This is a genomic window from Paenibacillus sp. FSL R5-0912 (assembly GCF_000758605.1).
Taxonomy (GTDB): domain Bacteria; phylum Bacillota; class Bacilli; order Paenibacillales; family Paenibacillaceae; genus Paenibacillus_AQ.
On the sequence record NZ_CP009282.1, the window covers coordinates 5,650,293 to 5,707,963 of the forward strand.

A 57,671-nucleotide genomic window follows, 5' to 3' on the forward strand; every position below is an offset into this window, starting at 1 on the left:
GATCAGATAGCCGATCTCGCCTGCGGCGAAGCTGGCCCCCCGGTACAGCTGCCCATTCAGGAACAGTGCACTTCCTACTCCCGTCCCTACCGTGATCATTATGAAATGCTCCGAACCGGTAGCCGATCCGGCAGCATATTCTCCCATTGCAGCCATGTTCACATCATTGTCAAGCGCCACCAGTCCCGGATAATGCGCCGCTATAACCGGACGGATATCGGTCATTGCAGGCCAATTCAAGGCCGGTGCGCTGGTCAGCGTGCCTGTACGCTCATTCATGACTCCCGGGAACCCGATGCCCACTCCCTGCAAGGAGGAGAGCGTAGTTCCATTGCGTCTGCAGAACTGCTCCAGTTCACCGAATAACCAGCGGAAGAACACCTCCGGCTCCCGGCTAAGCTGTGTCTCCAGCTTATACTGTTCAAGAACAGTTCCATCCTCATCCGTTAGACACAGGAGCGTTTTGGTTCCGCCCACATCAATTCCAGCCGTACACCTATTCATTTAGGATCCCTCCAGCAGTTCTGTAGTTTATAAGCTTATGTTGTTTCTATTATCACGCATATGCCGGAACGCGGACTGGACTGCGACTTGAACGGCTCCAAGGACAACATCCTTGTCCCCGTGGCCGGAAGCAGACAACCGCGGCATGCGGTGAAGCCCGTCCAGCTTGACTTCCAGCCTGTGCAGCAGTACATCCCCGTGACTGCCAAGCCCGCCACCGAGAACAACAGTATCGGGAGCCATCACCGTGCAAATACTGCCAAGCGCCTCTGCAAGCAGACTGCAATAAGTCTCAATGATCATCAGAGCCAGAGACTGGCCTCTGCGTACTTCATCCAATATCCGCTCCGCCGTGACCCCGGGAGCGGTCAGCACATGTTCCGCGTCTCCGTGATGCTCCCTTACCAACCGTGCGGCCAACTTCAGGAATCCGTCTGCGGACAGCACATCCTCCAGTCTGCCTGCGCTCAGCATCAGGTTAGCCAATTCTCCTGCACCGCCGCCCAGGCCCCGGTATATCTCCCCATGGATAATGAGCCCGCCTCCGGTTCCCTCGCCGATGGAGAAGTACAGAAGAGAACCGCTTGCTGCCATACCGGATGAGGTATATTCCGCCAGGGCGGCAAGATTGACATCATTCTCCGTCACGACAGGCACAGGGAAGAGCTGCGCCAGATTAGCCAGCCTCAGAGCTGCTTCGATCCCCCGCAGCGGTGCAACAAGATCAGACACTCCACCGTCTGCCGGGTCCACAACGCCAGGAATCCCGAAAGCCGCTGACTGGATCTTCTCCCAGGAGAGCCCGGAGTCTGCAAGAAGCCCTTCGATACCCTGTACCAGAAAATCCTGAAATGCCTGCTCGGTCAAAGAGTCCTTCGGCATTGAGAGCTGCTTGTAATGGCAGATCTGTCCGCTCATATCTGCGAGCGCCATCCGCAGTCTGCTCCCCCCCAGCTCAGCTCCTATGATATAGAAGCATTTCGGGTTGAATTCAACCAGTATGGCTTTGCGGCCCTGGACGTTCCCGGCTCTGCCAGTCTCTCTGACCAGTCCACGTTCGAGCAGATGGGCAATAGCCGAAGATACAGTAGGCTTGCTTAAGCCGGTGTACCGGCTAAGATCCGCTCTTGATTGCGGTCCACCGGCGATCATCCGGTCCAGAATCAGAAATTCATTCAGATTGCGCATGACCTTGGGAGTCCCTGCAGTTTGAATTTTCATGATTCATCTCCGTTCTATATATAGTTAATTAAGTTTACTAACTTAATATACATAAATCTAGACGATTTATCCAGTCCCCGGCTTCCTTCCAATTCTGCTGTTCTGCCTGGATTCGTTCGTCCACACGAAGTGCAGGAGCACCCGCGCCCCTCTTGTACTAAGCAAATGGAAATATGTAGCTTAATTCTCCCATTTCCGAAGAGAATGGGCAAGCAAGTGGATAAACAGCACTTACAACCCGACTATAACTCCGCCCCTAACCTCCCGGCTTGCTATCATCATTTGCGGTAGAAACCAAAAATTCCCGATCCTCAAGCGGATCGGGAAGGCGGCGCACTAGTCCAGCAGCTTCTCCATATGCAGCACTTTGGCAAAGCCCGCTTTTGCCGTAAACAGCCGGGTATTCTGCACCTTGAAGGTTCGGAAGCCGAGCCGCTCATAGAGCTTCTTGGCTTGCGGATTGGTATCAACGACCTCCAGCAGCATCTTGCTGCGGTTCGCCTGACGGGTTATGGCAAAGGCCGCTTCCAGCAGCCGGGTTCCGATTCCCAGCCCTCTTGCCTCACTGGAGACGACAAGCGGATCAATATGAATGGAGTCCTTCGGAACGCCGCCATGAAACATACGATATAGACCGTAAGCTGCATAACGCCACGCACCGCCCGCTAAGCCAAACGAATGTCGTAGAGCCCCATAACCCAGTTTTGCGAAGAATCCTTCTCCTTTTTCCAGACCAATGAATCCAATTACCCTTCCCTCGCGTACCGCATACAGACCGTTGTCATAACGCAGGCTCCGGCACAGCACCTCCACGACTTGCTTCTCATTGCGGGTAAAAATCCACAGGGCATTGAACTTCAAGGCAAACGCCTGATAAAACAGTCTGGCAACCTCGCGTTTCTGCACTTCGTCCAGGCGGTTGACAATCTCTACGTCTAACATTGACATACAGCTTCCTCCTTAATGTGCTTCAGCTCCCGCTTCGTCCCGGGGCACCGAAGCCTTGAATGACGGTGGATACCAACAATTGCGGAGCATCATTCTTCGCAAGGTTGCCATTCTGGATCTCCTGCCAGGCGACGAACAGCAGATTATACATGACGGTGATCATCCAGTGGGCGGGCATCGCGGCATTCAGCAGACCGCGAGTCTGCCACCCTTCCACCGCTTCCCGCAGCGGTTGCTTGATGCGGGCTTCCTCGGCAAGAATATTAGGATTCTCGTCAACCGATGCCGCGAAACTTAGAAAAGACATCTTGCTGCCCAAAGGAATCAGCACCTCGAACACCTCCGTCAGGAAGCGGAGCATATCGCTGTCATCATTCATGATTCCTTCGAGCGCTTCATCCACCAGCCCGATGGCATTCAGCGCCAGTGCATCCAGCAGTAGCTCCCTTGTGGAGAAATAACGATGCAACGTGGCAATCCCGATTTGTGCATGATCTGCAATCTCCTGTAGCGTAGCCGTCGGCTTCAACGCCAGCAGCTCTGTTGCTGCGTCCAGAATAGCTTTTCGTTTATTGTCCTTAACACTGGGTTTCATGAACATAGACCTGCCTTTGCGGTGGATTAAGTGATATCTTTATGAATACAATGATATACTTATCTATCATTTATTATTATTTTATACTGGTGGGCAGCTGGTGTCAAATTGTTGATGTACATTAAAAACCCCCGTGAGGAAGCGTCATAACGCTTCCTCACGGGGGTTAGGTCAGGGGCTATTATGCCCTGCAATACATTTTCAGCACATGAAAGGACTTAGGCCCGATCTCATAGACCATGGAGCCCGCGGTCTCCAGCGGATAGGAATGCGGAGCGATGCTGCGGGGAGTCCCGATAGAGTTCACATCCTCCTCCTGCCCCTGCATGACATACGCCTCACCGAATCCGGTCAAGGGCATCCCGGTCTCCAGTTCCACAGTTACACTGCGCTCCAAGGTGTTCACCAGCTTCACGTAGATTACTTGCGCCTCTTCATCGTAAGAGACAGTGAACGGGATCTCTTCCTGCTCATTCACAGTCTGCAGTAGCTTCGTTCCCATTAGTGTACTGTACATCTGCTGCACATAATAGCTTGGCGTGCCATAGCTGTTCTCCCCATCGAACCAGATCATGTCAGGCGACCACTGGGCGTAGCCGAGTCTGGCGAACAACGGTGCATAGGAAGCAAGCACCACAATATCGGCGTTGCGCTCAAGGCCTGTCAGGAATGCGGCCTCTGCCAGCGCCGCTCCCCAGCTGTTGAAGTGCGGCGCATTCATCCCGTTGCCATAGTGACCCGCATATTCCCCGGCGAACACCTTGATGTCTCTCGGATACTGATCATAGAAATGTACATTGTCGCACAGCCATTCCGGCTTCACATAATAATGCTCATCGACAGCATAGACGAAATTAGGGTTAGCCTTGGCCCGCTTACGGTAATACTCCCACGCCCGGGTGTAGTGTTCCGAGCTGACATCCGGCCCTGCGGAGCCGATGAGCTGTACGGACGGGTACTGCGCATGAATCGCCTGCTCGAACAGGTCGTACCGGGTGAAGAAATCCGCATGCTCCGTCTCCCACTGTTCATTGCCTAGCCCAATCAGCTCCAGCCCGAACGGCGCAGGATGGCCCATCTGCAAGCGGAGAGCGCCCCACTGCGAATCCACCGGCCCATTGGCGAATTCCAGCAGATCCAGGGCATCCTGAATATACTCCTGAAAATCCTCATCATGCACGCCCACATGCTCAGTAGACTGGAACTGGCAGGCCAGCCCGACGTTCAGCACCGGAATCGGCCGCGCACCCAAGTATTCGCAGAGCAGAAAATACTCAAAGAACCCAATCCCCAGGCTCTGATTATAATGGCTATACTCGCTGGTGTAGTGATTCTCTTCATTGTTTCCATGCATCGCCCAGCGGCTGCTATTATTCCTGCGCTGCTCGGCGGCACCCACACTCTGCTTCCATTGGTACCGGTTATCCAGCGAATAGCCCTCTACAATACACCCTCCCGGAAACCGCAGGAAGCCGGGCTTCATCTCCTGCAGCAGTTCAACCAGATCCCGGCGGAATAAGCCCAGCACCGCATCGGAGGGAATCATGGATACGAAATCAAAGCATACCGTACCCGGAGTATCCAGCCGGATGACGAAATCCCCATAAGACACAGGTTCACTACAGCTAAGCTGCGCCGTATAGCGTGTCCATTCCCCTCTTACCGTTGAGGCAATGACAGCCTGTGCCATAACCGTGCTATTTTTCTCAACCGAAACTTCAATTCCGCCTGCATACCCCTCTGCTCTGGCATAGAAGGATACCTGATACTGAATCCCCGGCTTCAGAGAGACTCCATCATAGGCTTTATTGGTACAAGCATTCTGACGATCGGTGGCCGTAAACTCCAGATAATGGGGATTCACCTCATTCCGGGGATGCTCCGTTTGAATCTGCAGCGTTGCCCCGCTTGACTCTGCGGGATAAGCCGTCCAGCCATAGAGGCCGTCATAGCTCTCGCTGAAGCGCCCCTTGTCCCCCTTCGCTTCCATGAACTCGAAGGAACGGTTCTCGATCATCTCCGCATGCAGCCCGCCGTCCAGGCCGTAGTTGATATCTTCGAAGAAGAGGCCAATCATCCCCTTGTGAATAGATATTCCGGGTTTATCAGTAATTTGGATTCTCATCTATAGGACCTCGCTTAGAAAAAAGTAATTATACTTTCTATTAGCCATTTACAAATAAGAGATAATCTCCGTCGTAATGCTGCTGTCGTAACGGTCCGAGATGCCGAAGGACATGGATTTATAGGTCCACGCTGCCCGGCCGATATGATATTCTTCAAAAATAGCATGGACATCCTTATACCAGTTCACCACGCTAGGCGAGGGGGCATGTTCAATGACTCCGTATTCCCCGCAGTACAGATACACGTTACGCTCCATTGCAACGTCGATGGCCGTCTGGATCAGGCTGGTGATGTACTCAGGCCCCATCTGGCTGACGCCGTCTCCCTGAAGCCCCGATCCGAAAGCGCCGATGGCGGCCGAAGTGCTGCGGTACACCGCCAGTTCACCCGGATAATCCATGCTGCTCTCCGGCATCTGCTCCACCCATTCTGCACGCTGGTGAGTGAACAGGAACGGCTCATAGAAATGGAAGGTATATACGATATTGTCATCGTAGGGATGATCCAGTAGCTTAAGGGTATGTACGCTGTTCCATTGAATGCCGCCGACAATGATTTTGGTCTCCGGCGCATGCTGGCGAATCTCGGTAATCGTCCGGCGGGCCAGTGCATTCCAGCGGCTGCTGTCCTGCTCCACAATCTCATTCAGCAATTCAAAAGCCACAGTATCCTTATAAGCTGCGTAACGGATAGAGATCGCCTTCCACAAATTCAGGAACCGGAGCTGGAGCGCCGGATCGTCGAACAGAGAATTTGCGGCCACACTGTCGAAGGAGAACCCGGGCGTCTTATGCAAATCAATAATGAGATTCAGCCCGTTGGCAGCGCACCAGCGAATACAATTGTCAATATGCTTGAATCCTGCATAGGCCTCAGCGTTCGAGGACTCTTCAATGACTTCATAATCCACCGGCAGCCGGACATGGTCCAGGCCCCAGGAGGCAATCGTTTCGATATCCTTTTCCGTAATGAAGGTGTCATAATGTGCCTGCTGGTACGGACACTGGGACAGCCAGCCTCCGAGATTAACCCCTCTTGAATAACCGATCCATTCATTCATAACCTATCATCCTTTCCGGCTTCCGCCTTCATCATTTGCTTCCGGTGCTGCTTCTATTAAGCATAGATAAACCCCGCTGGCAGTACAATTACACATCGTGCGTATATACTAACTTATTGTGCAATCCTTCTTTACAAGCCGGCCTGCCGGCTTCTACAATAGACCTATCTGCTGCACTGGAGGCTCATATGAATATACAGAATATCGGCTACAACCATAGCCATGACGCGGATTTCATCATCAACCGGCCCCAAGGGTCCGGAGACTACATGCTGCTGCTGCTGAAGACCCCGGCAATCTTCACCTTCGCAGGGGTGAACCAGGTAACAGAACCGGGTTCTTTCATTCTGTACAGTGACTACACCCCTCAGTTCTACCGGGCTTACGGGCCGCAGTTCACCAATGACTGGTTCCATTTCCGGCTGGACAAGCCGGGCGACGCTGCACTGCTGGACAGGCTGGCTATTCCCAAGAATGAGGTGATCCCGGTTGGCGATTTGAATGAGCTGTCGATCATCATTAACAATTTGTGCTATGAGGCTTATTCCTTGAGCCCGCATAAGGAGGAGACGATGGAATTATATCTGCAATTATTCTTCATCAAGCTCAGCAACCGAATTCACTCCGCCCAGAAGGAAGTCGGCAATACACATTACAACAAGATGTCCCTAATCCGCACCAAAATCTATAATCAGCCGTTCCTGAACTGGACGATTGAAGGACTATCCCATGAGCTGACCATGAGCCGATCGTGTTTTCAGCATTTGTATAAGGACTTCTTCGGGGTGAGCCCGATGGCGGACGTCATTGCCAGCCGGATAGAACATGCGAAATACCTGCTTACCGCTACCGATATCTCTATCAAAAAAATTGCAGAAATGAGCGGCTACGCAAGCGAGATCCACTTCATGCGGCAGTTCAAGCAACAGCTGGGGTTGACTCCGACCCAGTACAGGGCGCACCAAAAATAACCCCACAACGTGGGGCATTGCTTGGTTACATTATTTCGCATCCAGAGATTCGGACAATGCCGACTAAAACAAATCACTTAATAAGTCCTGCTTTATCTTCTCTAAAAATTGTAATTGTACTTCGCACTGTTTATACATATTTTCAAAAATTAATAGCACATTATTCGAAATTTCGGAATACTTTTCCTTTTCTTTTTGCCCCGCTTTCATTTCATCATAAATATTTTGGATCGCCTGTTGCTGAACCTCCACTGCTCCTATGATGTCTTCTTTCGGTGCTTCATCCATGAATGTAAGAACTGTATACAAAGCAGTTGGAAAAACAACGGAAGCTTTCTTAAATGAGCTAATCAACATCCTGTCAAATTCAAATTTCCCCTTAGATGTGATCGAATAAATGGCCTTTGAGCGGTTCCCCGTTTGCTCAAGCCTTTCCAAACAAACTAATCCATCTTTGTCAAGCTTCCTCAGAGCATGGTAAATAGATGCAGGTTGCACGTATGCCCATTTATCTGTTTTCGCAGATATCATCTTTTGTTGAATTTCATAGCCAGACATCGGACCAAATTTTAATAATAGTCCAAGAACCATTTCATTTGTCATAATCTTCACTCCCATTCAGACAGTAAATTTATAGTATTTAAATTATAATACTTATTGATACTGTTTAATACAACATTTGAACTTATCATCTGTAAAGATAATTCATTACAAATTTGCATCTCCCTTTACACAGTAAGAGTTAGTTGTTATAATCCATTCAGAAAGCACATACTAAATATTTAGTATTAAATATTTAGTATCCTAATCACTAAAACTCAAGGAGGGTCTAATGAACACGATTACCAAGTCAAAACAAAAAGCAGCTCTGTTAGTTGTCGGGATAGCCATTTTTTTGGATATGTTGATTTATGGACTTGTGGTACCTATTCTCCCTAAATATGCCAGCTCTCTGGGGGCATCCCAAACTGAGATCGGATTGCTTTTTGGTAGCTACGCAATCGCATTGTTTATAGCAACACCTATATTTGGCGCTTTATCGGACCGAATTGGCCGACGTGCCCCTATGCTTTGGGGATTACTTGGATTGGCTGCAGCTACACTATTGTTTGCATTTGCAGAAGAATATTGGATGCTGATAGTAGCAAGAACCTTGCAAGGGCTTGCCGCAGCCGTGACCTGGACATCGGGATTAGCCATACTTGCTGATCTTTACCCTTCCAAAGAACGCGGCAAAGCCATGGGACTTGCATTGTCAGGACAGGCCGCTGGAATCCTTCTTGGGCCAACTATAGGCGGTTGGATGTACCAGTTAGGCGGTTACAAACTTCCTTTCCTGTTTGCAGCAGCTCTGGCTATAGCCGACGGAATGCTTAGGATCTTTCTGTTACGTGATCTACCGGAGAAAAAGTCCGGTGCGTTTCTCTCATCTTTCGGCTTACTTCGAAATCGAAGTCTTTTGCTAATTAGTGGTGTTGTTATTATTGGTGCGGCTATTCCTAGTGTATTGGAACCAACCCTCCCACTGCATTTGCAAGAGAAATTCAACGCCGAGCCTGGTTTTATCGGAATGTTATTCGCTATTCCTACATTATCTTACGGGCTCGCCACCCCTTGGATCGGTAAGTTATCCAGCAAAATAGGATATAAGAAAGCAGTACTAATTGGACTTGTAGTGGTTGCGATAAGTTTGCCGCTCTCAGCTCTGCCCAACTCCATGTGGATGCAGGCAGCTTCTTTAGTCCTACTAGGCCTCAGTATGGGCATGGTCCTTGCACCTTGTCTTCCCGCACTTGCGGACATTTCGGAGAAAAGTGGTCTTCCTTCTTACGGGATCACCTTTGCCATCTATAACACAGCTTATTCGTTCGGAATGATTTTAGGGCCCGTGAGCAGCAGCATTCTGACCGATGCCATAGGGCTCAAACTTTCATATCTCTCTATTGGTTGTGTTGCACTTCTTTATATGTTTATCATGCTTCCAAGTGTCCGAAGAACTGAAGCTACTCGGTTAACCAGCAATGTTCAACATGACCAATCAGGTTGTTACAACGCCAGAGCTAGAACGAAGGGTCGAAGATCACTTTAGTATCGTCCCCTTATTCATCTTCCGGTTAATCCCGCTCATATCCATCTGTTTGTCGAACCCCCGCAGCAGTACGGCCTGCAGACGGTTTCTGAACGCAGGAACCCCTTGGTTGGCGAGTGCGGCGGCATAGAAGGATGCATGCTGATCCAGGTACTGGAACGTGTAGAGCAGAGCGCCCTCCGTAGGAAAAAGCAGGGATAGAATATTTCTGTACCATCCGATTACTTCACCTTATTAAAAAGGACAAAACCGCACCTTGGTAAAGGTAGCTGCTTTGTCCTTTTTGAATGAAGTTTACTTTTGAAATAAATCGTCTTAGTTTTTTATATGTGAATAGAAAGTCATCAATCTCAAGCAACGTGCTGATCTTTGAATAAAGAACTCACTCCCCCAAACAAAGCTTGATTAGATCGTCCACATGGGCGGTAGCCAGGCATACCACCGTGTCGGCGGCTCCGTAATAGATTTCCACTTCACCGTCCTTCTCCAGCACCATACCGCCGGGGAAAATGACGTCATTGCGGAAGCCCCCTTCCATCTCGTAGGGCGCTTCAGGCGCAAGCAGCGGCGATGCGCTCATGCCAAGGATTTTCTTCGGATTGTCAAGATCAAGCAGCATAATGCCGGCAGTATAACGCTTCTTCCAAGATGGCTCCCAGCTGTTTTTCCCTCTTGCAGGATCGATATCCACCGCATGGAACGTAGTGAGCCACCCCATGTCCGTCTTCACGGGCGGTGCGGCAGGGCCGATCTTGTCATTGGCAAACGGCACCTGCTCCACCGCCAGCAGCAGCTCGGAACGGCCCCAATAGATCAGATCCGGCGACTCCGAGATCCAGGCGTCGAACGGGTCCCTTCCTCCTCGGCTGTAGACGGTGAACGGCCGTTCCAGCCGGACATAGTTGCCGTGAATCCGCTCCGGGAACAGCACCATATTGCGCAAGTCCGGCGTCGACAAGCTCAAGATTTCAAAGGATTCGTCGCGCAGCTTGAAGACCGGCTTCGGCCCCGCCGTCCAGTGAATGCCGTCATCACTGAAGGCGATGCTGAGATCCGTTGTATGAGACGGCTCGAGGGTCTGCTTTTCCAGCGAGCCGTAGTCGTTGCGGAATACCATGACGTAGCGGCCGCCCAACTTGGCGACGCCCGCGTTGAAGACAAGCGCGGCGGAATACGGCACGCGGGCCGCATCCAGCACAGGATTGAATATCCAAGGTAGTCGTCCCAATCTCCAGTTCCAATCCCAATATTACATACCTAGATTTCATCAAAAACATCAAATTTCTTCTTTACATAATCTCTTGTCGCCAATTGGGTGTGAATGCATGTTGGAGAGGAGTTCCATTCTCCGGCATCCAGAGCAGCCGTTCATTGACCTACCTTGTCAAACCTTGCAGGCCTAAGCGTCACTTCCTGAGAGGTTATAATCCTAGATTCCTACAATGCTGTCCTGTGAAAACAACGTGCGCACTACTATCTGTGCACACGTTGTTTGAAATGACCTTTGATAATGGAATTCTAATTATTGCTTGGTTTGATCGAATGTACTGACTTTGGGATTGAGCCTTTAAAGACTCTAAACTCCCGATAATTTTTGTACCGTTGTGTGTGATCCTAACGCTCTTATCCCAAGTGCTAAGGCCCCACACAAGCCGGCATTATCGCCGAGCATAGGTGCGACAATGTAATGTTCGATCTCCGATACAATAGGCTTGGCACTCACGTATCCATTGAGAATGCTGCCTACCTGCTCTCGGATTATCGGGAATAACTGGACTTGCTTCATCACGCCCCCGCCTAGAATGACTTTCTTAGGGGATAACGTCAGGATGACATTCGATATGGCCTGCGCGATGTAGAACGCCTCCATCTCCCATGCCGGGTGGTCTTCCGGCAGTGTATCGCCCTTAGCCTTCCACCTTGCTTCCAGCGCCGGGCCGGCGGCCATTCCTTCCAGACAATCACCATGATAGGGACAATTGCCGCCAAAATCATCGTTCGGATGCCGCCTTGTGAGGATATGTCCACCCTCTGGATGAACAAGTCCATGTACCAGGTTACCTTCGGTATATACGCCGACTCCTACGCCAGTCCCGATCGTATAGTAGACACAGCTATTCAATCCTTGTGCTGCACCCCATGTGGCTTCGCCCAGCGCGGCAGCATTAACGTCCGTATCCCAACCGACTGGAACATCGAAGACCGATTTCAGCGTACCCACGAAATTATATCCGGACCAGCCAGATTTTGGCGTTGTCGTCACATAACCGTAAGTCGGACTGGAGGGTTCGAGGTCGACCGGACCAAACGATCCGATCCCTATACTATCGACTCTCTTATCCCGGAAGTAGGCGATGACATTCTCCATCGTCTCTTCAGGTCGACGCGTTGGAAAGTGAATCCGATCCTCAATCTCCCCTAATTCATTCCCGACACCACAGACAAACTTTGTTCCGCCTGCTTCAATTGCCCCGATACGCATGAGCTACCTCCTTGACCTCATCTCTCCATATGCTTCCCAGCTCATTGATCTGGAGCGATACCAGCTTTACGTTTCCGCCTACCGCGTAGAGCTCAAGTCCGTTGCTTTCGGAAGCGGGGAAAATCATGTCCGAGATGACCGCTGTACCCTCACCACCGAACACTTCTATTGAAGACCAATCCATGAAGATGGACATGCGTATACGGTTATTCACAGGCGGCAGCGGTGCCTGGTGCTTAGCTGCGAAGTCCGGATGGAAATTCGTAGTGCCTGATTTCGTGCGATCGACAAACAACTCCATCTTTAGGGTATCGTACCCGACCACCGTTTCTTCATCTGCAGACTTTCTAACCTTCATTCCGAACTCCGTTGCGGTTCCAATTTCGAATTCCGCGATCAATTCCGCTTTATTAATGGTGATGTCGGCCAGCGGATTCGTATCCGGAACCAAGGTCACATCCTCCAGAGCCATAAGCGGTGAACCTATCCTTCTCAATTCTTCAACCGGTTCTTGCACCAGACGAAGGCCTTCCCGATAGGTTCTCAACTTCAACTCTCGTGGAATGGATGCATTTCCCCGCCACTTGTCAGTCGGAAGCGTCCCGGCATACCGCCAGTTGTTCATCCAGCCGATCCAGAGCTTACGTCCGTCTCCTTCCGGTATATCGCTCCAGGTGACGGCTGCATAGAAATCGGACCCGAAATCAATCCATTTCACATCATGAATCGAAAGAATAGGCTCATCCAGTGTAAATGTCTTACCATTGAAGCTGCCGACGAAGTACATCATACCGGAGCCTCCTGCCGGTGGTTCAGGCTCACTCGGGTTCACTCCATTACAATCGCCCACACTTAGAATGAGCACCCACTTCTTCTGATTTGGATCACCATCGACATTCATCGAGAATAGATCCGGACATTCATAAACGCCACGATGCGTTCCGATGACATCGGCGCCAAATGCACTAGCAAATGCCCATTCCTTCAAATTTGGAGAGGTGTAGAATTCCACACGGTCTTGAACTGCCAGAGTCATAATCCAACTAGATGTATCCTCATGCCAGAATACCTTCGGATCGCGGAAATCAAGCGTCGTCTCCGGAAACAAGACCGGGTTCCCTTCATATTTCGTCCAAGTCCGTCCCTTGTCTCTGCTGTAGGCGATGCTTTGAACCTGCGGCTTACCTGGTTGCACCTTGTTGTCGTTATTCGTATAGATTGCCACAAGCCCTGACCCATCCTCATCAAAAAAACCACTTGTGTTATGTGTATCGACGACCGCGCTTCCAGAGAAAATCGCACCGTCCTCACCTGGCGGCAAGGAAGGTTCAAGCTCCTCCCAATGGACCAGATCGGAGCTTACCGCATGCCCCCAATGCATTCTCCCGAAATCGGGTTGGCTTGCGAACGGAGTGTGCTGATAAAAGAGGTGGTACTCATTCTCGTAATAAACCATTCCGTTCGGATCGTTCATCCAGTTTTTTTGTGGCGAATAATGATACTGCGGACGGAACTTCTCTGTATAATTCATGTTTCTCCCACTCCTCCCCATAATACTCATTTGCAAAACATAAATGTGATTTTGGATACTTCTCTCGCGAAAGTAAGTGCTTCCATAAGTCACTGTCAACGGCTTAGCAAATTCAATTTACAACATCACGATTCCTTCGTCAAGACTTTTTATGACTATAAAAGTAAACATATGAACACAACAAAAACACCATTTCATTTCAACAACGTAAAATTCATTGGTTTTTATGCTTAAAACAACGAAATATTAGTTTTTTATTATGAAAAAGCCATAACGAGGTGAATGCACACCGTCCATTTTTATTGTGCATTTGTTTACTTTTGAACAAAATGTAAACCTTATTAATCTCTCTTTTTACTTTTTATCTAATTGTTCATTTGTAACAATTAAGTTGACAATTACATTATTTTATACTACGATTATTTTGGTTGAGAACGCATTACTTCTGCTAAAGGAGCCATTATCTTTGAACAAAGAAAAAGTAACCATTCAAGATATAGCCGATTCGCTTGGACTTTCTAGGAATACTGTATCCAAAGCATTAAATAATAATCCCTCTATACCGGATGAGACACGCAGCAAAGTGGTTAGGAAAGCTATCGATATGAATTACAAGCAGTTCGCCTTGTTCGAACAAGAAGGCACTCCTGCCAAAAAAACCGGTAATATCGCCCTGCTTACTGCAAATATGCCGAACAATTCACATTTTGGCACATCACTGCTAAGCGGCCTCGAACAAAAAATCAGCTCCGAAGGCTTCAATTTGTCAATACATATCGTTCGAGAGAATGAACTCGATTCGTCGGCTCTTCCTGTGAATTTCGACAAAAGTAAAGTAGATGGCATTGTCTGTATCGAATTGTTCGACAAGAGCTACTCGGAGTTTATTACGTCATTCGGGATCCCGACATTATTCATTGACGCTTCAGCAGAACTGACATTTTCTGAGATGAAGGCAGATCTACTGCTGATGGAGAACATTCACAGTACTTTCAGTCTAACGAAGAAGCTCATTGATGAAGGAATTACGGAGATCGGGTTTATCGGCGATTCCCGCCATTGCATGAGCTTCAACGAGCGTTGGGACGGGTTCACCAAAGCCATGTATGCCGCCCGGATTGATCTTGATGAATCCTTCTGCATTCTCGAAGACGACCGGCATATCGCTGACTATAAGTGGCTTAAGCAGCGACTAGCAAGCATGACTAACCTTCCACCCGCGTTCGTATGCGCCAATGACTACATCGCTATTAATGTCATTCGTATCTTAAAGGACCTAAATATTCAAATTCCTGGTGAGGTTAGGGTCTGCGGATTCGATAATTCCCCCGAGTCGCGAATCGTGGAACCCCACTTGACCACCGTTCATATCCACCGATCCGAAATGGGCTTTCTTGCGGCCGAGATGCTTCTTTCCAAAATCGAAAATCCCGGTAGACCTCCACTGGTTACGCATGTTAAGACGATGCCGGTTTTCCGTCAATCGACGGGTCATGAGGAGTAGACAGTAGAAGAATGCCGTGGACTACGCGTTGGCAGAAGAGGAGTATTAAACGTGTCGGGACATATTCTTTCTAATTCCGGCGATTTGTAAAACAAACAAGGGTTCCAGCTCTAATGAGCTGAAACCCTTGTTGTTGTAGTGCCGAGGACGGGGGTCGAACCCGTACGGTACTCACGTACCGCAGGATTTTAAGTCCTGAAACAGGCTTTTTAACCATTTCTTAAAACCATAGAACTCTCGAATAAAAATCCTTTATCCATGCGGGTTAAAGGCACTTTTTTGTGTTCCTCATCTTCTAAGTCCAAGATATGTCGGACAGATTTATGTTAGCAAAAATGTTAGCAATATGAAGGGTAGAAACTTTGTATTTCTGCCCTTTATATGACAATTGACATCATCGCTGCCAGCGATGCGCTCTGGCGTGGTGGTCAGGGGCACTGCCCGAAAAATCTTAAATAGAGACTATTTAGAAGCCAACCTTCCAAAATCAGGAGGTCTATGAAAATACTTATTATCTCCTTGTTTAGTAACACCAGTTTCTTGAACCTTTTCAACTTCACTCAGAGGCAAATGTACAGATACTGCAGCCTGAATGTGATTGCCGTTTATTTGAAACACCTGCCGTTTATTGCGATCTCGCAGCGGAGTGAAAGCCACAGATCCACCATAATATCCTGTATTACAAATTACTACATTACATAACAACATTCGTTGCATAGTATCAGCTATCGATATAAACCCTGCAACGTCTGTATTATATGTTAATACGAAAAGTGTTTGAATCTGACTTTGTAAAATAGCTTGAACTGGGAGATTAAGAAAGTCAAAACATATGAGCACTGCAAAATTCCCTAATTTACTACTATTGAACTGATATATTCGATTACCGTTGATAAATTCAAAACCATGTCCCGATAGAAGATTTTTTTCGTCTGGAGCAGGATGTAATTTGGGAATAGTAATTACGGTCGCATTCCCATTTTTAATTTTTCTTTTTTGGTAGAGATTATCAGGTATAACAACAAAAGCCTCATTGTGCAAGCGGATTTTCCCTGTTGGAGATGGATAAGGCTCTGCTCTATATTCTAATCCGCCCATAATAATACTACCATATCGTACGGCCCTTTCTTTAATATGGCTAAATAAGAACCTACGGGGAAGAAAGAGTTCAGGTAGCATCACAAAATGAGCGCCGTCCTGTTCTGATACTTTTAGTATAGAATCAAGTGAGTCCAACTGTAAATGTGGTTCTGAAAATTTGAATCCATCATTATGATCAAGATAATAAAGTATATGGTGTTCGTGTATGGACTGTCCAATAGTGACAATTATCTCTTTTAATAATTCATTCTCCATCAACTTACTCCCTTGTCAACTTATCAATATCAATGAAGCGAATTTCACGTAATCCTGTATCACCAATAAAAAATCTATTTTCTAAAATAGAAAGATGTATTTTTAAACGCGTAAGATAGTCTGAAAATTTTTCTATTGGCTCTTTTTCAAGGGGGAGTAAAGGGAGTTCTTCTCCGAGTTCCAAAAAAGTGTTTTTATAAAATGACTTCTGATAGTTCAAAGACCCTGCGATTATTTCAGCCAGTTCGGTAGAAGGGAATTCCGCTTGAGCAATAATATCTGAAATTCTTTTCCACCCCTTCAGTTGGCTTATACCAGCAGACCAGGACTTGAAGTGTCTGTTTGATATAAGTCTCAGTAATAACATAGAAAAAGAATAGCAAAGTAAATACTCGTCATTCTTTGCAAAAGATACTTCTGTGTATGCCCATGCACTTAAGTAATACTCTGAAAAAATCACGAAATCTTCAGAAAATTTAAATTTACATAAATTTTTATCTGCTCTCCAATTTTTCCAGTCATTTATATTAAATGCAATACGGTTTAAACTCACTTTAGAAATCAGAGGATTCTGAATATTAAAGATAGACACCAGCAACTCATTCTGTTCACTGTTACGTTCTTCTAATTCAATAGATAACACTCCACCAATAGAGATTAACAAAGAGGTGATTTCTCCTTCGGTTAGTGGTAACAACACTGGAGGTATATCTTTTACTTCTAACCATTGCGGGAGAATATTAATGATTTCCAACCAATCCTGAAGCGGGATATCCTCCACATCTAGGTCCACTGCAGATGAAGGAATATCATCATGAGTTTCTCTATCTAATGAAAAAGCCTTTTTTATTTTGTTAATATTTTCAATACGTGAATTTAAGTATTTTCTAACACGATGTTCTGTTGATACTTTTCCCAAGGCACTTGATAAACGATTGGCTGTTAAGACATCCGATTGACTGGCTAATAAAGTGATTGCTTGATTAAGTATTTCCATAACTCCGTTATAAATAGGTATAACGTCAATTGAACTCTCTTTTAGTAGATGATTATCCTGATAGAAAGTGTATAAGTATTGTTCAGCCATTTCAATTAATTTGTGATAACCGTAAGTTGTAATTTTCCCTTCACGTCCACCAGCAATTTCAATCCAGACACGTCCATGCCTTTTTTGTTTCCAATCCCAAGCCTGAGTATTAGTCGAGTCCAGCCTCTCCCAGACCCATCCGATCCAGCTTTCTTCGTCTAGATACTCTCCCACTCTTATTCCTCTTGGACGATTACGTCTCCATATCTCACTCATAGTGGCAATTAACACAGCATCCTTACCATGTCCGGCTTTTTTATTCATAATTCTAAACAGACTATGGGCACGTCTAACACTTTTCATTGAGCTTTTTGTAACCAATTTTAAATCAGTAACTATTTTAGTGTTTGCAAATAGCCAATAGACAGCATATTGTTCGTGCCATGTTGGAATATTTGTTTGATACCATCCTGATACTTGTTCAAATATAATATCTCTCATCCGGTTACGGTTCTCTTCTGAAACATTATTCCAATTTTCAGCAATAGCAAATAAAATTCGTGTGCGGATGTATGCACCATAAAAACCTGGCTGAGTTATATCATTAGTTTTTTTTGCTGATTTGAACATTTCAATAATTAGCGCCTCAGTAGTTTTGACAAAGGGTATCTCCATCAAATGAAGTACATAACAATTGAGTAATGATATTTTGTACGGAAACTTCATGAAAGATCTTCTTAAGGTTTGCGTTACATTTTCATTAGCGTCCAACTCTCGGTATTGTGTATCTTTTGCCACTTTTCGAATTTTCCAAGCTGCAAACGATGACTTTGTATCACCCCTAATTTCCGCATCAGCAAACTCAGTGTTAACTAAGTCCATTAGCTCAGACAAATATCCTTCAAGTTCTTCTCCTCTCATAGCTCTAACTTGTTGGTCACCTAATTGCGATAGCTTGTCAATCAATGCTGTAGAACTCGGCAAGGTATCAAAACGGCCCACTCTAGGACAATAAATCTCATCCTGAAAAATGCTATTTATCAGTTCATTGGCTTGCTTATTGGATATACCTTCTACACTTTCTTTTATTCTTTTTATTAGATCGCCCTTCAACCTTGGTTTTGTTTTGTCTTCAGAAATTTTTAAGTCGATAGGTTGAATTAGCTCTTGAATTTTGTCTATAACTTCACGAATAACTGTTTCATCAGAAGATATAATCATGATATCGTCAGTATAACGAGTTAAATAAGTAACATGACCTTTTTCAGTCTGTTCATTCATAAACTCTTCCATTGGATGATCTAAAATCTCAGTTAATACACAGTTTGCGAGGAATCCAGCGGCGACCAGCCCTGTTGGTAATGTATCACATATAGAATCTTTATTACTCATATCTAACCCTATACCCTTAATCTCATCATCTTCTAGATAAGTAAGATCAGATTGAATATGACAGATTCGCTTCAGAACTTTAAACCAATTTTTCTTTGTATCGAGTGTTATCACGCCATACTTACATAATTCAGTTAATCGAACTTTTAGAACTTTCTCAACTACCCTCATTTTTAAACTAGGATAAAACTTTGTAATATCAGCTTGTCCATAATATGCAATCGGAAAGACATCAAGCACATGTTTAAAATAGTCTTCTTGCTTTTTCCGTTGTAAACGAAGACTTCTTTGGAAACTCTCATATAAATCATTATGCGTGTAATTAATCATAAGTCTTTGAAAGGTGTTGGAACCATTGTCAACAAGAGGATAATATTTCCGTCGCAACCGATTATTACAACTCCAATTAACCATCCATTGCAAATTATTAATATTTGAATTATTCTCATCTGAATTTAATGAATATTCGTTAGTATCAAACCATTCACCTAACGTTAAAACAACCGTGGCCCACGCCACTTGGTCACGAAAAGAAATTTTTGACATAGGGCGCAACTTAAGATCGTCACCCTTAGCTCCCTTAGGAAAACCATAAATAATCGGAGGTGTCATGCTGTAGGAAAAAGAACTAAGTTCATCCTTAATACTTAGAAGATTCATCTCCAACTCAAGCTCAAACTCTTTAATTTCGATTGGATCGTAAAAACCTTGCTGCTTAACAAAACTCTTAGCCTTTTTCCAACCAAAATAATAATAGTGCAGTGGTATTTCATTAGGAGAAAATAATATTTCGCTCAAATTGTGCCTCTCCATTGGTTCATATTTGTGATATTCGCTTCTCCATCTCTTTAACCTATCAACCAACGACAACCCATTAATCAACTTAATATTTAGTCTATCCGCAGCCTCTTTCGCCGCCTTCGTAAAATTACTCGTTGTAACAATCCAAGTATCATAACAACCATGCACCTGCTTACCTGCCTAAAATCTTAGTACAATGTCATTTCCAACATCCTACTTCCAGCGCTTATACTGCACAGCTATTTTATACCCCTATTTACCTTTTCAGGGTTAAATCGACTTCGTGATCGCCGGAACCGCCGACTCGTTGTAAGATATATCCTTGATCTATGTAATATAGCTCCATTAATCACTCGAAATCTCTACCGGTTCTGCATAATAAGTTCTAGCTATTACCACTTACACCATGCTTAATATATATCGAGCCACCGAACCCTAGAGGACTATGTACCTAAAACTTATTGACAATATATTTGATCATTCTTCTATAACTTCTAAAATCATGCATTATCCTCTCTACTATATCATAATAATGGGTATTCTTGGTATGATAAAAAGCCCTCTAGTGATCCTGAGGGCCTATCAATATCTACTTATATTTAGTTAACTACAGATTTTACTACAGATTTTAGTATAAGTTTCTAAGACTAGACTTGATTATCTTTTTGATGAGACAGAGTTTGGACGATGCCGCGGTTTGAGCAGTAGTACGAGGTTGAAAAGTAACATAGAGGATAACTCAAGACGAAGGTGATTTCTGGAAAAGGTTTAGGTTTAATTTCTTTGGGCCGCTACCGATATAACACGCCAGACGTATTTTGCATGAGTTTGTTAATCAACATTTATTGAATATCGTAGGAGGGCAAATCTTAACCAAACATAACAGCTTAGAATATAGCAAAATATACAGTGGATAAAGCATACAGTAAATCAGGTGAATTAACTGTATACTCACTGTTGATGATGAGTCAGATAAGTTTGGAACGGACCCTATGCAACTATTTGCTCAATTCCACCCCGATTATACCTGGTGAAGAACCAATAAGAGCTCTACAGTCCGCATGCATTGCTAAATGAGCCAAATACCTAAAATAAGCGCTGTACCTGTACAGTCCGTAGTGTTCATATTGAGCAAGTCAGAGCAATACAGGACAATTCAGGAATTTAAATTCCCCACACTCCTAGTGATTAAGCCAAATACACGATACGGATCGGAATTGGGTGCAGAAAAATCTTCAACGCCAGTCTGACAGACTCTGTTCAGCTTCAGTAATGCCTTACAAAATATGTGATTACATTAGCAGCTACGTTAATAATTCAGATAGCCTTTGACTTCTAAGTTTGCTATTTCTCCTACGCTCCGCCCTCTCATTGCAAATTCATAAACAGAAAAAACCCGGCATTTCTGCCGTTTTTTAGGATGACTCTCAGGGGCTCGAACCCTGGACAAATAGATTAAAAGTCTACTGTCCTACCAACTGAGCTAAGAGTCCATAATATGAAATTTGGTGGAGCCTAGGGGGATCGAACCCCTGACCTCAGCGATGCGCTCTCCCACGGATGGTCATTTACACACCCATAAAGCATATGGCTATGCTCTTAGAACAAGAAAGACTATAGTATGAAAACAAGCCATACCTTTTAGCAACACTTACTTATAGTTGTACCCTGAAACTAATACACAAAATAAATTAGTGAACTCTGGATATTTAGTGAAGTACTCATCTTTAATCAGTATGTTAAATATTCTTGCTGCGTCATCAACATTTCCTGAAATGTCAAGTATATGTAAATTTTTCTGTAAATTCTCTAATTTCCACACAAAATCTTCATAACAAGCCTCATCTATTTTGTCCTTTACAGACTCTAGGAAATTCATGCTTTTTTGAAAGTCTCCGCTTTTTAAATAGGCCATAGACAATTTATCAATAATCCATACATTGCTCCTATCTTGCTTCCAAATCTTTTCAAGAATGTAGACACGTTTTATTGGAGGTAGTGAACTGAGTATTGTAAGTACTGGGCCTTCAGTACCTATTCTATGTTTCTTAAAATAGACGACAAGCAAATCTTCAAATATGGTTACCGCATGACGAACGGCGTTACTAATTTCATTAGGAGTAATTCTTTTAGCAGTATAATGAGCGCCTTTGTTTCCAATATTTTTAATTTTAAAATACTTATTAGCTAGATCTTTATCAATATGTTCCTTAACCAAAACAATTTTGTCATCAAGGTCACTCTTTCTCCATTCGCTCTCTGAGATGTCAGCCAAACTTAAAAGTCTATCTTTCAGAAGTAAATCAATAGCGCCCTCTAAATATCGACGCAAACAAGTAGCTTGAACTACTTCTCTTAATGCAGGATTAATAAAATCCCTATATTCCTCCATTAGTTCAGATGGAATCAAAGGTGGAATAGTAACAGATAAAATATTTTCTTGACTCATATTACACCAACCTTTTCTATTAAATGTGAGGTAGCTTCGATTTAATAGTAAATAAGCTGAACACATTATGTCTCTCGGTGTGATACATACGAGCTGCAAAGTACTGGTTAGGCTTAAGCAAAAAAAAGATGCTTCCAGAATTAATTTCATATTACCATAAAACAAATTTCAGCAAACAACCATGTAAAAATAGGGCTCAACCTAATATTCATTATTTGACAGAAAACAGAGCTTAGTGGAGGGGCAGAGAGATTCTGAAGAAACTTCAGTGTTTGCTTTAAAGACCGATTCCAACCATAGACCCCATAAAATAGAAGGAATCGGACTTTAACGGCGGTCAGAAGAACTCTTTGTCCCGCCGCGTCTCACCTTGGTTGAAGTCAATTACTGATTTCTGGTTAGAACCTTATTATTTAATTATAAATTCATCAATTTCTTGAGGCATCGTACTAAGCAGACCATTAACTGCATTTGACACTGTTCGATTTATAACGCCGTAATATATGGATGCAGCATGTTGAGCCTTACCTAAATCTACACCGAAAATGGCGTTATTATTTATTTCATTTCTAACATTTTCATAAGAATACTCCCATGCGTAAAAATTACCTTTCCAAGGGCCAGCTTTATCTGATTCTTTATCATAGGCCAAACACAGTTTATCATAGTCAATATACGCTGTATAACCTTCTTGATATCCTGCTAATTTACCATACCTACAAATATCTCTACGAACTTTCCTTATAATAAGCTCAATTTGAGCGAAGTCCAAATTGGGAATTCCATCACGCTGTAGTTCTTCAAAACATTTTTCGAGACACACATAGCTGGAAATTGCTAATCTATCATAGTTGTATGCATAGTGCCCCGTTGTACCACCTTGTGGACCATGTATATATCGATGAACAGTCTCAATGAACTTTGAAACACTTTGAACAGTCTTGTCGAAATATACTCTTTGCAAGTCCTTATCATTAACTACTGGTGAAATACTTGCTTGCATAATATACTTATTACATTTTGACAATATATAATTTCTAATTTCCGTACTTGTCTTTTCATTAGTCATTTTCTCGATTAAACCTTGAACGGACTCATCCTCTTTAATTTTTGCATAAACAGCCCGTTGTAATATATCTTCAACGATTTTGCAATAAATATCTTTGGAATTATTGCACATATGTTCAGTAACAATGGTTTTACCTGTTTTTTCGTTTTTGCCCAAAATATGAGGTAATGTCCTGAAAATGTCGTCATCTAAAAGGTATAGTTCCATCATAGACTTATCTGAATTTGTTTTAGTTTGAATAATTCCTGTTTCTTTTAAATATTTTTTGAGTTTTGCCGCTGGAGTTGTTTCCTCTGAAAAAGCATCAGCATAATTTTCATTAAAGAAACTAACTACATTATTGCTTTCATTTATTTCATTTATTTCATTTTCTCTTAATTTTTGTCCTCTTGCACATAATATAGTTGGTATTTTCTTTACTTGATCAGTAATTGTAGATTCCATATCTTTATAATCAGAATCAATGTACTTGTCTGATATCATAAATATAGTCGCATCTGCTTTTGGGACTTCATAATGAATTAATGAGGTTGCATCACCAAATCCTTTAGTATCAATAATAGAAAAATAGTCCAGCTTATTTTTATCAATGATTCGCTTTGCAATATCAGATGCTTGTGTATGTACAACAATTAGTTCTATTAAGTCTCGCAAATGAGGAGATTGTTCAGATAAGGCTAAAACCTCTACTAGTTTTCGTTGACTCAGTTCATCTATATATTTTTTTACAATTTCATTAAAATTATTTGGCAAATCAATTAGACTACTTTCATGTAAGTTTTTCACTTCTGGTATTATATCAGCAAAATTTTTTTCGATTTTTTTTAAAGCTACTCCCATTTCTTCAACTTCATCAACATTTAACTCGGATTTCAAATAATAGTCTAACAACTTTTCATTTTTTTTAATTTCAAATGTGGTATTATCACATTCTTTATATAAACAATATTTAGCGTTTAATTTAGTTTTTCCTTTATCATTATTTTGATGTAAACTATTTCCTAAGTCTATATCAGCTAATAGAACTGATATGAGTGTTGATTTACCAGCATTCGATCTTCCCAAAACAGCTAATTCGATGGCTTTACCCATATTATCTCCTCCATTTTTAATACGAACCTAACTTAGGATATATAAATGTGAATAAATGAACATCCTATAAGTCAGTGTTAATCATATCCTATCTTCCATCAAAATTCCAGAAAATATTCCCAAAATCGACAAACAAAAAGACCCCTGCAAGCCGCCAGGAGCCTCATCTCAATCTAGTTTTATATACCCTATTCTAGCACTTTATCCGAATCCACTAGACCGCCAGCCTCGACACCCATCGTACCAATAAACTGACTGATTCGCAGTTTGAAGTGTACCTTGATTCCATCTCTACGGATCTCGAACCGCCAATGATCGTCCGAAGCATCCATATCAAGATGATCAGAGGTTCAAAATACTCGCCTTCAGTGTTCCAAGAAATGTAACCATTCACTAAGTCAGCTTCAAACTCGTAACTCGATCCAAAGTATCCGCCTATATAAGCTTCATTTTTTTTGATATTGTTATATTCCTGATTCAATAGCTACAATCCCAAACCATTAACAAAACCCGCTGCGTAACAATCTCTTCCTTAGTCCACGAGATACCTTTGCCCATTTTCTCATGATCTGGCGACAATTCACGGATATCATACTTAGCTTCTTTATCATTCCAGCTTATCCTTCTTAGTTCCTTTGTCCAACCCTTGAAGATTCCGACAATCTGCCGTCTATTTGAGTTGCTTTATATTTGAATTCTGCCATTTCTCCACATTGTACTTTCTATTTTAGATCTATTAAATCTTTCCACCTACTCCCTTAAACTTATCTACAAAGGCAGAGATTTTCTGAAAAACGCTCTGCTTTTTTGTTAAGTACAGAGGATTAAGAGGACTCATTTTAGGAAGAATTTCATTAAGCTCCGTTCCATTTTCACTGGCATATTCTCTTTTTAATGAAGTTAAAATATATCTTTTTGCAGCCTCTTCATTAAGTTTTTCAGTATTAATCAATTCTTCTGCTTCAGGCCTTTGCTCAGTTTGAGCAAATGAGAAGAAGGCATCAATAATACTCGCTTTATCTTGAATATTGTCTAAATCCGTTTGATTGATAAAATCGACTACTAAACTTTCTTTCGCACGGTTCCCCACACTAGAACGAATTAAACGACGTACCTCTTCAACCAATAAAACCTTATCTTTTACTTTTTTGTTATTTTCAAAAATAAGTTCAAGAATGTAATCTAAATTGATCTCTTGGGATTTTAAAAGATCTACTTCAAAGACAACATCATCCCCATCGATAGAGGAATTATCTTTTTCCTTTCCATTTTTTTCACGACGAAGCCAATCACGAATATCATTATATGATGAACGATAATCCTGTATTTCTAGTACTTTAATCTCTTTCATTGCAACTATATCCTCATCACTTACATAGTGATTAGATTTAAAATCCCCCAAAGCCTCAGGGTCATTAATATCTACTGTTTGTAAAGCTTTTAGACCTGAAAATTCATCATAATTCCGCAAAATATTGTCAATACGTAAATATTCACCAAAGAGTTTCGCAAACTCTTTTTTATCCTTTTCAGTAGCAATATCTTCAACATTAGGAAACCGCTCTTGTAGCTCTTTTACAACGTCTACATAACCACGACGAGCTTCACCCGTTGCCACATCAGTGAATCCTTCCATATACTCTCTATAACTTTTTTCCAGCACCACATTTTTAGTGTTGTCATCCCCAAAACATTTAATCGCATCAATAGTGGCTTGTTCTAAATCCCGGAAAGTAACAATATTTCCAAAGGTTTTAGTCGAATCATAGATACGATTTGTTCTCGAAAAAGCTTGCATTAAACCATTATACCTAAGATTTTTATCAACAAATAAAGTATTTAGTGTAGGTGCATCAAAACCAGTTAAAAACATTCCTACAACAATCAATAAATCAATCTCTTTGTTTTTTACTCGTTTAGCAAGGTCACAATAATAATTTTGAAATTCCTTACTTTCTACGCCATATTTGGTTTTAAACATGGCATTATAGTCTTTAATGGCTAAACTTAAAAACTCTTTTGCGCTACTATCCATTGCTGAAGGTTCAAAAGTTTCATCAAGAATTTCACCTATAGCATTTTGCTCTTCCTTAGCAGTAAAGGGAGAAGATTGTCGCAATCTTAAGGGGTTTACTGCTTCCCTTTTGTAAGTTATTTAATGATTCATAGTAAAGTTTGGCTGCGTCAACATGGCTCACAGCAAACATAGCATTAAATCCTTTTCCATTCGCATTTAAACGATGGGTTTTTATTTTAAAATTATTAAGAATATATTGAGATATTTCTTTAATCCGTTCAGGATGTAGTAATGCTTCTTTATTTTCTGCTGCCGATAGCTTTTTCTCATCCTGTTCTTTTTCAATCGTTTTAAACTTGGGACGTACATCGATATAATCTACTTTGAACTTTAAAACTTTTTCATCTCTAATGGCATCCGTAATTACATAAGTGTGTAACTCTCGACCAAAGACAGAAGCAGTCGTTTCAGAACCTAATGCATTTTCTAGGAAGATAGGCGTACCTGTAAATCCAAATTGATAGAACTTCTTAAACTTTTTATTAATATTTTTTTGAGCTTCACCAAATTGTGAACGGTGGGCTTCATCAAATATAAATACCACTTGCTTATTATATATAGGTAACTCTGTTTCGCTTTTAATTAGGTTATTCAGTTTTTGAATCGTCGTCACAATAATTTTATTATCATCTTTTTCAATGTTACGCTTTAATCCTGCGGTACTTTCTGAACCATTAACACTATCAGGAGAAAAACGCTGATACTCTTTCATCGTCTGAAAATCCAGGTCTTTCCTATCTACAACAAAAAATACTTTATCTATAAAATCAAGTTCAGTAGCCGAACGAGCTGCTTTAAAACTCGTAAGCGTTTTTCCCGAGCCTGTTGTATGCCAAATATATCCGCCACTTTCAAAAATGAGACGCCGTTAGCAAAATGTTAGCAAACCTGCTTAAAAAGAAACAAGGGTTCCAGCTCTAATGAGCTGAAACCCTTGTTGTTGTAGTGCCGAGGACGGGGGTCGAACCCGTACGGTACTCACGTACCGCAGGATTTTAAGTCCTGTGCGTCTGCCTGTTCCGCCACCCCGGCATGGTATGTGCGTGGTTAACGCGACAAGAAATATAATATCACGTATTATGGGGATACGCAACAAATAATTGCCATTAATTATTCCTGCATATAGACAAACAGCCCGATCAGCCGAAACTGATACGGGCCCTTTGCAGTCATTAACCCGCTTAGTGGCGTTCGTGCTCGCCGCTTCTGCTCCGCATACCGACCAGCCCCAGAAGTCCGAGCAGGCCGAGCCAGCCCCAGTTAGAGCCGTTATCGTTATCGTCTGTGGTGCTCTGTGCCCGGTAGATGCCTGTTGGTGTAGTATTGTTCAGAGGGGAGACGGAGCTGTTGTCTCCGGTACGGATTTTATCCCTCATGATCGTCTCGTTCCTGTGCATGGTGCCTGTGGTCTGGTTCATCATGGTATTGCCCCGGCCGTTCATCATTGGTGTGCTCCGGCCATCCATGTTGCCCATGTTGTTGCCCATAGTGCCCATTCGGGTATCCGATGTTGTGCTGTTGGTAACGGGTGCTGTTCCGCCCATTCCTGTCGTGCCAGCCGCAGCAGATGTGTAACCGGCCCCGAGCAGACTCATGGATAATACTGTGCCGCATGCAAGGCTTGTAATCAGCTTGTTCAAGATGGTATGCCTCCTCTGTAGTTGTGGTTTATCGCTGATAATTTCCCCACACGGCACATCATCTATGCAACGCAGATTATTTCTTTATGATGTTCACGGTCTTGCTGAGCGCATCATAGGTCACTTTGGCTCCAAGCGCTTCGGCAATGGCGCGTACCGGAGCATACGTGGTGACGCTATCCAACACGCCGGTCGTGAGCTTCTGTCCGTTCAATGTGATATTTACTTTAACCTCGGTATTCACCTCTGGGTCACCTCCGTTCATCCGGCTTAATGCGTCCTTCACCTGCTGATCGGTGGGGTGCTTACCGGCCCGAAGCTCAGCTGTGGTTAGTCCGAAGGTCATCTGCAGATGAGAGTAATCCTTGAAGGAACTCCAGTCCCCGCCCCACTCGAAACCAAGCTTCTTCGCCTCCTGTGCAACCTCCAGCCAGTCCGCTACCTTATCCCCGTCTCCGTCACGCTTCATATCCCAGGATACGCTTTTGCCATCCGGCAGCAGCAGTGCGAAGTCAATCGCCAGTCCGTAATTATGATAGCTGCTGCCGCCCCTGGCATTGGTGACAATAGCGCCTTTCTTGGTTCTCCCTTGTGCGTATAGTGCATTCTGTTCGGCAATGGTACGCATTCCCTGGGTAATAAGGATCGGAATCCCTCTGGCATAACTCCGCCGGATGAGTTCAGTAGCACCCGCCAGCAGTACCGGATGCAGATTGCCAAGCTCCCCTGCCGATTTACTCTTTACTTGATCCAAAGTCAGCATATACTCACCCCCTGGTATAGTAAATGCCCCCTTGTACTATGTTGCCTGTACACTTCCCCCCTGCATCCGCCCAAGTTCGCCGTTTCCCTGAAGCATACGAAATAAGCCCCCAGGGAGTCCTGAGGGCCTGAATAAGGCATGATCTTGCTTAGCGTAAACAAGAGAGCCAGCAAGCATGAATTGCTGCACAACAGGCCAGAATAACATTGAGTACCGTTTAATCCTTAATCCTGCAAGGAAAGGTGGACAACCATGGATATTCACAGTGACAGCTATAAGGTGGCCGCGCTTAGCGATCAGGAGGCTGTTGTCGAAGTGATCCGCGAGGCCGAGTCGGCCATTGCCCGGATGACCGGGAACCCCGGAGTCACGCTGATTGCTTATGAAAAGACGGAACCTGCCGGGAGAGATTAACCGCTCAGTCCGCTCTAGCCAGCTTCGCCTGCACACTCAGACGATATAGGCGTCTATAATATCATCCACGTTCAGCCACTTCCATTCCTCCGCCCACTGCAGCTTGAATTCGCGCGAGTGGGTGTGAATGGAGGTCACAAATCCGCTAAGCAGCTTGTGCTCAAGAGGGTCAAACAACACTATAGTAACCCGCACATGACTCCGCAGCGACAAAGCCAGCGTATGCTCAATCTCCTCCAGCTTGTGCTCATCCGGAACCGGCCTGACACTCTGCCACGTCTCCCGTTCACCTCTGCTGATTATACGCATCTGCTCCGGCAGTACGGTCCGGTTACTGTCCCACAGGTTATTGCCCTCCAGCTTTTTGCCCATTGCCGCTCCCCCAATCTATGGTCTATATTCAATACCGCAATACGTTGTCCGCTCATGTACCGAACGTATGTTTGTATTATATCCGTGATCTTACTTTTTAAGCAAGCAGAAATATATGTAAGCACCAAGACCTGGGAGGAACCATACCGGACTCCGCCCGCACAGCAAAATAACCCCACAGCAGTGGGGCTAGCTTTGAATTCGATCTGATAATTACTTTGGCACTAAACGGGGATGAATACTTTTTAATTGGCCGTGTTTCCTGACGTGCTCTCTGTCGTTGCAGCTCCCGTACCCGTCTTCGCAGCGGTGTCCGCCTCTGACGGGTTGACAATCAGGCCTTCTGTGCTCTCTTCCGGGTCAATCAGTCCTGCGGCCGCTCTGGCTTCATTCAGCTTGGAGATGCCGTACAGCATCGCTACATCCGCCTGCTGGTTCATCTCATTGAATTCCTCGGCAGTTACATCGGGAGAAACCGCGCTTTTGGAGGCCTGCTCTTTAATGGAATACGCACTTTTAAAAGCAATAATAGAATCTCTGAGCAGCGTCTGGATCGTGTCCGGCAGGCTCTTGGAAATCTTCACGTCACTAACCTGGTTGGCAATATCAGAGGCTGTATCCTGGAACTCGTCCACGGCCTTCTGCAGCTCCTTGTCGGTCGCATCTCCGGTTGAATAAGAAGTTAGGGTGGTGTTGAAATTTTCCAGCGAGGATTTACCCATTTCATCGAATTTTGTCATTTCATTGTAAAAGCTCTGAACTGTATCCTGCACTACTTCCTGCGAAGCAGGTTCTGCGCTGTCATTGCTGCAGGCACTTAGCACTACTACGATCATAAGTAATCCTGCAAATAAGAATCGTCTCATATTTTATATCCCTCCACTTAACAGAATAATATCGATTTTTGTTAAGTGCAAATGAAATTAATGTAAAATGGCCTGGGATGAAACATTTTTCTGCGATAAAGCGTATTCACAGAAAGAAACACAAGAAGAACCCGGTAGTGACTGGGAATTCTTGTTATACTATAATCAAATTATCCGTTATACGAGAGGAAGATATCCTATGCCTTATTGCACAGCCTGTGGTGCGGAATACAAGCAAGGTGCCAAATTCTGCGGAGAATGCGGAGCAGGTACAGAGGACAATAATGCTCCGGCAGCAGCACGCCGTCCGGCGGCAGATCGGGTCTCCGGAACAAGCACAGAAACCGAGCTGTGGCAGGGTAAGCCTGCGGGCATATCCGACCGGCTCAAGGGGCTTATTGGACTCAATAATACCAGATACACTATTACAACCCAGCGGATTATGGTGAAGAGCGGACTGATCGGCAAGGATGTCGAAGAAATCGAGCTGCTGCGGGTCAATGATTTTTCCGTCACGCAGTCGATTCCGGACCGTATTCTAGGCATTGGAACCCTTACGATCCTCTCGGATGACGCTTCGTCACCGCAGCTTCCTTTCCGCAAAATCCGCAAGGTTCAGACCGTAAAAGACGTGCTGCGCCAAGCCGTCCGCAACGAAAAAGTCGCCAACAACATCAGCTACCGCGAACAAATTTGACCTAATACCTTCCCCTGTTAAGGAAGATACAGCGCCCCTGCCGGAATTACGCTTTTGACCTGGCTGGGGCTCTCCCACATCAGCACGGCCCGCGCATCCCCCTGGTTCTCGTAATACTCCACCTTCAGCTCATGCAGCTTACCCGCAATCAGATTCACACTGCCTTGCCGCTCTTGCCCGCTCTGCTTCATCCAGCTGTCAATAATCAGCTTGCCGTCGATCCAGACCCGGATGCCATCATCCGAAGAAGTATAGATGCTGTAAGTCTCACTGTACACCGCACTTAGCCTGCCGCTCCAGCGTACCGAGAACAAATCTGCACGAATAGCCGGGTCAGGGGCTGCCTGTCTCCAGATGAAGTTGATGTTGGCATCCGTCCGGGTGAGGGCGGGCGTACCGCTGAGCGTAATGTTATTGTAGTACTGGCCATACAAACCCGGCTTAGGAATGCCGCCCGGTGATGGATCCATTGCTGCCGCCTTTGCTGCATATTCGTCTCTCGTGAACACGAAATTATCCTTCATAAAAGCTTTGATCACCGCATCACTGTTCTTCTCATACAGCAGCTTGCCCCAGGTCATCTGGTAGCTCCATTTGTTCTGGGAACCCGCCAGCAGGGCTGCCGGAGGAAGCTCCCCATTCTCGCCAATGGCGATCAGCTTGCCGCGCCCCAGATCCCAGAGGCTGTCATGATGGCTCCCCTTGAAGTCCGCGTCATAGATATCCAGTGCCAGCACATCTACTCTTCCGCTGCCCGGGTAATATTTTGCTGGTTCATCACACCACTGGTTCTTCGCATTCGGACACCACACCCACAGCAGATTATGCAGCTTGTGATATACAGTATACCGCTCGAACATAATCTCCCAGAGCGTGCTGAAGGAGGACTTCTGCCCCCACCAGAACCAGCCGCCGTTCATCTCATGGTAAGGTCTCCAGAGCACAGGTACACCGGCATCCTTCAGTTTTTTGAGATAGACGGCTACTTTGTCCAGCTCTGCAATCATCGCTGTGTATTGGGCCGTTCCCGGAGTAATATAGCTGCTGAAATCTGCTTCGCTGAGACTCATTGAGACATTCGCCCAGGCCGGAGCGGTTCCCGGCAGATTGGCATGATAGCTCATCGTTACGATTCCCCCGGCCTGATGCCAGCGGATTGCACTGTCCGTGACGGCCTGCCGCTGGCTGCTGATTTGCTGCTCCGTCTGGTTGCTGATGGCACCCATCTCATAGCCGTGAAGGCCCGCATAGCTCCCGCCGGTATTCTTCAGCTTCACGCTGAATTCATCCGGGCTCTCCAGATAATCATGCTGTCCGCTGATCACGCCTTGCCCCTGCAGCCAGTATAAGGTGTTCAGCAATTTACGCGCCGGCAGGGCCAGCTCCGCATCCGCAGGACTCATCAGCACACTGCGGAAGATCAGCACACTGCGGAAGGCAGCCTGCCATTGTACATCCCCTACCAGCCGTGACGCGGAATCCAGCAGATCTCTGAGTACACGCTGTTCCACTTTTCCCACCATCCTTTTCCACCTGTTTGTACATTTTATGGCGAATTATGTAACATCAGCACGGCGGATAGACAAGAATCCGGTCTGTTCCAATTCCGCAGTCATACGCTATACTATTGTGAGCTAGGCTTCCGAAGCGAGTATTGCCGGAGCTTATCACTTGGAAGCTATGCTAACAAAACTTTTAAGGAGCAGATATGAAAGCCAAAAAATTCATCACCAGTCTCATTATTGTTGTTCTGCTCAGCCTCGCTGCTTATTACTTCGAGGAGAACGGTCAGCTCCCGTCCCAGACACCGTCTTCTGACAATTCGGAGGTTGTCCGGCTGGAATTCCCATCGGGCCGTTATCCGGAGACCGCCAGACATATTCAGGAAGCGATCAGGAACGGCGAGTCCTCCATCTGCACAATTGACCGGAATGAAGCCGAAGAGAACCGTAAGGAATCCCTGAAGGGCGTACCCACCAAAAAAGGTTATGACCGCGACGAATGGCCGATGGCGATGTGTGCAGAAGGCGGAGCCGGCGCAGATATTGAATACATAACCCCCAGCGATAACCGCGGGGCTGGAAGCTGGGTCGGCAATCAGCTGGAGGACTTCGCAGACGGTACCCGCGTAGAGTTCATGTTTAAATAGGCAGAGTGCCTGACTACTCCCGCACTACCGCAAACAATTCCTGAAATTGAAACAGACCTCGAAGCACCCGCTCTCCTCTCTGTCATATAAGGACATTTGGCATGCCTGTTATGCGAACGAAAGTTCTTTATGCAATTTCACCCGGATAAAGCGTAAAATAGTGTGGAATATTATTCCATAGACGGAGAGCCGGGAGTGTTCTATATCTGTTATCGGGGGAAAAGGCTGTACGGCCCTATGTCCGAGGCTGAAGCCTTACAGGAATGGTTTGCACTTGCAGGTACAGTCAAGGAGTTGTATATCATTGAAACGGATGAGCATACAGGCAGAATCAAACGCCAGATCGGTCCGGCGGCACGTAAAAAAAAGAAATAGCCCCATCCGGCCTCAGGCCAGACAGGGCAGCACTTGCTTAATAGCGCTCTAGAACAAACAAGCTTTAGTGATAATAACCAGCAGAATGAACAGAACCAGAATTGCACCAGTCGAAGTCCAAGGGCTTACAACCGGAACAATCGGGGGACCCTGATTAACTCCACCGACGTTATTTCCACAACCGCAACCATACTCTGCTCCCATAATTTAATTCCTCCTCTTGAATATTGAATACAGCACAGAATATGTGGAAATCTAACCCCTGGCATGGGCCAATCGGCAAAGAAATGCCATCCACCTAACGGCCAAGCCCTAACCGGTCGATATAAAAGGTGGATGCGTTGCTTCAAAAAATTTTGGAGGAGGAACAAAAATGGATATTGCTGCACTATCGGTTGTCATGAACCAGTCCTCTTTACTGCAGGCTGCAGGATTACAGGTCATGAGTATTGCCAAAGATCAGGCACAGACCGATGCCCAGAATATGGTCCAGATGCTGAGTCAAGGCGCACACCCCACCTTGGGAAAAACACTTGATATTCGCGCCTGATTGCTTTATGCTTACATACATAGGAACACCCGTTCCATATTCATTCAGCTGCTGACTATTGAGTGTGCTGATTGCTAAGCCCTTCAGGGCTTTTCTTTTGACCATCAATACGAACATACGATCTTATATTGAGGTGATTGATTATGCAATCCTATTATCAGATGACTGCCTTGGAGAAATGGACAGAGGATTTATATCAGCGTATCGCTGTCCGCCAGCCGTCAGACATATCTATTGAATACATAGCCGAACGGCTGAATATCTGGATTCATTATCTGGATGTCCGAAGCAAGAGCATTGAGGCCAGCGCCGGAATGTACAGCATGTTCATCGACAACAGGCTCCCTCCCGAACTGCAGCGGCTGGAGTTCCTCCATGAGCTGTGTCATCTGCTCCGCCATGCCGGCAAGCATACTCTTATGCCTGAACAGTTCACACAGTCGCAGGAGGATGAATCAGAGAGGTTTATTCTGTATGCCGCCATGCCCTATTCCATGATCTCTGCACGGACACTGCCTGAATTGCGTGAGGATGCCGTGGCTGAGCTTTCCAGCACCTTTCAGGTACCTGTGGAGCTGGCTTTGCAGCGGATTGACCAGATCCAACGGCGTATTTTCCAGGGGCAATTAATGGCCGTAATGGAAAGAAACGAAGACAGAAAATTAATCCATAGACATATTCGCTAAGCGCTGCGGGGATAATACCGGCATAGACATAAGAACAACAGATGTACCTCTATGCATGGTGACATTTCAACCGTAAAGGGGAGCGACATGGAAGCCATAAAAGTCATTCAATTATTGCTGACCCATCCGGAATACAGCGTAGATGCAGTACATCCCGAAATTCCGGATTTTGTCGGCATCGAGACCATTGAAGTGGACCACGAAACGCAGACCTTCTCCATCTTACTGCAGGAACCCAAGGAGTACGATTAATCCTCTGAAGCAGAATAATCAGCATATAGCCAGCACCGCTCAGTCTGTAACCTTTCACCCTATAAAAAGTGACCCCGCCAACGTCCGGCAGGGTCTGAGGTTTCTATCAGGGGTATGTATACAATATACTCACCGTTGCTTAAACCAACCTTAAATCAGGCTATGGGCAAAGGGTCAGGGGACTGCAATTTTCAGTTTTCTCTTGTGCTACCATATTGTACAATAATGGGAGTAACTGCAATTTATTATCCCCGCGGACGGAGTGATTCTATCACTATCAGCACAATCAAGAAATGGATCGTAGCCGCTCTAGTCTTTCTAAGCCTATTGCGTATTCTTTACTATTTACTATCCAAGGTCGTATTCGAATACATAACGTTCTCAGATCCCTATAATAATATCTTTCAAATGATCGCAATGGGCATCATGCTTATTGTAGCGCTGGTCTGCACTTCTCTGCTGATTAATGACAAGAATAACGACTAGCCGCTGCTGACAAACTGGATAATCCCGATACCCGCCATTGCCAGGAAGATTCCGAGTATTACCGCAAGCATGATCCAGACTACCTTTTTGGTGGACTGCGGGGGCGGGTTATAGTTCTCCATCACAGCAATCCGTTTCTCCAGCGCAGCAACCCGCTTCTCCAGTTCAGTTTTGTTATCCTCTGCTTCGCTCATTGCCACTCTCTCCTCCTTTCCTTTGGTTATATATTTTTAATTGTTTCATCATGATTCTGTAACTTATATCCAGTTGCCTTCCCTTACTATGGACAAGGGAGGTGTTTGTAGTGGAAATTCTAAGAAGTGTTTGGTTAATGCTGCAACTTGTAGCTGGTCTTTGGGGGGTCACATTTAATTCTATGCCCGCACCAGCCGCTGATACAGGTGCTTCTGTGTCTACAGAGAACATTCAGACTTATCAATATAATTTGGATGAGATGCACGGTTGGAAGGTCACTTCTGCCGGTTCCGGGATGTTCAGAGCTGATAATGCGATCTACCAGACGGCCGATAGCGGCAAGACCTGGGATAAGCTCAGTGATTCGGAGAACGGAACCTTACCGTCCGGACCGGTTGGAGCATTTACATTCAGTAGTGCGGATAACGGCTGGCTAACCATCAACACTCCGCAGCCAGGGACGCAGCGGCTGTACACAACCGGAGATAGCGGAGCGCACTGGACCCAAGAGAAGCTTGAAGTGCCTGATCAGTACGCCTCTTCCATGTTTGATCCTGCACCGCCTGTTTTCTTCAGCTCAACATCCTATGGAATCATGATTCCGGATCACCCGGAGATACAGAATGCACAGGGCGGAAACACTTCGTTTTTCCTTTTTTTCGTAACCCAAGATTACGGGCAGCACTGGAATGCTATAACTGACCCTACCGCGGGTACATGGAACAGTTTGTCCTGGGACGCTGCTGAAATTCAGGATAAGGAGCATTATTCTTGGGAAATCCGTATTGGCCATGCCCTTTGGACTTCACCGGACGGCAAGCAATGGGCTACCTCCACGGAAACAGCACATCAAAGATCTTCGTTCCATAAATGACAACCGAAACTCTATTTTGCTCTTCTGCGCGCTAATAGCCAATCGAACAATAAACCAAACCCTAACCAGAAGAAGAAGTGAATGCCGTATAGTATACACTGGAACAGAAGTTCATTATCCATGTTGTAATGCAGATCTGTCAGCTGAGGATTAAGCCATAACAGCAAAGGACTTGTCAAAAAAAGCAGCAGGTTTTTATCATCTTGTCCTGACAGATTAATCATACTTACCGCTACAGACAGGACCGGCAACCACAAACCCAATCTCTTAATTAATTTCATTTAAGTCCCTCCATTTACTAAATACTACCATATAATGATAGGCGGGGCCCATGACTATAAATCTTAATGCTTTTGACTATAACGCCTCCAAAACCTCCAACCATGCAATGACCGTGGCCATGGCGATTGAATGCAAGGACAGCAATACTCAAGTATTCGCCGTCACACCTGGTTTCACCAAGACGGATTTGAACGGCAATGCCGAAGGCGGCAAATCCAAAGCTGACGGTGCAGCTATTATTGTCGGCTACGCAACGGATGGTAAACGGCATAACGGTGAGTTTCTCGATGTAAATGGTGTTTATGTCTGGTAATGAAAAACGCCCGCCAACGGATTACGGTTGACGGGCCACAATATAATAGACTAGCGTGTCACTTCCATGAAAAACTGCTGTAAATCCAATTCGGATTTTATATTTTCAATCACATTTTTCAAACCAGGAACCCAGAGCAATGTATCTTGCCGAATATAGTTTAAAACTAAGGCGCAACTCCGTTCAAATTTTTCAATATGGGGGCTGTGCTCATTTTTCAAAACTTTTCTGATCTTATCTGCTAATTCTATATAATCAGAGTCAATGTGATCTTGCTTATTTATTTCAGCGGGTTTTAATTTAGACCAGGCTTAAGCTCCTCCAGCCACTACTTCTTCAGATCCCTCCACATATTCCAGAGACGAATCCTCGTTAATGAATTCATTAATCCGCGCCTCTAAACCTTTGAAAGTTTGGACAAAATCAATTACGTCTTCCAAAAAGACACCTCCCAAATAGATAAGAAGATGTGATTTTCCGCTGCTGTAAAATTCCATCAGTTAGCAATCACAATCTTATGTAATTCCAGTGTATCGCATTTTGAAACAAAAATATATTGTGAAAATTTGAACCTTCTCCAGAAACTCACATTAGATGCTAAAACAAACCGATAGAGAGCGAACCATTCCAAGCGAAGACGTTTAATCAGTTTGATAAAATTCACTACTGCAATCATTGCTACTATGAAGGATGCCGCGAAGCCAATTAACATTAGAAGTAAATCGTCAGAACTCAACAAATCAGGCATTGGAACAGTCCGATTCCGAAGGCTTGTTTATAGCTAATCCCATCCATCATAACCGATCACGACAGGAGTAGGGCTGAATAAACGGCTTTTTATCGTGTCCTTGAAGAGGAGATACAGGATTAATGCAGGCAACACGGCTAATATCATATGAATGATGTTTAATTTACCAGTATACGGGGGACATCATTATTTCCAAATCGATTGACCTTACATTCTTCCATTCAGCATGACATATTTGTCACATTGATCATTCTTGTATTCATGGAGTGATAAGCACCCTGCTTGTTATAAATCATGAGCAGACAGATCTTCACGCTTGATATAAGGATCGTAGTTAGCCACGATCAGAATATCCATATGTCTTGCCGTACGGAGCAGTTTTTGAATAACCGTTCCTTCCCATATTCTTCTCCACACTGGGCGGTCACATTGACCAATAATTAGTTGGGTGGCCCGGTGCTTATCAGCTTTCTCCTGAATCACTTCAGCCAGCTTGGCGGAAGGAGCCGAGAGGATCATTTCGAAGTTTCCTCCCAGCCGTAGGGTCAGGTTCTCAATCGAATCCTTTTTCTTTCGTTCCTCTTCTGTCATCTCTTTGCCTGCATGTACGTACAACACGATCCATTCAGCTTTCATGCGAAAGGCGGATCTGAACCCCCGGCGGATAAGTTTTTCTGCATTCGGACTCAGCTTGACACAGACAAAGATCACCTCCTGCTTATTCCATGGTCCACGCAATGAATTTTTACGCTCCCATGATTCCAGACGCTCATCTACATCATCTGCGATCTCCCGAAGTGCGAGTTCCCTTAAGGCAATTAAATTTCCGATTTTGAAAAAGTTGCCCAACGCCTGATCTATTTTTTCCCGGGCATAGATCTTCCCCTCCTTCATTCGGGCTTGCAGCGCCTGAGGCGCCACATCGATGAGCTCGACCTCATCCGCCAGACGCAGAATGGAATCCGGCACCGTCTCTCTTACCCGAACTCCTGTAATTTGTGCTAAAGCATCATTGAGGCTCTCCAGATGCTGAACATTGACGGTGGAAATCACAGAGATCCCGGCATCTAGAATTTTAATGACATCTTCATAACGCTTTCTGTTGGCGCTCCCTGGGACATTGTTGTGGGCCAGCTCATCCACGAGAACCAGTTCTGGGTTTCGCCGGATAATGGCCTCTGTATCCATTTCCTCCAGTACCGTATCTGAGTATTTAATTTGGGCTCTCTCAATGAAAGGCAGTCCGGCTACTTGCTGTCCAGTCTCCAACCGGCCATGGGTTTCCAGAAGTCCGATTACCACATCTACGCCCTTCTTCAGCAGGTGATTGCCTTCCCGCAGCATGGTATACGTCTTGCCGACACCAGGAGCTGCGCCAATCAAAACCTTGAACCGACCCCGCTTGATTCGCCCAATCTTCTCATCTACTTCCCGCGAGCTGAGCCGGTGATACCTCGAATTGTCCACCGGAGCTGCCAGCTTGGCTGGCATAATCCTCTCCCCCTGATGCTCCGCCCGGTCGGCAACCATAAAGATATCCATATTTGTGGACTTGCGGAGGATATCATTGACCACTGAGCCTTGCCAGAACTCCTGCCACCTGGATTGACGGGAATGTCCTAACACAATCCGGGTCACATTGTGCTCAAGGGCGTAGCGGATCAGACGGTCCGGCAATCGTCTCCTTGAATGGAAGGATAGCTCCTCGAAGTCTGCCCCAACCTTCTTAGCAAGCTTAACGAGCGAATCCTTAAAGGCGGCCTGTTCCTTCGTCAGCGGATGCTTCCTGCTCACAAAGGTAACCACAATCAGCTCTCCGTTCAGCCGCTTGGCGACCTGCTGACCCCGCCGCACATAAATGGAGCCATTCCAGTGATATTGGGTAGATACCAGGATGCGCTCCGCCGCTCCTGAAGGTCCAAGCATACCCATCTGCTCCCGGTGCTTCTCCAGGGAGTCATTCACCCCTTCGGCTACCAGCCGGAGGGCAAGCTCCCGCAGCACGCCCAGCGTTCCCCGCTGAAACAGGGGAGAGGCCTTGCTGTTTCGCACATGTCCTTCCGATACACGCTGAAGCAGCGTTTCCGGGGTAACATCGATCAGTCTGATCTCATCTGCAATCTCCAGCGTGTGCGCAGACACGGTTTCTTCTACCTGAATGTCCATGAATTTCTGAACAAGCTCCCTGACGTCTTCCAGCTCATACACATTGACAGTCGTCATGACGCTGATTCCATGACTCAGCAAGAAATGGATATCCTCTAATCTTGTCGGCCGCTCTGCACCTTGCCGGTTCCGGTGAGCCAGACCATCTACCAGCACGACCTCAGGATTCCTGCTAAGGATAGCCTCTATATTCAAATCCTTTTTTTCCATGCCTGCTTTCGTCCAATGAATACTTGGGATCCGTTCCAGTTCACCCACCTGTTCAATAGTTTCCGGGCGCTGCAGGGTAGAGACCGCACAGATTACCACGTCTATTCCCTGCTGTTGAAGCGTCGTACCTTCCCGCAGCATATGATACGTTTTACCCGATCCGCTTACAGCACCAATGAATATTTTGAGCCGTCCACGATGCAGCTTGGAGATGGACAACAATATTTCCTCTGGACTTTTCCGTTTGAAGTTCTCCACTTGGCCTTTCCCTCCACAATATACGCAAAGATCCGGCAAGAAATACTTGCCGGCGTCTTCGTGTATAACTTGATTAATCCCTTATTAATTTCATTTTCCACTAACCGTCTTCTGCACATCGATATTGAGCATAAGAACATTGACGGTCAGTTCACCAAAGATTCCAAGCTCTCTTTCTTTGGTATGTTGTGCGACCAGCGCATTCAACTCAGCTTCCGGTATACCCGTACTTTTACTGATACGCGGTATTTGAACCTGAGCAGCCTCCACACTGATATCCGGATCTAATCCGGATGCTGAATTGGTGATCAGGTCAACCGGCAGCTTGGATACAGGCACACTAGGGTTCTCCATCTTCCAGGCGTCTACGGCTGCCTTCGTACGGTCCAGCATGTCGGGATTGGAAGGCGCATAGTTTGGTGTACCGGAAGATGCGGCATTGTATTCAATACTGGATACCCGGCCATGAAAGTAACCGGGAGAAGTGAAATTCTGTCCGATCAGCTTAGAGCCGATGATTTCATGGTTATCATTATAGATTAAGCTGCCATCCGCTTTCTTCGGCATCACTGCCTGGGCGATCCCGGTCACAACCAGCTGATAGGCCAGAACGATGACCATGAGTATGATACTTGTTCTTATTGTAACAGCTATGCTCTTCATTTCTCATTCACCCTTCTATACCCAAAATTGGACAATCAAGTCAATCAGTTTGATTCCAAGGAATGGAACAACTACGCCGCCCAAGCCATATACAATCAGGTTGCGGCTCAGGAGCTGCGATGAGCTCATCGGCTTGTAAGCAACCCCCTTCATAGCCAGAGGAATCAGCAGCGGGATAATGACTGCGTTGAAAATCAAGGCCGAGAGGATAGCAGAGAGAGGGGAATGCAGTCTCATCACATTTAATACTTCCATTTCAGGAATGGCCACCATGAACATTGCCGGGATAATCGCAAAATATTTGGCGATATCATTTGCAATACTGAATGTGGTTAAGGCTCCGCGGGTCATCAACAACTGCTTGCCGATCGAGACCACTTCAATGATTTTGGATGGATCGGAATCAAGGTCCACCATGTTGGCGGCCTCTTTGGCAGCAACTGTTCCGCTGTTCATGGCAATCCCTACATCTGCCTGAGCCAATGCTGGAGCATCATTGGTGCCATCACCTGTCATGGCTACCAGTTTGCCTTCCGCTTGTTCACGACGGATCACGGCAATTTTGTCCTCCGGTTTACTCTCAGCGATGAAATCATCGACTCCGGCCTCAGCAGCTATAGTCGCGGCAGTCAGCGGATTGTCACCCGTACACATAATCGTTTTGATTCCCATTCTCCGCATCTGCTCAAAACGTTCCTTCATCCCTGGTTTTACCGTATCCTTCAAGTAAATGAGGCCGTACATCGTCTGATCGACAGCTACAGCAAGCGGTGTCCCCCCCGCCGATGCAATAGCATTGCTGTTTGCCAGCAAATCATCCGGGATCATCCCTCCCTGACCGGTAACCCATTGTCTTACTGCGTCTACCGCTCCTTTGCGGATATGGCGTCCATCCGGGAGGTCAATACCACTCATACGGGTCTCTGCCTTGAATTCAACGAACTCCGCACCTTCAGCTATGGACTCCTCAAAAGAGAGATTCTGATTCTTAATCAACTCCAGCACAGACCGCCCCTCTGGCGTCTCATCCCGGACCGAACTTAAGGCTGCCCAGGCGGCCACATCTTGAATAGAATGCTTACCGACCGGAATAAATTCGCTGGCCATACGGTTACCGTACGTGATCGTTCCTGTCTTATCCAGAATAATCGTGTTGATGTCCCCGGAGGCTTCTACCGCCTTACCGGACATAGCCAATACATTGAATTGAGTGACCCGGTCCATTCCCGCAATACCGATCGCTGACAGCAATCCACCAATAGTGGTTGGAATCAGACAGACCAGCAGTGCAATCAGTACTGGAACCTCCAGACGGATATCCAAATAATCCGCAAAGAAAGGAAGGGTAATCACTACAATCAGGAAAATAATCGTCAAACTGACCAGTACCGTATTTAAAGCAATCTCGTTTGGCGTTTTTTGACGTTTGGCCCCTTCTACCAATGAAATCATCCGATCCAAAAATGACTCGCCGGGATCACTGGTAATGCGGACCTTAATCCGGTCGCTGACTACCTTGGTTCCTCCGGTTACTGAACTGAAGTCTCCGCCGGCTTCTTTAATGACCGGAGCAGATTCACCCGTAATGGCCGATTCATCGACCGAGGCCAAGCCTTCAATCACTTCCCCATCCCCGGGGATCATTTCACCCTGGGCTACAATTACAACATCACCTTTACGCAATTCTGTGGATGGCACTTGCTTGACCGAGTTTCCACTGACCTTGTTTGCCGTGATCTCTTTTTTGGATTTCTTGAGCGAATCTGCCTGCGCTTTACCACGGCCTTCTGCCAGTGCTTCTGCAAAGTTGGCAAAAAGCACGGTGAACAGCAGTATGAACGCAACAGCCAGATTAAATCCAGAGGATACATCTCCGCCAAATGCCCCAGGTACAAAAACAAGAAGTAAGGTAATGATAAACCCCATTTCCACCACAAACATGATTGGATTACGCATCATAATGCGCGGGTCCAGCTTGATAAAGGACTGTTTGGTAGCCTGCATGACGATATCTCTAGTTAATGCACTTTTTTTTGTACTCATTTCATATTCCTCCATCCATAGCCTCTTAAGGTTTCAGCGTCAAGAATTCAGCAATAGGTCCCAGGGCAAGCGCCGGAAAGAATGTTAAGGCTCCGACAATTAGCACTGCACCAAGAAAAACAGTGCCGAACAATGCATTGTCTGTACGGAATGTCCCAGAGGTCTCCGGTACAGATTTCTTGACGGCCAGCGAACCGGCTACGGCAAGCATTGTAATGATTGAGAAATACCGGCCTATAAACATTACAATCCCAGTGGATATATTCCAGAACGGCGTTGCATCTCCAAGTCCCTCAAAGCCAGAGCCATTGTTGGCGGCAGATGAAGTGAATTCATACAGCGCCTGTGTCAGTCCGTGAAATCCGGGATTTGAGAGGGTATCCGACTGAGTCATAAGAGCCAGGGCCGTAGGCAATAGAATAAGCAGAGGATTGATTATCAAGGTAATCGCAATCAACTTCATTTCTTTACCTTCAATTTTTTTGCCGAGAAACTCCGGTGTTCGCCCTACCATTAGCCCGGATAGAAATACAGCAATCATCGCATACATGAGCACATTGACAAAACCTGCTCCGACACCGCCAAAGACGGTATTCAGCATCATATTCCCAATCGTTATTAGACCACCTATAGGCGTTAACGTATCATGCATCGTGTTGACTGCTCCGGTCTCCGTTGCCGTCGTGACCACAGAGTAAAGGGCAGACTGCGCCACACCGAACCGCATTTCCTTGCCTTCCATGGAGCCCTGCTGATGCTGAATGCCCAGAGCATTCATTACCGGGTTTCCGGCATTTTCACTGGCTAGCGAAATTCCCAGGAAGACAATGAACATCATTGCCATGGATACGAATAGTACCCGGCCCTGTTTTTTATTGCCGACCATTTTCCCATAAGTGAACGGCAGTGCCGTACCCAGCAGCATCATAAGTAAAATTTGCAGCAGATTGCTGATTGCACCCGGATTCTCGAAAGGATGGGCAGAGTTGACACCGAAGAATCCGCCCCCGTTGTTGCCCAGTTCCTTGATAGACAGGAACGAGGCAACCGGCCCGCGTGCAATCTCTTGTTTGACACCTTCAAGCGTATTGGCCACAGCTGTGGGCTCCAGAGTTTGCGGTACACCGAGAGCTACAAAAACAAACGCCAGGACAAAGGATACCGGCAGCAGAATGCGTGTAATTCCTCGAATCATATCCACGAAGAAATTCCCGAGTGGTTTCCCGGCTAAACCGCGGATAAAGGCAATTGCTACCGCAAGCGCTGAAGCCGGAGCAACAAACATCATAAACAGGATTCCTAGCATTTGCGACAAATATGAAAGTCCGCTTTCGCCGCTGTAATGCTGAAGGTTGGTGTTCGTCATGAAGCTGATAGCTGTATTAAAGGCAAGTGTCGGCTCCATGGAAGCCACTCCGCTTGGATTTAACGGCAGGGCTCCCTGAAATCTGAAAATCAGATATACCAGTAGAATCATCACTGAGTTGCTGAGCACCACAGCCAGAGCGTATTGCTTCCAGCTATAATTCTCCTTACGTATTCCCCCGATAGCATAGATAGGTTTTTCGATCCAGCCGAACCAGCGGTCAAGCCCTGTTTTCTCATAATTGAAGGCTTGCGCGATATACAGCCCCGCAGGACGCGCAAGCAGCAGAGAGAGTAATAAGGTTATTGCAATAGCGATAAAAGACATCGTTGTCACTTGAATCCCTCCTGAAATCGTCTAGAATTGTTCCGGATTAAGAAGCGCGTAGGTCAGGTACACAAAAAGAGCGGCTATAAGGATTGCAAGTACCCACATCATCCTTGGTCACTTCCTTTGTCAACAGTTCCAGACGCCCATTGGCCCAGCCCTATCATCAGTAGGGTAAGGATTACTAGAGCAGCAATCATATATATATCCAGCATGTGAATGGCCCCCTTTAATTCATTTTCACTTATCCAGCAGAAAAGAAAGATTATCGCTGGTCGTTCGTATAACGTAATTCGCACCCAGTGCCTTATAGATCATTTGCGGGTACCGGTTCTTGGTAATGACGAAAATCGTACCTAACGTCCATTTCCGGAGAGTTTCAATAAGCCCGCAGCATTGACCCAGATCTTCTTCAAAAATATATACCTTGCTGAACTCATTCTCCGGAATGCTGATCAAGCACTTTTCTTTAATATCCACTTCAACAACATTTTTTACTCCCAATTCAAGCAGATGTTGTTTTTGTACAGGGCTACAGGACACCGCAGCAAAGCATTCACTTGTTCCTAGCGCCTGTATAAATTGATTCTCTGCCACATTAGGAGAGTACACTAACATCATGGCATCACTGCGACCCATACCATTCCCTTCTTTCTGAGATTAGCAGTACTGCACTGATAGCATATCCGCATAGTCAATCATTTTTTTCACGAGTTTCACCACAGTCCATCCCCCATACCTTCTTTCCTCTCTTTCAGCGACTGTTTATTCGCAAAATGCTTCGTTTTCATTCCTGTTTCAGCGTAACATTTCCAGCATTAGTTTAGGATTAGGGTTTAAATGAATGTATTAAGATCACCTTAAGAAGGATATTTCACGTTGAATAAAAAAAGCTATGCTCCCAAAAAGAGCATAGCTTTTTTTATGATATCCACCTTCTCAATAAAAGGCTTATTCATGAACATCTACCTCCTCAGCTTTCAGGGTGAAGGAAAAAACTGTACCATTCGGAACATTATCCTTGACACTAATATTACCCCCATGGGCATTTACAATCGATTTGCACAGGGAAAGACCCAGACCGAGTCCGCGGCGGCCATCTCCGCGTATATTATTTGCGGTGTAGAACATCTCAAATAACCTTGATTTATCTTCATCTGAAATACCGGGACCATCGTCAGAAACCTCCACCACAACCCACAGCTGGCTCCTCCTTACATGTATAGAGATCTGGGATCCCTCCTGGGTGTACTTGATTGCGTTATCCACAAGATTTATCAGCACCTGGACAATAAGCCGGGAGTCCATCCGGGCCATCATCAGTTCATCATCCAATAGGGTTCGAATGATATGCTTCTCACTGTTCCGGTTCACATGAAGCAGAGCCTCCGAAATGACCTCTTCCATTAATTCCGCCTGGAAATTCATGTTCAGCTTATCATTCTCCATCCGGCTAATGGACAGCAAGTTTTCCACCAGATTGATCAACCAAATGGAATCGTCATAAATATCGGAGTACAACCCTTTTTTCTGTTCTTCGTCCAGCACCCCTGCGTTTGCAACAAGAATTCCTGCATTGCCCGAGATGCTGGTAAGTGGAGTGCGGAGATCATGGGAGATTGAACGAAGCAGATTGGCCCGGAGATGCTCCTGCTGGATTTGCAGCGAGATCTCTTTTTGTATCTCATTCAGTCTTTCTTTCTCCAGCGCGAACGCGCACTCTCCAAGCATGGCAATCATCAGGCTTTTTTCAAAGACCTCCAGTGGCTCCTCCTCTTCCATGACGATGGCTGCTACTGCAAAAACAGTATCTCCTCCACGCACGGCATGATATAGACAACTGGCACCAAAAAAAGTATCCGTGGTAGCTCCCGCACGTTTGTTGTTCTTAAATACCCATTCTGCAACTGCACGTTCATTGCTTCCTGTATAAGCCGCCGAATCGAATGCAGCTCCTCTCTTTGGAAATACCTGAGGTGCGGACAGCCCCTCCCGCTGAACCGGATAGAAGATAATCGTTCTGTCCAGGAGCTTCACCATCTGTTGCGCCATAGCATCAATAATCTCCTGTGAATCCTTCGTCTGCTGCAATTTCCGGCTTGTTTCCAAAAGCACCTCAGTACGATAGGCTTTTTGCGCGGATTGGCGTGCCTGTTCTCTAACACGAATGGTCAAAGTACTCATGATTAAGGAGGCGGACAGCATGACTAGAAATGTAATAGGGTATCCGGAATCATACGCAAGCAGAGAGTAATAGGGCTCTGTAAAAAAGTAATTAAATACAAGAACACTCATGACAGAGGAAATAACACTGTATACTCTGTCCTTAGTGACTAAAGCGCTTAATAAAACACCAAGAATGTACACCGTAATAATATTCGCTTCCCGAAACCCCAAATTTTTGAACCAGATACCAATGATCGTACAGACAGTCAGTATGGTAAGAACTTTGGCGGTGTCGACCAGGGAGAGCTTCGGATATTGGTTGTATAAAGGACGTTTTTTATAAAAAGTGGAATCGGTATACGGAATAATAAAAATCTCAATATTGGGGAGGAAGGCGGTTAATTTATCCACAACATTGGATTTTGCAAATCCCCTCTTTTTATTCGGAGAACGACCTAAGACAATTTTTGACACATAACTTGTTTTGGCATACTCCGCAATTTGCCCTGGAATATCCTCACCGTATACAGTGGCGATGTGTGCCCCCATTTGTTCGGCAAGTCTAATGTTTTCTCTCAGTTCTGTTTTATTCTTTTGAGTCAATTTTTGGGTTTCCGGTGTTTCAACAAACAGCGCTGTAAAATGACCGTGAAATGCCTCAGCCATTCTTGCTGCTGCCCGGATCACTTTTTTATTCGAAGCAGCAGAAGACAAACAGACCAAAATATGATCTTTAATATCAAGCTCGCTTGTTTTCGTCTGCTCACTGATCTGCATCGCGATTCGGGTTAACTGGCTTGCTGTATTACGCAAAGCTATTTCACGCAGGGCGGTGAGCTTCTCTTTGGTAAATAAGCCGGCAATCCTAGGATCGTCCTGACGATACATGCTTGCCTTATTCAAGCGCTCAATTAAATCATCAGGTTCTATATCAACCAGTTCCACCTGATCTGCACTGTCAAACACACTATCCGGTATTCGCTCCTCAACCGGAATACCTGTAATGGAGTACACAATGTCTGCCAGGCTTTCAATCTGCTGGACGTTAATGGTGGTATATACATGGATTCCAGCGCGAAGAAGCTCCTCCACATCCTGATACCTTTTTTTGTGACGGCCTCCCGCCTCATTTACATGTGCCAGATTGTCCAATAAAACAAGTTCAGGGTTTCTCTGAAGGGCACGATCCAAATCAAATTCTGTGATGGTTGAATTATTGCTTGTACTATCCATGGAAGGCAAAACTTCCAATCCCTTCAATAGATTCAGGGTATCCTTACGGGCATGGTAATCAATATATCCAACAATAACATCCATCCCCTCTTTTTGATCTTCATGAGCCGCACTCAGCATAGTATATGTCTTGCCGACGCCGGGAGCGTAGCCAATAAAAATTTTCAATTTTCCCATGACCGCCATTGTAAGCCCGCTTTCCACTTTCATTTTTTCGAGATTTATTTGAAGTATATCATGGGCCATATCATGATCGTGTTATGACTTCACCCATTGCATTAAGATTGCATTAAGATAACTTATCCATACTATTCAGCAAATACTCTAACAATATGGAGTTTCTCGCTGCTCATCTCGGTGGACTCGCCAAGTTCACTCAGATCCTGGCCACGGTGTTCATGTTCTTCTTGTTTCTCTGCGGCCTCAATGCCCTCAAACAAAGCATGTACCTTTTCTTGGAATTTGGCCTTATGCTTACTAACCGCTTTGCCGCACACGAAGGTATAACGATTCGCGTTGGCCTCTATCTTGGTACCGTTCACAAAAAAATGCTCAAGAGAGATGTACTTTTCATCGGCCAGGAACTGAATAACCGCAGTGAATACGGTTTCGAGAACATCTTTCATCCGCTCGGAGGAATAGATACGCTGAGTGTAGGCATAAATGATAACTTGGTGAGCATTTTAGGGTGGTAGCTGTCACGGCCACCGCCGGGGTAGGCAGCGTCAAAGATGGTATCGTCAAGCCAATTAACGGCTGCGTTAACGAGCGCGATCGAGGTGGTTTTCTGGAACGTCTTCTTCCAAGTCCATTGGCAAGCAAAGTGGGTCCATGGACTATTGAATGTACAAGGAAATCGCTCCTTTTGGGATGGTTGGTGGTACTTCCATTTTATTAAAAAGGCGATTCCTTTTTTTGTATTTTTGTTGAAGTTGGTGTATTCGTACCCCGCTTAAACAGCGGAGAGGACGGAACGACCCGCGGAAAAGCGGAAGCGTTCGCCTTGGTCTCCGGATTTTCACCGCTAAGGGAAATGAAAAACCCTCAATTTTCATCGTGGAATTTACATGCATTCCGTTCGTAATGAGCAAGGCTACTACAACTCCAAGAATTGCGATCTAACTGATAATAAACGGCCATGGTTTGTTATAGGCTGATTTGCCCACTTTGTACAATAATGTAGACACTGTAATGGTTCTCTCCCTTATTAAATCGAATAAACAAATCTAAGTCATCATTCCGTAATTAGGCTATCTACAGCGTAAAGCCGTGGTGCCTTTATGCCGTGCTTTCTGGCCTCTGATATAACTTCCTGTACGGCATAACCAACCTTAAAGTGGTTATGCTCCACAAGTGCATAGGGCATGCTTTTAGGTGAATAAACAATGTTACTCATAAGAAATCCAACAACACTCGGCGGTAGGGTGCTCACCACCCTTGTCAAAATATCAAGTTTTGATCCTTTTGCTTTCAAAATAGGGATCAATTCTTTCATATTACGACCTATTCCAGCGAGGGCTTCGGGTGAAGAAATGACTTTTTTAAAACTGCCACTTTTTAATACTTCGATTTCCATTGCAACGTTTAATGCGAAGTGATTCCAGAGCCAACTATGCGGATCCTTTTGAACCCTTATCTTGAAGCCTGCCTCAACAAAAAGCTTGCGAACCTCTAAATCTCTTTGGGTAGGCTCGGATTCAAATGTTCCAAACTGAACCGTCTTGTAAACACCACCGTAAAGAGTATTTCCTTCAAATCCGCCCCACCACCGGGGAAGCCAAAAACAATTTGATTGACCGGAATTGGCTGAATAGCGGATTGAGGATCTTGTCAACAGTTATTGAAAAACAGAACTGTTGCATTTCCAACTCGTGGAGCAAGGTACTCAACCACACTTGATACTTCTGGGCGTTTGGTTCAATCAGTGGATTAAGTATCAGAATAAAGAAAAAGAATTAGGCCTGGTTATATACTAAAGCCACTATTTATCTCTCTTTATTTTGAATTGATGATCAATTGTACATGCCCTTATTAGCGTAAAACTGGTAAGGGAGTTAATTTTAATGGGCATTGCTTATTGGATTTTTATAGTTTCAGTTATTATTGTTATTGGTGGATTAGTTGGTCTTAAAAAGCAGAGTAATTAGTAGGAGCTATAACAAACCCTACTAATTACTCTGCCGGTATGTTCGCCATCCTCCGCTGTGTTATCTCTTCGTACTGTGCAACAATCGTTAAGACTCTCGATGAAAAAGATTTATTAAGCTAATGGGCAGTTTAGATTTTTATGAAGAAAAGCGGTGTTTGTGGTATTATTTGTAATTATGGGTTATGAAATAAATGGATTTTTTCAAAATGGGGGAATCAAAATATGGAACGTAAAATTCAACTAATGGAAACCTACGTAAATATCGACCTTGGAAACTCACCCTTTTTAAAATTAGATAAAGGGTTGCAAATTCCATACTCTTCAATCATAGGAATAACAACAGGTAGACCGATACCAAATGCTTTTAAACTATATGGTGCTTTATTAGGAGGAATGAGAAATGGGTTATTTAGATCAAATGGTGGTTATCAACTGCACTTTTTTGAAAATGAGCTCGAAACTCTTCATTTAGATTTGAATAGCTTTAAAGTTGGTAAGTTCAAAATATCAAAGTTGATCATTGGTGTTGAAAATCCTGAAGAAATAAGTAAAAATATTTCCGAAAGAGTGAAGTGATAATTTGTTGATGAACTGTTCTTTCAACTAACAGAAACTTTAGTTCAACAATACAGCGACAGTGTATGACTCTAATTTCTAGTTCTGAGCAACCATCGATAAAAATTTTGGGCTAACGATTCCTCTCCCTCACTGCGCAGTTTGCGTCAACCATGAATCACACACAGTTTATAGAAAAATCTGTTTATAATCCTTGGAATCGAATTTCCCCGTTTCTCGATCTACAGCGACCAGGCCGATATCTGTATGAAAAAAACAATTCACCTCCTAACCAGTTAAGTTTTCGCACTCTAGTGCCCCTTCAGATAAACTTGATCTTATTTTGCTCGCGAGCCCATAAAAAGCAAAAAACCCTTACAGGGTAAGGGTTTCGTTGAAGTGGGCCCTACAGGACTCGAACCTGTGACCAATCGGTTATGAGCCGACCGCTCTAACCAACTGAGCTAAGGGCCCGGACTAGGATATCCGTATTTTACAAGTGCTGTCTGATGAAATAAAATTGGTTGCGGGGGCAGGATTTGAACCTGCGGCCTTCGGGTTATGAGCCCGACGAGCTACCGGGCTGCTCCACCCCGCGTCAGTAATCATATTCAAACAGCGACAATAGATAATATACAATATAAGCATGGATAAAGTCAAGGATGAATTTGGTTAATTTATTTATGGCAGAAAACGCACACCGTAGCGGCCCTTACGCGAACGGTAAATTTCCACAAAACGCGGATCATGATAGCCGTAGATCCAGCCGTCCTGCTCGAGTCTTTTGGCCAGACAACCCGCTTGAAATCTTGTCCTGAACAATTTTGCGAAGTATATCCAATTCATGATGCCCTTCTCCTTTTTCGTATTCATGTATGCTACTCTGATCATTATCATGCCCATTTTTTCATTAATAACAGGAAAAAAGTCCTGCGGAACGGTTGGCAAATTCTGCAACGCAATTCTGTGATTATTTTCCACCCAACAATTCAGAGGATAGTTGTATAATGTACAATTAAAAACAGCGAAAAGGGATGCTTGCCTCTTATAACTGTAGTCTGTACAACTAATTCTGTCCGAATCAGGGAAAACCGTCTGAAACAGGAAGTTTAATTGCACGAAATACAACTAAACAATTAATTGGTTATAAATCAGACGATTTAGTTGTACAAAGTACACTTAATCATACCGGATCGGATATACCATAATTGGGTTACTACAAACCATTGGCAAACGATTCTCCAAAGTGGTTCTCACTTGTTTAAATCTGATGCTATCCTACTTGCCCTTCACACTTCGCTCCAGCCAGCCGTTGTCCAGATTGAACAAGACTGTGGGATCCTTGCGCATCGCGTTAAGCATATGGTTGCCCTGCTGCTCCCAGGCCTTGAGGGCATTCGCTACCGTCCGTTTGCCTTGAATGACTTCGCTGAACAGCATTTGTCCGGCCAGATTAATCTGATAAATATTAGGCATCTTGTAAGCCAGACTCTCCACATTAGCGTCCGTCAGCGGCACAGGCTTCAAATTGTAAAAAGGTTCAAGGCTTACTCCAGCCTTCTGTGAACGGTTGAAATCCATACGGGAGGTAAGCTGATAAGGATTGGCCGCCTTGATTCTGGCTACTTCGTTGCTGTTCACAAACTTGATCAACTCCCAGGCATCCTCTTCATTCTGCGCGGTACTGCTGATGGCCAGCAGCTGATCCAGTCCAGCACCGACGGCCACGCCCGGCTTCTCGGCAAACGTAGGTACGGCGGCGATTCCCCAATCCACATGTCTGAAATTAATGTTCTTAATCAGGAGCGCATTGCGGTCCGCGGAAGCCAGCTCGTTGATATAACCATATTCTCCGATGACCATTGCCGCTTTGCCCGTCAGAAACCAGTCACCCAGAAACGGGTTAAATCCGGTCTCTGCAGGTTCGGCAACAGCTGCGGCTGCGGCTTCAATATCATCCGGGCCGGGGATAATCTTCTTCTGAATCAGATTGCTGAAGGTAGTCCAGCCTTTACTCCACAGCGCATTGTTCACTGTCATTGCCCTGCCTTGGTTATCGTACATAGCAGCTTGCAGAGGAGAGAGATACGCCTGCATATCCGCGAACGGATCGCCGGCATAACGGCTCCTTGAGAAGCCATATATCCGCTCATCCATCTGCTTGGAGGTCTTCGTCACCATACCTGCAAGCTTGAAGAATTCATCCCAGGTCATCCCGTCCGTTGGATAATTCACTCCGGCAGCATCGAATATCCCTTTATTATAGAAAACTACACTTGCGTTGAAAGTAGGTGCCAGCGCAAACAGGTGGCCCCGGCCAAGCTGACGTACACCATACAGCATCGTCGGTGCCATATTGCTGATATCATAGCCGTCACGGTCAATCAGCGGCTGCAGAGGCTCAAGCATGTTCTGGGCTGCCAGACTCCTGATCAGGCTGCTGTCTCCTATGACCACATCTACCGGATTACTGCCAAGCATGATGTCACGCATATGCCCCAATGCTTCCGGTCCTTCCACCATGTACGTGTTGGTGAAGCGGAACTGCTCCTGATCCACCGCCGGAACAAACTCCAGCTTCACGTCCGGATGCGTGAACTCATAGAGGTCAGTCAGATTTTGGCGCAGATAGGTATCATCGCTGCTACTCCACAGACTGCCGATCCGCAGGACCCGCTGTCCGTCCGATGGCTGCGTCACCACGGATGCCGTCAAGGGTTTGGCCGAAGTGGCAGAGCTGACAGGGGCTGCCGCCGCTTCAGCCGAAATAACAGGCAGCAGTACCGCCGTACAGAGTGCCAGCGGAAGCCCGCGCCTGAGCAGAAGATGAATCGTTGATTTAGCCATATTTATAGCCCCCTAATGAAATATCATACACCTGGACAACCGGCAGAGCATTCCTTTATTTAGCATTATATAGCCTAATTCGAATATCGGAAGTGACATCCCGTTTAAACTAAAAAGACAGTTTGTTCACCTTGGCACAGACTGCTTTTGTCTAACGCAAAAAAGAAGCCCTGCTGTACCTGTGAAGGCACGGGGCTTCTTGCTGTATTTCTGGCCTGCTTCCGGGCGGCGGCTGTTGTCGCATGAATTTCCCGATTCATCCGCCTTCTATGGTAGAGATCCGTTATCATTACACAAAATCCTGCCCAAAATACAACATTTCCCTCATCCTATCGGCCCAAATCGAAGATTGTTGTAGAAAATGCAGCATTTCCTCTTCACCAAGCAGCTTAACGGGAATATTCTTGTATTTCATACAACAATCCTCCTGAACACCTGGCTATCCATGAGTCAAAGTTGTAAAACGTACAATATTTGTGTCCACACCGCTCAATAAGAAAACTCCAATGGGCAAGTAACAAATCAAGTGTGAGGAATAACAGTATTCAGCCGTCCTGAACCTGCTGACAGCCCACGAATCCCGCTTATACGCCGAACGCTGCAGGATCTTTGCGCCACGATTGCAGCAGCGCTACATCCGAATCGGCGATCGTGCCTTGAGCTAGCGCCACATCAATGAGTGTGCTGTAGTTGGACAGGCTTTGCAGCGGGATATCCGCAGCGGCGAAGGCATCTACGGCGCGGTCCAGCTCGTAGCTGAAGATGGCCAGTACGGCCAGCGGTACGCCGCCCGCTTCCTGCACAGCCTGCGCGGCCTTGATCGAGCTGCCGCCGGTGGAGATCAGATCCTCGATCACGATCACCTTCTGGCCGGGAGCGATCAGTCCTTCGATCTGGTTCTGCTTGCCGTGGCCTTTGGCCTTATCACGGATATAAGCCATCGGCAGACCGAGCTTATCGGCGACCCAGGCCGCGTGCGGAATTCCGGCGGTTGCAGTTCCGGCAATCACTTCAGCATCCGGATAGCTGCCTCTGATCAGCTCTGCGAAGGCGTTGGCAATGTAGCTCCGGACAACCGGGAAAGACAGGGTCAGGCGGTTATCGCAATAGATCGGCGATTTGATGCCGGACGTCCAGGTGAACGGCTCCTGCGGACGCAGGGCTACCGCTCCAATCTCCAGCAGATAACGTGCAACTTGTTCACTTTTATTCTCTAATGGGCTCATACTTCGCTCATCTCCTCAATAATGGTAAGTGCTGCGGCGCGCGGATCTGCCGCCGCTGTAATCGGCCGGCCCACTACCAGGTAGTGGCTGCCCTGCCGTATAGCTTGTCCCGGCGTCATAACCCGGGACTGATCGTCCAGCGAGGCACCGGCAGGCCGGATACCCGGGGTCACTGTGCGGAAATCCGGTCCGCAGGCTGCTGCGATCACCGCTGATTCCTGCGGCGATGCCACCACGCCATGCAGCCCGGCTTCTGCCGCAAGCATGGCGTAACGTACTACGGTGTCCGTCACCGTACCGTTGATGCCGATTTCGCTGTTCATAACCTCCTGGCTGGTGCTGGTCAGCTGGGTCACCGCAATAATGAGCGGAATATGCAGCGACGGATGCAGGCTGACGGCCTTGGCGGCACCTTCCAGCGCAGCAGACATCATGGCAGCTCCTCCGGCGGCATGCACGTTGAACATATCAACGCCCAGCATGGTTAGGCTCTCAGCCCCCCCCCGTACGGTGTTCGGGATATCATGCATTTTGACGTCCAGGAAGACCGAATAGCCGCGTTCCTTCAGCTCCCGGATGAAGTCCGGCCCGGCAGCATAGAACAGCTGCATGCCGACCTTCATATAGCAGGGGATACCTGTGAGCTGTTCCATTAGAACCCTAGCCTGTGCTGCGTCCGGATAGTCCAGGGCAACCATCAGCCGTCCGGCCATTTCATTACGCTTTTCTACTTGTCCGATGTTCTCATGTTCATGTTGCTGCTGTGCTGCGGTCCCATCCATTTGCCAGCCTTCTTTCTTTGTTCAAGTGATAACAAGCTCTGCAAGGTCCCGGGCATAGGTGAACGGCTTGCGCTAACGCAAACCGTTCCTATAGCAGCCTGTAGCGGCTGCCCTCACCCTATATGTTATTGTCCGACAAAAGCAGGCATCGACTGTGAAGAGAAGTTAATCGTCTGCAGCATTCTCAGCAGTGCGGTTACGGTATCCAGCGAAGTCATACATACAACGCCGTTCTCTACTGCTTCCCGGCGGATACGGAACCCGTCACGCTCAGGCGTCTTGCCTTTGGTCAGTGTATTGAAGACGAAGTTCGCCTGACCGCCGCGGATCAGATCCAGAATGGTCGGCTCACCTTCATCCAGCTTGTTAACGTTCATCACGTTCAGCCCGGCCTGCTCAAGTGCCGCTGCTGTACCGCCGGTAGCGATGATTTTGTAGCCCATGGCATGGAAGCCCTTCATCAGCTCAACCGCTTCAGCCTTGTCTTTGTCTGCAACGGTAACGATGATTGCTCCGGTAGCTGGAATCTTCATTCCTGCGCCGATCAGCCCTTTGTACAGCGCTTTGGCATACAGCTTGTCGCGGCCCATAACTTCGCCGGTCGATTTCATTTCCGGTCCAAGAGTCGGTTCCACTCTGCGCAGCTTGGCAAAAGAGAACACAGGTACTTTTACAGAAACGTAGTCGCTTTCCGGCCACAGCCCTTCTGTATACCCGTCTTCCTTCAGCTTGCCGCCGAGGATGATTTTGGTTGCCAGATTAGCCATTGGAATGCCTGTCACCTTGCTCAGGAAAGGAACCGTACGCGAAGAGCGCGGGTTAACCTCGATCACATACACTTCGTTCTGATAGATGACAAACTGGATGTTAACCAGTCCGATCGTCTTCAGTTCCTTAGCGATCTTGATCGTGATCTCAGAGATCTTCTGCTTCAGGCCTTCATCCAGGTATTGCGGCGGATAGACGGCGATGGAGTCACCGGAGTGAACCCCTGCGCGTTCTACATGCTCCATAATTCCCGGAATCACTACGGTCTCGCCATCGCAGATCGCGTCGACTTCAACCTCTTTGCCCAGCATGTAACGGTCGATCAGCACCGGATGCTCCGGATTAACCTTCACCGCTTCAACCATGTAGCTCAGCAGCTCTGTATCGTTGTAGACAATCTCCATCGCACGGCCGCCGAGGACATAAGATGGACGAACCAGCACCGGATAGCCCAGCGCCTGGGCTGTTTCAACGGCTTCGTCAATGTTGATAACCGTTTTGCCTTTTGGCTGTGCGATATCCAGACGGGCCAGAAGCGCTTCGAATTTCTTGCGGTTCTCCGCTTCATCGATACTCTCCAGGCTGGTGCCCAGAATGTTCACACCAGCTGCGGCGAGTGGCGCAGCCAGGTTGATGGCTGTCTGTCCACCGAACTGTACGATAACCCCGATCGGATTCTCCTGGGCGATCACGTTCATCACATCCTCGAAGAATAGCGGTTCAAAGTACAGGCGGTCTGATGTATTGAAATCCGTCGACACCGTCTCTGGATTATTATTGATAATGACGGCTTCATAGCCGGCTTTCTGGATCGCCCATACTGCATGCACGGTAGAGTAGTCGAACTCGATACCCTGGCCGATACGGATAGGACCGGAGCCGAGCACGATAACCTTCTGTTTATCGGAATGAATCACTTCATTCTCGGTCTCATAGGTCGAGTAGTAGTATGGCG

General features: G+C 45.8%; 54 protein-coding genes, 4 tRNA genes and 1 pseudogene (2 of these 59 cut by a window edge). 13 read left to right on the plus strand and 46 right to left on the minus strand.

The annotated features are described in order from the left end of the window. From R50912_RS23945 to R50912_RS23970, 6 genes are all read right to left on the minus strand, one after another. Positions 1–504, minus strand: the 5' portion of a protein-coding gene (locus R50912_RS23945; RefSeq protein WP_042238433.1) for an ROK family protein. It extends 480 nt beyond the left edge of the window; only the first 504 of its 984 coding nucleotides appear in the window; it begins with the start codon at positions 502–504; its stop codon lies off the left edge, out of view. 27 nt (positions 505–531) lie between these two features. Then, complete coding sequence (locus tag R50912_RS23950; protein ID WP_042238434.1) at positions 532–1,725, minus strand: ROK family transcriptional regulator; 1,194 nt, start codon at positions 1,723–1,725, stop codon at positions 532–534. Between the two features lie 336 nt (positions 1,726–2,061). Beyond that, positions 2,062–2,673, minus strand: a complete 612-nt coding sequence (locus R50912_RS23955) for a GNAT family N-acetyltransferase (RefSeq protein WP_042238435.1) — start codon at positions 2,671–2,673, stop codon at positions 2,062–2,064. 22 nt (positions 2,674–2,695) lie between these two features. Further along, positions 2,696–3,268 carry a TetR/AcrR family transcriptional regulator gene (locus R50912_RS23960; protein ID WP_042238437.1) on the minus strand — a complete coding sequence of 191 codons (573 nt, stop codon included), beginning with the start codon at positions 3,266–3,268 and terminating at the stop codon, positions 2,696–2,698. A 181-nt stretch (positions 3,269–3,449) separates the two neighbouring features. Beyond that, positions 3,450–5,393, minus strand: coding sequence for an alpha-L-arabinofuranosidase C-terminal domain-containing protein (locus R50912_RS23965; RefSeq protein WP_052416657.1), 1,944 nt, complete (start codon positions 5,391–5,393; stop codon positions 3,450–3,452). A gap of 48 nt (positions 5,394–5,441) precedes the next feature. Then, positions 5,442–6,455, minus strand: coding sequence for a glycoside hydrolase family 5 protein (locus tag R50912_RS23970; RefSeq protein ID WP_042238438.1), 1,014 nt, complete (start codon positions 6,453–6,455; stop codon positions 5,442–5,444). A gap of 188 nt (positions 6,456–6,643) precedes the next feature. Here R50912_RS23970 and R50912_RS23975 point away from each other — a divergent pair, with 188 nt between their 5' ends. Then, entirely contained in the window at positions 6,644–7,426 is a 783-nt protein-coding gene (locus tag R50912_RS23975; RefSeq protein WP_042238439.1) for an AraC family transcriptional regulator, read from the plus strand. 63 nt (positions 7,427–7,489) lie between these two features. Here R50912_RS23975 and R50912_RS23980 read toward each other — a convergent pair whose 3' ends face one another. Then, positions 7,490–8,029: a PadR family transcriptional regulator gene (locus tag R50912_RS23980; protein WP_042238440.1), complete on the minus strand. Its 540-nt coding sequence runs from the start codon at positions 8,027–8,029 to the stop codon at positions 7,490–7,492. Between the two features lie 229 nt (positions 8,030–8,258). On the opposite strand from R50912_RS23980, the gene R50912_RS23985 reads away from it, so the two are divergent. Beyond that, complete coding sequence (locus tag R50912_RS23985; RefSeq protein WP_042238442.1) at positions 8,259–9,515, plus strand: MFS transporter; 1,257 nt, start codon at positions 8,259–8,261, stop codon at positions 9,513–9,515. A 382-nt stretch (positions 9,516–9,897) separates the two neighbouring features. On the opposite strand, the gene R50912_RS23990 is transcribed toward R50912_RS23985, so the two are convergent. The 3 genes from R50912_RS23990 to R50912_RS24000 form a co-directional block, all read right to left on the minus strand. Further along, on the minus strand, positions 9,898–10,743 hold the full coding sequence (locus R50912_RS23990; protein ID WP_042238443.1) for a glycoside hydrolase family 130 protein: 846 nt from the start codon (positions 10,741–10,743) through the stop codon (positions 9,898–9,900). A 348-nt stretch (positions 10,744–11,091) separates the two neighbouring features. Beyond that, the gene (locus R50912_RS23995) at positions 11,092–11,997 is read right to left on the minus strand and encodes an ROK family protein (RefSeq protein WP_042238444.1); all 906 of its coding nucleotides are present in this window, start codon (positions 11,995–11,997) and stop codon (positions 11,092–11,094) included. Further along, positions 11,978–13,528 (minus strand): glycoside hydrolase family 32 protein, encoded by a 1,551-nt coding sequence (locus tag R50912_RS24000; protein ID WP_156123291.1) that lies wholly within the window; start codon positions 13,526–13,528, stop codon positions 11,978–11,980. The genes R50912_RS23995 and R50912_RS24000 overlap by 20 nt, the downstream gene beginning before the upstream one ends. Before the next feature lie 466 nt (positions 13,529–13,994). Here R50912_RS24000 and R50912_RS24005 point away from each other — a divergent pair, with 466 nt between their 5' ends. Next, complete coding sequence (locus tag R50912_RS24005; RefSeq protein WP_042238447.1) at positions 13,995–15,032, plus strand: LacI family DNA-binding transcriptional regulator; 1,038 nt, start codon at positions 13,995–13,997, stop codon at positions 15,030–15,032. Between the two features lie 462 nt (positions 15,033–15,494). On the opposite strand, the gene R50912_RS24010 is transcribed toward R50912_RS24005, so the two are convergent. The 11 genes from R50912_RS24010 to R50912_RS24050 form a co-directional block, all read right to left on the minus strand. Then, positions 15,495–16,388 carry a carbon-nitrogen hydrolase family protein gene (locus R50912_RS24010; RefSeq protein ID WP_042238448.1) on the minus strand — a complete coding sequence of 298 codons (894 nt, stop codon included), beginning with the start codon at positions 16,386–16,388 and terminating at the stop codon, positions 15,495–15,497. A gap of 4 nt (positions 16,389–16,392) precedes the next feature. Then, positions 16,393–19,605: a reverse transcriptase domain-containing protein gene (locus tag R50912_RS34485; RefSeq protein WP_197072971.1), complete on the minus strand. Its 3,213-nt coding sequence runs from the start codon at positions 19,603–19,605 to the stop codon at positions 16,393–16,395. Between the two features lie 1,423 nt (positions 19,606–21,028). After that, positions 21,029–21,102: transfer RNA gene (locus tag R50912_RS24020), tRNA-Lys, on the minus strand. A 157-nt stretch (positions 21,103–21,259) separates the two neighbouring features. After that, positions 21,260–22,057 (minus strand): DUF4145 domain-containing protein, encoded by a 798-nt coding sequence (locus R50912_RS24025; RefSeq protein ID WP_042238449.1) that lies wholly within the window; start codon positions 22,055–22,057, stop codon positions 21,260–21,262. A gap of 409 nt (positions 22,058–22,466) precedes the next feature. Then, entirely contained in the window at positions 22,467–24,218 is a 1,752-nt protein-coding gene (locus R50912_RS24030; RefSeq protein WP_042238450.1) for a GTPase, read from the minus strand. Between the two features lie 477 nt (positions 24,219–24,695). Further along, positions 24,696–24,881, minus strand: coding sequence for a YdbC family protein (locus R50912_RS34490; protein ID WP_331281932.1), 186 nt, complete (start codon positions 24,879–24,881; stop codon positions 24,696–24,698). Between the two features lie 73 nt (positions 24,882–24,954). Then, positions 24,955–26,337, minus strand: a complete 1,383-nt coding sequence (locus tag R50912_RS36020; RefSeq protein WP_231637704.1) for a type I restriction endonuclease subunit R, EcoR124 family — start codon at positions 26,335–26,337, stop codon at positions 24,955–24,957. After that, positions 26,309–27,154 (minus strand): HsdR family type I site-specific deoxyribonuclease, encoded by an 846-nt coding sequence (locus tag R50912_RS36025; RefSeq protein WP_331281933.1) that lies wholly within the window; start codon positions 27,152–27,154, stop codon positions 26,309–26,311. Before R50912_RS36025 ends, R50912_RS36020 begins: the two co-directional genes overlap by 29 nt. An 87-nt stretch (positions 27,155–27,241) precedes the next feature. Next, a tRNA-Leu gene (locus R50912_RS24040) sits at positions 27,242–27,327 on the minus strand. Between the two features lie 149 nt (positions 27,328–27,476). After that, a complete protein-coding gene (locus tag R50912_RS36030; RefSeq protein WP_052416658.1) occupies positions 27,477–27,935 on the minus strand; it encodes a WGxxGxxG family protein in 459 nt (152 codons plus the stop codon). A 76-nt stretch (positions 27,936–28,011) separates the two neighbouring features. After that, entirely contained in the window at positions 28,012–28,698 is a 687-nt protein-coding gene (locus R50912_RS24050; protein ID WP_042238451.1) for a M15 family metallopeptidase, read from the minus strand. Positions 28,699–28,950: 252 nt separating this feature from the next. Here R50912_RS24050 and R50912_RS35740 point away from each other — a divergent pair, with 252 nt between their 5' ends. Continuing rightward, positions 28,951–29,112, plus strand: coding sequence for a hypothetical protein (locus tag R50912_RS35740; protein ID WP_197072972.1), 162 nt, complete (start codon positions 28,951–28,953; stop codon positions 29,110–29,112). 36 nt (positions 29,113–29,148) lie between these two features. On the opposite strand, the gene R50912_RS24055 is transcribed toward R50912_RS35740, so the two are convergent. Next, positions 29,149–29,484 (minus strand): YolD-like family protein, encoded by a 336-nt coding sequence (locus R50912_RS24055; RefSeq protein WP_042238452.1) that lies wholly within the window; start codon positions 29,482–29,484, stop codon positions 29,149–29,151. Between the two features lie 245 nt (positions 29,485–29,729). Continuing rightward, positions 29,730–30,350 carry a hypothetical protein gene (locus tag R50912_RS24060; protein WP_042238454.1) on the minus strand — a complete coding sequence of 207 codons (621 nt, stop codon included), beginning with the start codon at positions 30,348–30,350 and terminating at the stop codon, positions 29,730–29,732. A 199-nt stretch (positions 30,351–30,549) separates the two neighbouring features. On the opposite strand from R50912_RS24060, the gene R50912_RS24065 reads away from it, so the two are divergent. Next, a complete protein-coding gene (locus R50912_RS24065) occupies positions 30,550–31,047 on the plus strand; it encodes a zinc ribbon domain-containing protein (protein WP_042238456.1) in 498 nt (165 codons plus the stop codon). A 17-nt stretch (positions 31,048–31,064) separates the two neighbouring features. Here the strand turns inward: R50912_RS24065 and R50912_RS24070 are convergent, their stop codons facing one another. Next, complete coding sequence (locus tag R50912_RS24070) at positions 31,065–32,570, minus strand: glycosyl hydrolase (RefSeq protein WP_231637705.1); 1,506 nt, start codon at positions 32,568–32,570, stop codon at positions 31,065–31,067. 185 nt (positions 32,571–32,755) lie between these two features. Here R50912_RS24070 and R50912_RS24075 point away from each other — a divergent pair, with 185 nt between their 5' ends. Both R50912_RS24075 and R50912_RS24080 read left to right on the plus strand, forming a co-directional pair. After that, positions 32,756–33,196: a NucA/NucB deoxyribonuclease domain-containing protein gene (locus tag R50912_RS24075; protein WP_042238459.1), complete on the plus strand. Its 441-nt coding sequence runs from the start codon at positions 32,756–32,758 to the stop codon at positions 33,194–33,196. A gap of 237 nt (positions 33,197–33,433) precedes the next feature. Continuing rightward, entirely contained in the window at positions 33,434–33,571 is a 138-nt protein-coding gene (locus R50912_RS24080) for a hypothetical protein (RefSeq protein ID WP_156118708.1), read from the plus strand. 48 nt (positions 33,572–33,619) lie between these two features. On the opposite strand, the gene R50912_RS36495 is transcribed toward R50912_RS24080, so the two are convergent. Continuing rightward, positions 33,620–33,775, minus strand: coding sequence for a hypothetical protein (locus R50912_RS36495; RefSeq protein ID WP_155991357.1), 156 nt, complete (start codon positions 33,773–33,775; stop codon positions 33,620–33,622). Between the two features lie 169 nt (positions 33,776–33,944). Here R50912_RS36495 and R50912_RS34495 point away from each other — a divergent pair, with 169 nt between their 5' ends. The 3 genes from R50912_RS34495 to R50912_RS35260 all read left to right on the plus strand — a co-directional run bounded on the left by R50912_RS34495 (position 33,945) and on the right by R50912_RS35260 (position 35,059). Then, positions 33,945–34,121 (plus strand): YjfB family protein, encoded by a 177-nt coding sequence (locus R50912_RS34495; protein WP_076243860.1) that lies wholly within the window; start codon positions 33,945–33,947, stop codon positions 34,119–34,121. Positions 34,122–34,264: 143 nt separating this feature from the next. Continuing rightward, positions 34,265–34,807: an ImmA/IrrE family metallo-endopeptidase gene (locus R50912_RS24085; RefSeq protein ID WP_042238460.1), complete on the plus strand. Its 543-nt coding sequence runs from the start codon at positions 34,265–34,267 to the stop codon at positions 34,805–34,807. 87 nt (positions 34,808–34,894) lie between these two features. Continuing rightward, positions 34,895–35,059: a hypothetical protein gene (locus tag R50912_RS35260; RefSeq protein ID WP_156123296.1), complete on the plus strand. Its 165-nt coding sequence runs from the start codon at positions 34,895–34,897 to the stop codon at positions 35,057–35,059. Positions 35,060–35,541: 482 nt separating this feature from the next. Here R50912_RS35260 and R50912_RS24095 read toward each other — a convergent pair whose 3' ends face one another. Further along, positions 35,542–35,739 carry a hypothetical protein gene (locus tag R50912_RS24095; protein ID WP_042238463.1) on the minus strand — a complete coding sequence of 66 codons (198 nt, stop codon included), beginning with the start codon at positions 35,737–35,739 and terminating at the stop codon, positions 35,542–35,544. 215 nt (positions 35,740–35,954) lie between these two features. Here R50912_RS24095 and R50912_RS24100 point away from each other — a divergent pair, with 215 nt between their 5' ends. After that, on the plus strand, positions 35,955–36,614 hold the full coding sequence (locus R50912_RS24100) for a WD40/YVTN/BNR-like repeat-containing protein (RefSeq protein WP_197072973.1): 660 nt from the start codon (positions 35,955–35,957) through the stop codon (positions 36,612–36,614). An 11-nt stretch (positions 36,615–36,625) separates the two neighbouring features. Here the strand turns inward: R50912_RS24100 and R50912_RS24105 are convergent, their stop codons facing one another. Next, positions 36,626–36,895, minus strand: coding sequence for a hypothetical protein (locus R50912_RS24105; protein ID WP_042238465.1), 270 nt, complete (start codon positions 36,893–36,895; stop codon positions 36,626–36,628). Positions 36,896–36,945: 50 nt separating this feature from the next. On the opposite strand from R50912_RS24105, the gene R50912_RS24110 reads away from it, so the two are divergent. Then, positions 36,946–37,209: a Rossmann-fold NAD(P)-binding domain-containing protein gene (locus R50912_RS24110; protein ID WP_231637706.1), complete on the plus strand. Its 264-nt coding sequence runs from the start codon at positions 36,946–36,948 to the stop codon at positions 37,207–37,209. A 311-nt stretch (positions 37,210–37,520) separates the two neighbouring features. On the opposite strand, the gene R50912_RS36260 is transcribed toward R50912_RS24110, so the two are convergent. The 11 genes and pseudogenes from R50912_RS36260 to R50912_RS24150 all read right to left on the minus strand — a co-directional run bounded on the left by R50912_RS36260 (position 37,521) and on the right by R50912_RS24150 (position 50,223). Beyond that, positions 37,521–37,649: a hypothetical protein gene (locus R50912_RS36260; RefSeq protein WP_269322073.1), complete on the minus strand. Its 129-nt coding sequence runs from the start codon at positions 37,647–37,649 to the stop codon at positions 37,521–37,523. A 56-nt stretch (positions 37,650–37,705) separates the two neighbouring features. Further along, positions 37,706–37,957 carry an undecaprenyl-diphosphate phosphatase gene (locus R50912_RS36035; RefSeq protein ID WP_269322074.1) on the minus strand — a complete coding sequence of 84 codons (252 nt, stop codon included), beginning with the start codon at positions 37,955–37,957 and terminating at the stop codon, positions 37,706–37,708. A 285-nt stretch (positions 37,958–38,242) separates the two neighbouring features. Next, positions 38,243–40,591, minus strand: coding sequence for a histidine kinase (locus tag R50912_RS24115; RefSeq protein WP_042238466.1), 2,349 nt, complete (start codon positions 40,589–40,591; stop codon positions 38,243–38,245). Between the two features lie 90 nt (positions 40,592–40,681). Further along, positions 40,682–41,254, minus strand: a complete 573-nt coding sequence (gene kdpC / locus R50912_RS24120) for a potassium-transporting ATPase subunit KdpC (protein WP_042238467.1) — start codon at positions 41,252–41,254, stop codon at positions 40,682–40,684. Positions 41,255–41,269: 15 nt separating this feature from the next. Further along, complete coding sequence (kdpB, locus tag R50912_RS24125; RefSeq protein ID WP_042243157.1) at positions 41,270–43,297, minus strand: potassium-transporting ATPase subunit KdpB; 2,028 nt, start codon at positions 43,295–43,297, stop codon at positions 41,270–41,272. Positions 43,298–43,322: 25 nt separating this feature from the next. Then, positions 43,323–44,990 carry a potassium-transporting ATPase subunit KdpA gene (kdpA, locus tag R50912_RS24130; RefSeq protein ID WP_042243159.1) on the minus strand — a complete coding sequence of 556 codons (1,668 nt, stop codon included), beginning with the start codon at positions 44,988–44,990 and terminating at the stop codon, positions 43,323–43,325. Positions 44,991–45,020: 30 nt separating this feature from the next. Beyond that, on the minus strand, positions 45,021–45,101 hold the full coding sequence (gene kdpF / locus R50912_RS36500; RefSeq protein ID WP_063840080.1) for a K(+)-transporting ATPase subunit F: 81 nt from the start codon (positions 45,099–45,101) through the stop codon (positions 45,021–45,023). Positions 45,102–45,230: 129 nt separating this feature from the next. Then, positions 45,231–45,629: a hypothetical protein gene (locus tag R50912_RS35745; RefSeq protein ID WP_042238468.1), complete on the minus strand. Its 399-nt coding sequence runs from the start codon at positions 45,627–45,629 to the stop codon at positions 45,231–45,233. 312 nt (positions 45,630–45,941) lie between these two features. Then, positions 45,942–48,575, minus strand: a complete 2,634-nt coding sequence (locus R50912_RS24140; RefSeq protein WP_231637707.1) for a sensor histidine kinase — start codon at positions 48,573–48,575, stop codon at positions 45,942–45,944. 149 nt (positions 48,576–48,724) lie between these two features. After that, positions 48,725–49,222 (minus strand): annotated as a pseudogene (locus tag R50912_RS36505) (transposase); the annotation flags it as partial. Positions 49,223–49,623: 401 nt separating this feature from the next. After that, the gene (locus tag R50912_RS24150) at positions 49,624–50,223 is read right to left on the minus strand and encodes a ketopantoate reductase family protein (protein ID WP_197072974.1); all 600 of its coding nucleotides are present in this window, start codon (positions 50,221–50,223) and stop codon (positions 49,624–49,626) included. 537 nt (positions 50,224–50,760) lie between these two features. Here R50912_RS24150 and R50912_RS24155 point away from each other — a divergent pair. Further along, entirely contained in the window at positions 50,761–51,114 is a 354-nt protein-coding gene (locus tag R50912_RS24155) for a hypothetical protein (protein ID WP_042238470.1), read from the plus strand. A 379-nt stretch (positions 51,115–51,493) separates the two neighbouring features. Here the strand turns inward: R50912_RS24155 and R50912_RS24160 are convergent. The 8 genes from R50912_RS24160 to carB all read right to left on the minus strand — a co-directional run. Next, positions 51,494–51,567, minus strand: a tRNA-Ile gene (locus tag R50912_RS24160). 47 nt (positions 51,568–51,614) lie between these two features. Further along, positions 51,615–51,691 (minus strand) — tRNA-Met (locus tag R50912_RS24165). Between the two features lie 83 nt (positions 51,692–51,774). Then, positions 51,775–51,939, minus strand: coding sequence for a hypothetical protein (locus tag R50912_RS24170; protein WP_019909365.1), 165 nt, complete (start codon positions 51,937–51,939; stop codon positions 51,775–51,777). 432 nt (positions 51,940–52,371) lie between these two features. Next, a complete protein-coding gene (locus R50912_RS24175) occupies positions 52,372–53,940 on the minus strand; it encodes an extracellular solute-binding protein (protein ID WP_052416660.1) in 1,569 nt (522 codons plus the stop codon). Positions 53,941–54,229: 289 nt separating this feature from the next. Beyond that, complete coding sequence (locus R50912_RS36265; RefSeq protein WP_269322075.1) at positions 54,230–54,355, minus strand: hypothetical protein; 126 nt, start codon at positions 54,353–54,355, stop codon at positions 54,230–54,232. A 169-nt stretch (positions 54,356–54,524) separates the two neighbouring features. Further along, a complete protein-coding gene (gene pyrE / locus R50912_RS24180) occupies positions 54,525–55,166 on the minus strand; it encodes an orotate phosphoribosyltransferase (protein ID WP_042238472.1) in 642 nt (213 codons plus the stop codon). Continuing rightward, on the minus strand, positions 55,163–55,879 hold the full coding sequence (pyrF, locus tag R50912_RS24185) for an orotidine-5'-phosphate decarboxylase (RefSeq protein WP_042243167.1): 717 nt from the start codon (positions 55,877–55,879) through the stop codon (positions 55,163–55,165). Before pyrF ends, pyrE begins: the two co-directional genes overlap by 4 nt. Before the next feature lie 194 nt (positions 55,880–56,073). After that, positions 56,074–57,671, minus strand: the 3' portion of a protein-coding gene (carB, locus tag R50912_RS24190; protein ID WP_042238473.1) for a carbamoyl-phosphate synthase large subunit. It continues 1,624 nt past the right edge of the window; only the last 1,598 of its 3,222 coding nucleotides appear in the window; its start codon lies off the right edge, out of view; its stop codon occupies positions 56,074–56,076.

Bases quoted from the DNA above. Each gene is read 5' to 3' on its own strand.
- R50912_RS24140 (WP_231637707.1), bottom strand. From the start codon at position 48,575: ATGGCGGTCATGGGAAAATTGAAAATTTTTATTGGCTACGCTCCCGGC.
- pyrE (WP_042238472.1), bottom strand. From the start codon at position 55,166: ATGAGCCCATTAGAGAATAAAAGTGAACAAGTTGCACGTTATCTGCTG.
- R50912_RS35740 (WP_197072972.1), top strand. From the start codon at position 28,951: ATGGATATTCACAGTGACAGCTATAAGGTGGCCGCGCTTAGCGATCAG.
- R50912_RS24065 (WP_042238456.1), top strand. From the start codon at position 30,550: ATGCCTTATTGCACAGCCTGTGGTGCGGAATACAAGCAAGGTGCCAAA.
- R50912_RS24025 (WP_042238449.1), bottom strand. From the start codon at position 22,057: ATGAGTCAAGAAAATATTTTATCTGTTACTATTCCACCTTTGATTCCA.
- R50912_RS23985 (WP_042238442.1), top strand. From the start codon at position 8,259: ATGAACACGATTACCAAGTCAAAACAAAAAGCAGCTCTGTTAGTTGTC.
- R50912_RS36495 (WP_155991357.1), bottom strand. From the start codon at position 33,775: ATGGGAGCAGAGTATGGTTGCGGTTGTGGAAATAACGTCGGTGGAGTT.
- R50912_RS24010 (WP_042238448.1), bottom strand. From the start codon at position 16,388: ATGGAGAATGAATTATTAAAAGAGATAATTGTCACTATTGGACAGTCC.
- R50912_RS24170 (WP_019909365.1), bottom strand. From the start codon at position 51,939: ATGAATTGGATATACTTCGCAAAATTGTTCAGGACAAGATTTCAAGCG.
- R50912_RS24095 (WP_042238463.1), bottom strand. From the start codon at position 35,739: ATGAGCGAAGCAGAGGATAACAAAACTGAACTGGAGAAGCGGGTTGCT.
- R50912_RS23955 (WP_042238435.1), bottom strand. From the start codon at position 2,673: ATGTCAATGTTAGACGTAGAGATTGTCAACCGCCTGGACGAAGTGCAG.
- R50912_RS24060 (WP_042238454.1), bottom strand. From the start codon at position 30,350: ATGAGACGATTCTTATTTGCAGGATTACTTATGATCGTAGTAGTGCTA.
- R50912_RS23950 (WP_042238434.1), bottom strand. From the start codon at position 1,725: ATGAAAATTCAAACTGCAGGGACTCCCAAGGTCATGCGCAATCTGAAT.
- R50912_RS24050 (WP_042238451.1), bottom strand. From the start codon at position 28,698: ATGCTGACTTTGGATCAAGTAAAGAGTAAATCGGCAGGGGAGCTTGGC.
- R50912_RS23995 (WP_042238444.1), bottom strand. From the start codon at position 11,997: ATGCGTATCGGGGCAATTGAAGCAGGCGGAACAAAGTTTGTCTGTGGT.
- R50912_RS24085 (WP_042238460.1), top strand. From the start codon at position 34,265: ATGCAATCCTATTATCAGATGACTGCCTTGGAGAAATGGACAGAGGAT.
- R50912_RS24030 (WP_042238450.1), bottom strand. From the start codon at position 24,218: ATGGGTAAAGCCATCGAATTAGCTGTTTTGGGAAGATCGAATGCTGGT.
- R50912_RS24175 (WP_052416660.1), bottom strand. From the start codon at position 53,940: ATGGCTAAATCAACGATTCATCTTCTGCTCAGGCGCGGGCTTCCGCTG.
- R50912_RS24075 (WP_042238459.1), top strand. From the start codon at position 32,756: ATGAAAGCCAAAAAATTCATCACCAGTCTCATTATTGTTGTTCTGCTC.
- R50912_RS24105 (WP_042238465.1), bottom strand. From the start codon at position 36,895: ATGAAATTAATTAAGAGATTGGGTTTGTGGTTGCCGGTCCTGTCTGTA.
- R50912_RS23960 (WP_042238437.1), bottom strand. From the start codon at position 3,268: ATGAAACCCAGTGTTAAGGACAATAAACGAAAAGCTATTCTGGACGCA.
- R50912_RS24055 (WP_042238452.1), bottom strand. From the start codon at position 29,484: ATGGGCAAAAAGCTGGAGGGCAATAACCTGTGGGACAGTAACCGGACC.
- R50912_RS23965 (WP_052416657.1), bottom strand. From the start codon at position 5,393: ATGAGAATCCAAATTACTGATAAACCCGGAATATCTATTCACAAGGGG.
- kdpA (WP_042243159.1), bottom strand. From the start codon at position 44,990: ATGTCTTTTATCGCTATTGCAATAACCTTATTACTCTCTCTGCTGCTT.
- pyrF (WP_042243167.1), bottom strand. From the start codon at position 55,879: ATGGCCGGACGGCTGATGGTTGCCCTGGACTATCCGGACGCAGCACAG.
- R50912_RS24155 (WP_042238470.1), top strand. From the start codon at position 50,761: ATGGAACGTAAAATTCAACTAATGGAAACCTACGTAAATATCGACCTT.
- R50912_RS24070 (WP_231637705.1), bottom strand. From the start codon at position 32,570: ATGGTGGGAAAAGTGGAACAGCGTGTACTCAGAGATCTGCTGGATTCC.
- R50912_RS34495 (WP_076243860.1), top strand. From the start codon at position 33,945: ATGGATATTGCTGCACTATCGGTTGTCATGAACCAGTCCTCTTTACTG.
- R50912_RS35745 (WP_042238468.1), bottom strand. From the start codon at position 45,629: ATGGGTCGCAGTGATGCCATGATGTTAGTGTACTCTCCTAATGTGGCA.
- R50912_RS23970 (WP_042238438.1), bottom strand. From the start codon at position 6,455: ATGAATGAATGGATCGGTTATTCAAGAGGGGTTAATCTCGGAGGCTGG.
- kdpB (WP_042243157.1), bottom strand. From the start codon at position 43,297: ATGAGTACAAAAAAAAGTGCATTAACTAGAGATATCGTCATGCAGGCT.
- R50912_RS24000 (WP_156123291.1), bottom strand. From the start codon at position 13,528: ATGAATTATACAGAGAAGTTCCGTCCGCAGTATCATTATTCGCCACAA.
- R50912_RS36265 (WP_269322075.1), bottom strand. From the start codon at position 54,355: ATGAAATACAAGAATATTCCCGTTAAGCTGCTTGGTGAAGAGGAAATG.
- R50912_RS24110 (WP_231637706.1), top strand. From the start codon at position 36,946: ATGACTATAAATCTTAATGCTTTTGACTATAACGCCTCCAAAACCTCC.
- kdpC (WP_042238467.1), bottom strand. From the start codon at position 41,254: ATGAAGAGCATAGCTGTTACAATAAGAACAAGTATCATACTCATGGTC.
- R50912_RS24080 (WP_156118708.1), top strand. From the start codon at position 33,434: ATGTCCGAGGCTGAAGCCTTACAGGAATGGTTTGCACTTGCAGGTACA.
- R50912_RS35260 (WP_156123296.1), top strand. From the start codon at position 34,895: ATGGAAGCCATAAAAGTCATTCAATTATTGCTGACCCATCCGGAATAC.
- kdpF (WP_063840080.1), bottom strand. From the start codon at position 45,101: ATGATGTGGGTACTTGCAATCCTTATAGCCGCTCTTTTTGTGTACCTG.
- R50912_RS23980 (WP_042238440.1), bottom strand. From the start codon at position 8,029: ATGACAAATGAAATGGTTCTTGGACTATTATTAAAATTTGGTCCGATG.
- R50912_RS36035 (WP_269322074.1), bottom strand. From the start codon at position 37,957: ATGCCTGATTTGTTGAGTTCTGACGATTTACTTCTAATGTTAATTGGC.
- R50912_RS23975 (WP_042238439.1), top strand. From the start codon at position 6,644: ATGAATATACAGAATATCGGCTACAACCATAGCCATGACGCGGATTTC.